The 56,531-nt window shown below is 65.7% G+C and carries 51 protein-coding genes and 1 tRNA gene (2 of these 52 only partly in view); 19 read left to right on the top strand and 33 right to left on the bottom strand.

Going from position 1 to position 56,531, the window contains the following annotated elements; translation table 11 throughout:
• The 4 genes in view from BLT73_RS03520 to BLT73_RS03505 are tightly spaced (at most 9 nt apart) and all read right to left on the bottom strand, a layout consistent with a single transcriptional unit that may run on beyond the window.
• On the bottom strand, positions 1–913 hold the 5' portion of the coding sequence (locus BLT73_RS03520; protein ID WP_090520843.1) for an acyl-CoA dehydrogenase family protein. The gene continues 251 nt to the left of window position 1, outside the view; only the first 913 of its 1,164 coding nucleotides appear in the window; the start codon lies at positions 911–913; its stop codon lies beyond the left edge, outside the window.
• Entirely contained in the window at positions 913–1,713 is an 801-nt protein-coding gene (locus BLT73_RS03515) for an enoyl-CoA hydratase family protein (RefSeq protein ID WP_090520841.1), read from the bottom strand. The genes BLT73_RS03520 and BLT73_RS03515 overlap by 1 nt, the downstream gene beginning before the upstream one ends.
• 9 nt (positions 1,714–1,722) lie before the next feature.
• The gene (locus BLT73_RS03510; protein ID WP_090520840.1) at positions 1,723–2,466 is read right to left on the bottom strand and encodes an SDR family NAD(P)-dependent oxidoreductase; all 744 of its coding nucleotides are present in this window, start codon (positions 2,464–2,466) and stop codon (positions 1,723–1,725) included.
• Positions 2,463–4,757, bottom strand: a complete 2,295-nt coding sequence (locus BLT73_RS03505; RefSeq protein ID WP_090520839.1) for a bifunctional salicylyl-CoA 5-hydroxylase/oxidoreductase — start codon at positions 4,755–4,757, stop codon at positions 2,463–2,465. The genes BLT73_RS03510 and BLT73_RS03505 overlap by 4 nt, the downstream gene beginning before the upstream one ends.
• Positions 4,758–4,963: 206 nt before the next feature.
• On the opposite strand from BLT73_RS03505, the gene BLT73_RS17215 reads away from it, so the two are divergent.
• On the top strand, positions 4,964–5,728 hold the full coding sequence (locus tag BLT73_RS17215; protein WP_176804866.1) for a hypothetical protein: 765 nt from the start codon (positions 4,964–4,966) through the stop codon (positions 5,726–5,728).
• Entirely contained in the window at positions 5,725–6,402 is a 678-nt protein-coding gene (locus BLT73_RS17210) for an HAD family hydrolase (RefSeq protein WP_176804864.1), read from the top strand. Before BLT73_RS17215 ends, BLT73_RS17210 begins: the two co-directional genes overlap by 4 nt.
• A 53-nt stretch (positions 6,403–6,455) precedes the next feature.
• On the opposite strand, the gene BLT73_RS03495 is transcribed toward BLT73_RS17210, so the two are convergent.
• The 3 genes from BLT73_RS03495 to BLT73_RS03485 form a co-directional block, all read right to left on the bottom strand.
• The gene (locus tag BLT73_RS03495; protein WP_090521000.1) at positions 6,456–7,169 is read right to left on the bottom strand and encodes a FadR/GntR family transcriptional regulator; all 714 of its coding nucleotides are present in this window, start codon (positions 7,167–7,169) and stop codon (positions 6,456–6,458) included.
• Between the two features lie 344 nt (positions 7,170–7,513).
• Entirely contained in the window at positions 7,514–7,987 is a 474-nt protein-coding gene (locus BLT73_RS03490; RefSeq protein ID WP_245726989.1) for an NUDIX domain-containing protein, read from the bottom strand.
• Entirely contained in the window at positions 7,984–8,862 is an 879-nt protein-coding gene (locus tag BLT73_RS03485; RefSeq protein WP_245726982.1) for an N-formylglutamate amidohydrolase, read from the bottom strand. The genes BLT73_RS03490 and BLT73_RS03485 overlap by 4 nt, the downstream gene beginning before the upstream one ends.
• A gap of 163 nt (positions 8,863–9,025) precedes the next feature.
• Here BLT73_RS03485 and BLT73_RS03480 point away from each other — a divergent pair.
• From BLT73_RS03480 to BLT73_RS03470, 3 genes are all read left to right on the top strand, one after another.
• Positions 9,026–9,100: transfer RNA gene (locus BLT73_RS03480), tRNA-Val, on the top strand.
• 79 nt (positions 9,101–9,179) lie between these two features.
• Positions 9,180–9,305: a type B 50S ribosomal protein L36 gene (gene ykgO / locus BLT73_RS03475; RefSeq protein WP_042245282.1), complete on the top strand. Its 126-nt coding sequence runs from the start codon at positions 9,180–9,182 to the stop codon at positions 9,303–9,305.
• A gap of 297 nt (positions 9,306–9,602) precedes the next feature.
• Positions 9,603–10,184, top strand: coding sequence for a TetR/AcrR family transcriptional regulator (locus tag BLT73_RS03470; protein ID WP_090520836.1), 582 nt, complete (start codon positions 9,603–9,605; stop codon positions 10,182–10,184).
• 72 nt (positions 10,185–10,256) lie between these two features.
• Here BLT73_RS03470 and BLT73_RS03465 read toward each other — a convergent pair whose 3' ends face one another.
• Entirely contained in the window at positions 10,257–11,243 is a 987-nt protein-coding gene (locus BLT73_RS03465; protein ID WP_090520834.1) for an asparaginase, read from the bottom strand.
• 146 nt (positions 11,244–11,389) lie between these two features.
• Between BLT73_RS03465 and BLT73_RS03460 the strand changes: the two genes are divergently transcribed.
• Positions 11,390–11,914: an invasion associated locus B family protein gene (locus BLT73_RS03460; RefSeq protein WP_090520832.1), complete on the top strand. Its 525-nt coding sequence runs from the start codon at positions 11,390–11,392 to the stop codon at positions 11,912–11,914.
• A gap of 108 nt (positions 11,915–12,022) precedes the next feature.
• Positions 12,023–13,198: a dual-specificity RNA methyltransferase RlmN gene (rlmN, locus tag BLT73_RS03455; RefSeq protein ID WP_090520829.1), complete on the top strand. Its 1,176-nt coding sequence runs from the start codon at positions 12,023–12,025 to the stop codon at positions 13,196–13,198.
• A gap of 4 nt (positions 13,199–13,202) precedes the next feature.
• Here the strand turns inward: rlmN and mtgA are convergent, their stop codons facing one another.
• Together mtgA and BLT73_RS03445 are read right to left on the bottom strand one after the other, a co-directional pair.
• Positions 13,203–13,925: a monofunctional biosynthetic peptidoglycan transglycosylase gene (gene mtgA, locus BLT73_RS03450; RefSeq protein ID WP_090520826.1), complete on the bottom strand. Its 723-nt coding sequence runs from the start codon at positions 13,923–13,925 to the stop codon at positions 13,203–13,205.
• A 37-nt stretch (positions 13,926–13,962) separates the two neighbouring features.
• Positions 13,963–14,550, bottom strand: a complete 588-nt coding sequence (locus BLT73_RS03445) for a DUF1269 domain-containing protein (RefSeq protein ID WP_090520824.1) — start codon at positions 14,548–14,550, stop codon at positions 13,963–13,965.
• A gap of 162 nt (positions 14,551–14,712) precedes the next feature.
• Here BLT73_RS03445 and BLT73_RS03440 point away from each other — a divergent pair, with 162 nt between their 5' ends.
• Positions 14,713–15,492: an SDR family oxidoreductase gene (locus tag BLT73_RS03440; protein ID WP_090520822.1), complete on the top strand. Its 780-nt coding sequence runs from the start codon at positions 14,713–14,715 to the stop codon at positions 15,490–15,492.
• Positions 15,493–15,906: 414 nt separating this feature from the next.
• Here BLT73_RS03440 and BLT73_RS03435 read toward each other — a convergent pair whose 3' ends face one another.
• From BLT73_RS03435 to BLT73_RS03410, 6 genes are all read right to left on the bottom strand, one after another.
• The gene (locus tag BLT73_RS03435; protein WP_090520820.1) at positions 15,907–17,007 is read right to left on the bottom strand and encodes a flagellar basal body P-ring protein FlgI; all 1,101 of its coding nucleotides are present in this window, start codon (positions 17,005–17,007) and stop codon (positions 15,907–15,909) included.
• Positions 17,004–18,017 (bottom strand): flagellin, encoded by a 1,014-nt coding sequence (locus tag BLT73_RS03430; RefSeq protein WP_176804862.1) that lies wholly within the window; start codon positions 18,015–18,017, stop codon positions 17,004–17,006. Before BLT73_RS03430 ends, BLT73_RS03435 begins: the two co-directional genes overlap by 4 nt.
• Before the next feature lie 2 nt (positions 18,018–18,019).
• Complete coding sequence (locus BLT73_RS03425) at positions 18,020–19,477, bottom strand: FlgK family flagellar hook-associated protein (RefSeq protein WP_090520817.1); 1,458 nt, start codon at positions 19,475–19,477, stop codon at positions 18,020–18,022.
• 12 nt (positions 19,478–19,489) lie between these two features.
• Entirely contained in the window at positions 19,490–20,851 is a 1,362-nt protein-coding gene (locus BLT73_RS03420) for a flagellar hook protein FlgE (protein WP_090520815.1), read from the bottom strand.
• Between the two features lie 84 nt (positions 20,852–20,935).
• Positions 20,936–21,697 carry a flagellar motor protein MotB gene (locus BLT73_RS03415; protein ID WP_090520813.1) on the bottom strand — a complete coding sequence of 254 codons (762 nt, stop codon included), beginning with the start codon at positions 21,695–21,697 and terminating at the stop codon, positions 20,936–20,938.
• A gap of 68 nt (positions 21,698–21,765) precedes the next feature.
• Positions 21,766–23,358, bottom strand: a complete 1,593-nt coding sequence (locus BLT73_RS03410; RefSeq protein ID WP_090520812.1) for a GMC family oxidoreductase — start codon at positions 23,356–23,358, stop codon at positions 21,766–21,768.
• 177 nt (positions 23,359–23,535) lie between these two features.
• On the opposite strand from BLT73_RS03410, the gene BLT73_RS03405 reads away from it, so the two are divergent.
• Genes BLT73_RS03405 through BLT73_RS03390 form a run of 4 tightly spaced genes read left to right on the top strand, consistent with a single transcriptional unit; the run spans position 23,536 to position 27,615 of the window.
• A complete protein-coding gene (locus BLT73_RS03405; RefSeq protein WP_090520810.1) occupies positions 23,536–24,210 on the top strand; it encodes a paraquat-inducible protein A in 675 nt (224 codons plus the stop codon).
• A gap of 17 nt (positions 24,211–24,227) precedes the next feature.
• Positions 24,228–24,914, top strand: a complete 687-nt coding sequence (locus BLT73_RS03400) for a paraquat-inducible protein A (protein WP_090520994.1) — start codon at positions 24,228–24,230, stop codon at positions 24,912–24,914.
• Between the two features lie 6 nt (positions 24,915–24,920).
• Positions 24,921–26,966 (top strand): PqiB family protein, encoded by a 2,046-nt coding sequence (locus BLT73_RS03395; RefSeq protein ID WP_090520808.1) that lies wholly within the window; start codon positions 24,921–24,923, stop codon positions 26,964–26,966.
• Positions 26,967–26,970: 4 nt separating this feature from the next.
• Positions 26,971–27,615 carry a PqiC family protein gene (locus BLT73_RS03390; RefSeq protein WP_090520807.1) on the top strand — a complete coding sequence of 215 codons (645 nt, stop codon included), beginning with the start codon at positions 26,971–26,973 and terminating at the stop codon, positions 27,613–27,615.
• 3 nt (positions 27,616–27,618) lie between these two features.
• Here the strand turns inward: BLT73_RS03390 and BLT73_RS03385 are convergent, their stop codons facing one another.
• The 7 genes from BLT73_RS03385 to BLT73_RS03355 all read right to left on the bottom strand — a co-directional run bounded on the left by BLT73_RS03385 (position 27,619) and on the right by BLT73_RS03355 (position 41,246).
• A complete protein-coding gene (locus BLT73_RS03385; RefSeq protein WP_090520806.1) occupies positions 27,619–28,425 on the bottom strand; it encodes a 3'(2'),5'-bisphosphate nucleotidase CysQ in 807 nt (268 codons plus the stop codon).
• Positions 28,412–29,749 carry a TldD/PmbA family protein gene (locus BLT73_RS03380; protein ID WP_090520804.1) on the bottom strand — a complete coding sequence of 446 codons (1,338 nt, stop codon included), beginning with the start codon at positions 29,747–29,749 and terminating at the stop codon, positions 28,412–28,414. The genes BLT73_RS03385 and BLT73_RS03380 overlap by 14 nt, the downstream gene beginning before the upstream one ends.
• A gap of 132 nt (positions 29,750–29,881) precedes the next feature.
• Complete coding sequence (locus BLT73_RS03375) at positions 29,882–31,537, bottom strand: DUF2125 domain-containing protein (protein ID WP_090520802.1); 1,656 nt, start codon at positions 31,535–31,537, stop codon at positions 29,882–29,884.
• Positions 31,538–31,798: 261 nt separating this feature from the next.
• A complete protein-coding gene (locus BLT73_RS03370; protein ID WP_090520801.1) occupies positions 31,799–32,140 on the bottom strand; it encodes a DUF2853 family protein in 342 nt (113 codons plus the stop codon).
• Between the two features lie 161 nt (positions 32,141–32,301).
• A complete protein-coding gene (locus BLT73_RS03365) occupies positions 32,302–38,325 on the bottom strand; it encodes a translocation/assembly module TamB domain-containing protein (protein ID WP_090520799.1) in 6,024 nt (2,007 codons plus the stop codon).
• Complete coding sequence (locus tag BLT73_RS03360) at positions 38,325–40,238, bottom strand: autotransporter assembly complex protein TamA (RefSeq protein WP_143025614.1); 1,914 nt, start codon at positions 40,236–40,238, stop codon at positions 38,325–38,327. Before BLT73_RS03360 ends, BLT73_RS03365 begins: the two co-directional genes overlap by 1 nt.
• A gap of 81 nt (positions 40,239–40,319) precedes the next feature.
• Positions 40,320–41,246 (bottom strand): glucokinase, encoded by a 927-nt coding sequence (locus tag BLT73_RS03355; RefSeq protein ID WP_090520797.1) that lies wholly within the window; start codon positions 41,244–41,246, stop codon positions 40,320–40,322.
• 131 nt (positions 41,247–41,377) lie between these two features.
• Here BLT73_RS03355 and ahcY point away from each other — a divergent pair, with 131 nt between their 5' ends.
• Positions 41,378–42,769, top strand: a complete 1,392-nt coding sequence (gene ahcY / locus BLT73_RS03350; RefSeq protein WP_090520795.1) for an adenosylhomocysteinase — start codon at positions 41,378–41,380, stop codon at positions 42,767–42,769.
• Between the two features lie 4 nt (positions 42,770–42,773).
• A complete protein-coding gene (gene metK / locus BLT73_RS03345) occupies positions 42,774–43,961 on the top strand; it encodes a methionine adenosyltransferase (protein ID WP_090520793.1) in 1,188 nt (395 codons plus the stop codon).
• A 79-nt stretch (positions 43,962–44,040) separates the two neighbouring features.
• Here the strand turns inward: metK and BLT73_RS03340 are convergent, their stop codons facing one another.
• Genes BLT73_RS03340 through hrcA form a run of 3 tightly spaced genes read right to left on the bottom strand, consistent with a single transcriptional unit; the run spans position 44,041 to position 46,315 of the window.
• The gene (locus BLT73_RS03340; RefSeq protein ID WP_090520791.1) at positions 44,041–44,670 is read right to left on the bottom strand and encodes an ATP-dependent Clp protease proteolytic subunit; all 630 of its coding nucleotides are present in this window, start codon (positions 44,668–44,670) and stop codon (positions 44,041–44,043) included.
• Between the two features lie 32 nt (positions 44,671–44,702).
• Positions 44,703–45,254: a nucleotide exchange factor GrpE gene (locus BLT73_RS03335; RefSeq protein WP_090520789.1), complete on the bottom strand. Its 552-nt coding sequence runs from the start codon at positions 45,252–45,254 to the stop codon at positions 44,703–44,705.
• Positions 45,255–45,259: 5 nt separating this feature from the next.
• Complete coding sequence (hrcA, locus tag BLT73_RS03330) at positions 45,260–46,315, bottom strand: heat-inducible transcriptional repressor HrcA (RefSeq protein ID WP_090520787.1); 1,056 nt, start codon at positions 46,313–46,315, stop codon at positions 45,260–45,262.
• Positions 46,316–46,377: 62 nt separating this feature from the next.
• Here hrcA and rph point away from each other — a divergent pair, with 62 nt between their 5' ends.
• Genes rph through BLT73_RS03305 form a run of 5 tightly spaced genes read left to right on the top strand, consistent with a single transcriptional unit; the run spans position 46,378 to position 49,375 of the window.
• Positions 46,378–47,088, top strand: coding sequence for a ribonuclease PH (gene rph, locus BLT73_RS03325; RefSeq protein WP_090520785.1), 711 nt, complete (start codon positions 46,378–46,380; stop codon positions 47,086–47,088).
• Positions 47,085–47,696 (top strand): RdgB/HAM1 family non-canonical purine NTP pyrophosphatase, encoded by a 612-nt coding sequence (gene rdgB / locus BLT73_RS03320; protein ID WP_090520783.1) that lies wholly within the window; start codon positions 47,085–47,087, stop codon positions 47,694–47,696. Before rph ends, rdgB begins: the two co-directional genes overlap by 4 nt.
• The gene (locus tag BLT73_RS03315; RefSeq protein WP_090520781.1) at positions 47,689–47,871 is read left to right on the top strand and encodes a RidA family protein; all 183 of its coding nucleotides are present in this window, start codon (positions 47,689–47,691) and stop codon (positions 47,869–47,871) included. Before rdgB ends, BLT73_RS03315 begins: the two co-directional genes overlap by 8 nt.
• Entirely contained in the window at positions 47,868–49,022 is a 1,155-nt protein-coding gene (hemW, locus tag BLT73_RS03310; RefSeq protein WP_090520779.1) for a radical SAM family heme chaperone HemW, read from the top strand. Before BLT73_RS03315 ends, hemW begins: the two co-directional genes overlap by 4 nt.
• Complete coding sequence (locus tag BLT73_RS03305; RefSeq protein ID WP_090520776.1) at positions 49,022–49,375, top strand: YbaN family protein; 354 nt, start codon at positions 49,022–49,024, stop codon at positions 49,373–49,375. Before hemW ends, BLT73_RS03305 begins: the two co-directional genes overlap by 1 nt.
• A gap of 12 nt (positions 49,376–49,387) precedes the next feature.
• Here the strand turns inward: BLT73_RS03305 and BLT73_RS03300 are convergent, their stop codons facing one another.
• From BLT73_RS03300 to BLT73_RS03270, 7 genes are all read right to left on the bottom strand, one after another.
• Positions 49,388–50,266, bottom strand: a complete 879-nt coding sequence (locus tag BLT73_RS03300; RefSeq protein ID WP_090520775.1) for a ParB/RepB/Spo0J family partition protein — start codon at positions 50,264–50,266, stop codon at positions 49,388–49,390.
• Positions 50,263–51,042 (bottom strand): ParA family protein, encoded by a 780-nt coding sequence (locus tag BLT73_RS03295; RefSeq protein WP_090520773.1) that lies wholly within the window; start codon positions 51,040–51,042, stop codon positions 50,263–50,265. Before BLT73_RS03295 ends, BLT73_RS03300 begins: the two co-directional genes overlap by 4 nt.
• A complete protein-coding gene (gene rsmG / locus BLT73_RS03290) occupies positions 51,035–51,631 on the bottom strand; it encodes a 16S rRNA (guanine(527)-N(7))-methyltransferase RsmG (RefSeq protein ID WP_090520771.1) in 597 nt (198 codons plus the stop codon). The genes BLT73_RS03295 and rsmG overlap by 8 nt, the downstream gene beginning before the upstream one ends.
• Complete coding sequence (gene mnmG, locus BLT73_RS03285; protein WP_090520992.1) at positions 51,628–53,466, bottom strand: tRNA uridine-5-carboxymethylaminomethyl(34) synthesis enzyme MnmG; 1,839 nt, start codon at positions 53,464–53,466, stop codon at positions 51,628–51,630. The genes rsmG and mnmG overlap by 4 nt, the downstream gene beginning before the upstream one ends.
• A gap of 12 nt (positions 53,467–53,478) precedes the next feature.
• The gene (gene mnmE / locus BLT73_RS03280; protein WP_342705148.1) at positions 53,479–54,693 is read right to left on the bottom strand and encodes a tRNA uridine-5-carboxymethylaminomethyl(34) synthesis GTPase MnmE; all 1,215 of its coding nucleotides are present in this window, start codon (positions 54,691–54,693) and stop codon (positions 53,479–53,481) included.
• A gap of 51 nt (positions 54,694–54,744) precedes the next feature.
• Positions 54,745–56,016, bottom strand: a complete 1,272-nt coding sequence (gene rho, locus BLT73_RS03275) for a transcription termination factor Rho (RefSeq protein WP_090520768.1) — start codon at positions 56,014–56,016, stop codon at positions 54,745–54,747.
• A gap of 158 nt (positions 56,017–56,174) precedes the next feature.
• On the bottom strand, positions 56,175–56,531 hold the 3' portion of the coding sequence (locus BLT73_RS03270; RefSeq protein ID WP_090520766.1) for a CopD family protein. 99 nt of this gene lie beyond the right edge of the window; only the last 357 of its 456 coding nucleotides appear in the window; its start codon lies off the right edge, out of view; its stop codon occupies positions 56,175–56,177.

Below are 56,531 nucleotides of genomic sequence, written 5' to 3'. Positions count from 1 at the left end.
CGGCGCGATAGACCAGCAACGCGCTTGCATCCACATCCAGCGCCATGTCCGCGATATGGCCCTGCACCATCTGCAATTCACTCAGCCTGGCGCCCTGGACCTGGCGGGTGGTGACGCGTGCCAGCGCCTCGTCCAGGGCCCGCCGCGCAAATCCGAGCGCCGCTGCCGCCACGGTCGAACGGAACACGTCGAGCACCGACATGGCGATGCGGAACCCCTGTCCGGGCTGACCCAACAGCGATGTCGCCGGTATCCGGCAATCGGTGAAGCGCAGCCGCGCCAGCGGGTGCGGCGCGATCGTCTCCAGCCGTTCGACAATCTCGAAACCGGGCAGACCCGCAGGCAGGATGAAGGCGGACAGCCCTTTCGCGCCCGGCGCTTCGCCGGTGCGGGCAAAAAGCGTATAGAGATCCGCGATCCCACCGTTGGAGATCCAGGTCTTCTCGCCATTCAGCACATAATCGCCGCCATCCCGCACCGCGGTCATGGTCGAATTCGCGACATCCGAACCGGATCGCGGCTCGGTCAGCGCAAAGGCCGAGATGGCCTTGCCCGACCGGGTCAGCGGCAGCCACTCGGCCTTCTGCGCCTGCGTCCCGAACAGCGACAATGCACCTGTCCCAAGCCCCTGCATGGCAAAGGCGAAATCGGCCAGCCCGTCATGGCGGGCCAGCGTCTCGCGGATCAGGCACAGGCTGCGCACATCGATCGGCGCTTCACCATCCGGGTCGACTGCGGAATGCGTCAGGAACCCGGCCTCGCCCAGCGACGCGACCAGCCGGCGGCACGCCGCATCGGTGTCGGCGTGGTCGATCGCGCGCAGGTTTTCCGCCGCCCAACCCTCCAGATCCGCCGCCAAGGCGCGGTGCCTCTCCTCGAAGAACGGCCAGTCGAGAAAGCTCCGGTCTGCCATCAATCGCCCTCGAATATAGGTTTCTGCTTGCCGACAAAGGCGTGATAGGCGCGGTGGAAATCCTGTCCCTGCATGCAGATCGCCTGCGCCTGCGCCTCGGCCTCGATGGCCTGGTCCAGACCCATCGACCATTCCTGTGCCAGCATCGTCTTGGTCATCATATTCGCAAATCCGGGCCCGGCGGCGATCCGCGCGGCCATATCCTGCGCCGTCGCGATCAGCCGGTCCCGGTCCACGACACGGTTGAAAAACCCCCAGGCCAGCCCCTCCTCCGCGCTCATCGACCGGCCGAGATACAGCAGCTCCGCCGCGCGCCCCTGTCCGATGATCCGAGGCAGGATCGCGCAGGCCCCCATGTCGCAGCCGGCGAGGCCCACGCGGTTGAACAGGAACGCCGTCTTCGCATCCGGCGTGGAAATGCGCAGATCCGACGCCATCGCGATGATCGCGCCCGCACCGGCGCAAACCCCGTCCACCGCGGCAATGATCGGCTTGCCGCAATTCAGCATCGCCTTGACCAGATCGCCTGTCATCCGGGTAAACCGCAGCAGTTCCTTCATGTTCATCTCGGTCAGCGGACCGATAATGTCATGCACATCGCCGCCAGAGCTGAAATTGCCCCCGTTCGGCGCAAAGACCACCGCGCCCACCGTGTCGTCGTAATGCAGATCACGGAACCAGTCGCGCAGCTCGGCATAGCTGTCGAAGGTCAGCGGGTTCTTCCGCTCCGGCCGGGCCAGAGACAGCGTCGCGATCCGGTCCGCGATCTCGCAATGAAAATGGGTGGTATCGCTGCGCATCCTGTCTCCTCAGATTTCGCCGCCCGAGAGCGTCAGGCAATGGCCGTTCACCGAACGCGCCGCGTCGGAGAAAAGATAGGACACGGCTCCCGCGACCTCCTCGGCCTGGATAAAGCGGCGCTGCGGGTTGTTGCGGATGAGGCTGTCGCGCGCCGCGTCCTCCGAAAGCCCGGTCTTGGCGATGATATTTTCGACCGATCTGTCGAGCAGCGGGGTCTCGACAAAGCCGGGGCAGACCGCGTTCACCGTGATCCCGGCCCCTGCCAGCTCCATCGCCAGCGACCGCGTCAGCCCCACAACACCGTGCTTGGCGGCGCAATAGGCGGAGACATAGGGGTAGCCCTTCAGCCCGGCGGTGGAGGCGATGGCGATCATTCGCCCCCATCCGGCCTGTTTCATGTCTTGCAGCGCGGCCCGCCAGACATTCACGACGCCCATCAGATTGACCGCAAGCATGTCGGTCATGGTCTCCGCGGTCATTCTGGCAAAGGGCACGCTGTCCGCCGCCCCGGCATTCGCCACGACGCCAAGAACCGGGCCATGCGCCTTCCGCGCCGCCTCGAACGCCGCCTCCACCGCGTCCGGATCGGTGACGTCGCAAATCTGGTAGGGCAGTCCCTGTGCGCGCAGCGGCGTCTCGCGCCGCCCCATGATCGTCACGTGCGCGCCGGTCTGCGCCAGCACTCTTGCCGTTTCGGCACCGACCCCGCTGCCGCCGCCGGTGACGACGATATGTTTCTGCGCGCCTGTCATGCCCGGATCGCCTCGGCCTCGCGGTCGGCCAGCCGCCAAGCCTGATCCCGCCCGGCCAGATAGGGCAGCGGCCAGTCCTGGCTGCGATCCCCGATCTTCGCAGCTTCGCGCAGAACCCAATAGGGATCGGCCAAATGCGGGCGTCCCACCGCGACCAGATCGGCCCGTCCCGCCATCAGGATCGAGTTGGCGTGATCGGCCTCGTAGATATTGCCCACCGCCATCGTCGCCAGCCCCGCCTCGTTGCGGATGCGGTCCGAAAATGGCGTCTGGAACATCCGGCCATAGACCGGCTTCGCCTCGGTTGAGGTCTGCCCGGCCGACACGTCGATCAGATCCGCCCCGGCCTCGCTGAACGCTTTCGCGATCTGCACCGCCTCATCAGGCGTCACCCCACGCTCGCCCACCCAGTCATTCGCAGAAATCCGCACCGAGAGCGGCCTGTCCGCCGGCCAGGCGTCACGAATGGCGCGCAGCACCTCCAGCGGCCAACGCATCCGGTTCTCGAAACTCCCGCCATAGTCATCCTCCCGCGCATTCGACAGCGGCGAGATGAAGGATGACAGCAGATAGCCATGCGCCGCGTGCAGCTCGATCATGTCAAAGCCAGCGCGCTCTGCCATGCGCGTCGACTCCACGAATTCCGCCTTGATCCGGTCCAGATCCTGCCGCGACGCCTCGCGCGGCACGGCATTCTCGCCGGACCACGGAATCGCCGATGCCGAGATCAGGTCCCAGTTGCCGGAGGCCAGCGGCTTGTCCATCCCCTCCCACCCGATATTGGTGGAGCCCTTGCGACCCGAATGCCCGATCTGGCAGCAGATCTTCGCGTCCGTCTCGGCATGGACGAAATCGACGAGCCGCCGCCATGCGGCCTCGTGCTCAGGCGCGTAGAGACCGGGACAGCCGGGGGTGATCCGTCCCTCGGGCGAGACGCAGGTCATCTCGGTATAGACCAGCCCGGCGCCGCCCTTGGCGCGTTCGGCGTAATGGACGAAATGCCAGTCGGTCGGGGTGCCGTCCACCGCCTTGTATTGCGCCATGGGCGAGACGACGATCCGGTTCGCCAGATCCATCCCGCGCAGGCGGAACGGTGTGAACATCGGGGCCCGGACCGGGGCATCTTCCGCGACGCCTGCGCTGCACTGGAACCACCGCTCGGCCGATTCCAGCCATTGCGGATCGCGCAGGCGCAGATTCTCGTGGCTGATGCGCTGCGACCGCGTCAGCAGCGAGTAGTTGAACTGCACCGGATCCAGATGCAGATAGCGCTCGACCTGCTCGAACCATTCGAGGCTGTTGCGCGCCGCCGATTGCAGGCGCAGCACCTCCAGCCTGCGTTCGTCCTGATACCGCTCGAAGGCGGCCTCCATCGTGGCTTCGCTGTGCAGATAGCCGGCCAGCGAGATCGCGCTTTCAAAGGCCAGCCGCGTGCCGGACCCGATGGAAAAATGCGCCGTCGCCGCCGCATCGCCCATCAGCACGACATTCTCGTGATGCCATTTCTCGCAGATGACCCGCGGAAAGTTCATCCACACTGCCGAGCCGCGCAGATGTGCGGCGTTGGAGATCAGCGCCTGCCCGTCCAGATGGCGCGCGAAGATCTTCCGGCAGGTCTCGACGATCTCCTCCTTCGACATCGCCTCGAAGCCCCAGCGGTCCCAGGTATCCTGCTGGCATTCCACGATGAAGGTCGCGGTATCGGCGTCGAACTGGTAGACATGCGCCCAGAGCCAGCCATGCTCGGTCTTCTCGAAAATGAAGGTGAAAGCGTCGTCGAATTTCTGATGCGTGCCGAGCCAGATGAATTTCGCCTGCCGCAGATCCACGTCGGGCCGGAAGATCTCGGCATACTCATTCCTGACCCGCGAATTGATTCCGTCACAGGCGACGACCAGATCGTAATCCTGCCGGTAATCCTCCGCGCTCCTGAACTCGGTCTCGAATCGCAGATCGACACCCAGTTCCCGCGCGCGCTGCTGCAGGATGATGAGCATCTGCTTGCGGCCGATCCCGGCAAAGCCATGGCCGCCCGACACGGTGCGCACCCCGTCATGGATCACCGCGATATCGTCCCAGTAGGCGAAGTGATCGCGGATGGACCGGGCGGATTCGGCGTCATTGGCTTCCAGGTTTTCAAGCGCCTCGTCCGACAGCACGACACCCCAGCCGAAAGTATCATTGGCCCGGTTGCGCTCGATCACCACCACCTCATGCGCAGGGTCGCGAAGTTTCATCGAAATCGCGAAATAGAGCCCGGCCGGCCCGCCCCCAAGGCATGCGATCCGCATGGCAATGTCCTTCCCGAAAATCCTGGCCCGGACAGAGTCGCCCGGCGCCTGCAGCCTAGGCCAGCAGGGATTTCATTTCAAGTTTGAAATATTTGAACATGAATTGTGCCGCGCCACCCCATGCCGGTCGGCGCGCCGCCCGGATGCCACCACTTGACGCGTCTCCCTCATCCTGCTCTGCCTGTATTCAGCAGGGGAGCAGAGCATTGGCGCGGGAACCCGAAACGGCAGAGCAGGCGGGCAATGATCTCGTGCTGTCCTTTCTCGCCGTCCGGCGCGCCATCGGTTATCTGGGATTCTTCCTGCCCATCGCGCTGATCCTCTATGGCCTGTTCTCCGCCGACGGCATCCTGTCCAGCATTTCTGCTTACTACTTTTCGCCAATGCGGGATGTGCTTGTCGGCACGCTCTGTGCACAGGCGGTGTTCCTGTGGAGTTACGAGGGATACCGTCCCTCCTCCGCCGCCATCATCACCGATCGCAATGTCGCCCGCGCCGCCGCGTTCGGCGCGCTTGGCGTGGCATTCCTGCCCATGGCCGAGGCCGACGCCTACGATGTTCCGCAATCGGCGCCAGTGATCGTGGATCGACCGGTCGAATGCACTCTCGCGCAATGCGTGGTCGGCGAGGACGTATCCGCCCTGCTGCACAGCCTCAGCGCCGGGCTTTTTTTCGGGGCATTGGCGGTATTCTGCCTTGTGCTGTTCGTGCGCGGCAGCCGCCGCACGGCCGAGAACCGGGCGCGGCACCGGATCTATCGGATCTGCGGCTGGCTGATCCTGGCCTCGATCTCGGCTATTGGCATTCTCAAGATCGCCGGGATTGCAGAGGAACTGGCCGCGCTACGGCCGGTGCTCTGGCTGGAGGTCGTGGCTTGTTTTGCCTTTGCGACGAGCTGGGTGGTCAAGGGACGAACGCTGCGGCCGCTTGTGCGGATGGCCATTCCGAAAGCCAAAGGCGACACAGGATGAGCGGGTCCGCCGATCGGATCACCTTGCCGGGACGGTTCCGCGGCGTGGTCTTCGATCTCGACGGCACGCTGGTTGACAGCGAACCGGCCTGGGGCAAGGCCAAAAGCATCGTCGCCGCGCGGCATGGCCGGTCGATCTCCGCCGCGCAGCTTTCGGCCAGTGTCGGGCGCAGCATGGATGATCTGGTCGCGGATGTGTTCGCGCCGGGGAACAGGGCGGCGGCCCGCGCCATCGAGGAGGAGATTTTTGCCGAGGCGGCGACCTGGCTACCACAGATGCGCGTGGCGGTTCCTGGCGCGGCGGCGTTCCTGGGTGATATTCATCGCCTGGGGCTGCCGGTCGCCATCTGCTCGTCCTCGCCCGAGCATCTGATCCGCGACGCGCTCGGCCAGATCGGCGTGCTGGAGCTGGTGCGCCTTGTCGTCTCGGCCGATCCGATGCCGCAGCGCAAACCGCATCCGATGCCGTATCTGGTCACGGCAGAGCGGCTTGGGCTGCGCCCCGGCGATCTGATCGCGATCGAGGACGCGCTGCCCGGCGCGCGATCTGCTTCTGCCGCGGGATATTTCACGATTGCCGTGGGCGCAGAGGTCGCGGCCGACCCCGCGCCCTTCGATTTCTGCGACCTTCTTGCCGGAGATTACGCCGAGTTGCGCGGCTTGCTGGACATGTGATGCCGCCTCACGCCCCGTGCCCGGATCACGCCCGCCCGCGGGGACGCAGCGCGTCAGATCACCCCGTTCGAGACAGGGTCCGGCCTGCGCCGCTCGAACAGCCGTTCGCGCGAGCCGTTCAGGTGATCCCGCATGGCAAGACTGGCCGCCTCCTCGTCCCGGTTGCGGATCGCCTCGACAATGCGGTCATGCTCGTCGCTGATCGGGCCTGACGCATTGGCGCGCATCGCTGATAACCCGCTCAGCTTCATCCCGGCGCCGATGTGATCCTTCATCGCCGCCAGCGTGGTGGAGTAGTAGCTGTTGTCGCTGGCCACCGCGATGGCCAGGTGGAACTGGAAATCCGCGTCTTCGCGCTGCGCCTGGCGATTGCCGGATTCCTTCATCACCGTCAGCGCCGCAACAATCGCTGCGAGGCTGTCCTCCGTGTGCCGTGCGGCAGCCAAGGCGGCGGATGACGGCTCGATCGCGGCGCGGAATTCATAGCAGCTCAGCAAATCGGCGATGTTTTCGAGCGCGCCGTAACCCAGCGGGTTGCGCAGCCCCAGCGTGCGCACGAAGCTTCCCGCCCCCTGGCGCGAATAGATCAGCCCGCGTTCGCGCAGGCGGCGCAGCGCCTCGCGCACGATGGGGCGCGACACCTCGAACTCGGCGGCAAGCTCATGCTCGGTCGGAAGGCGCTCGTCATCGGCATAGGCGCCGGACTTGATCGACAGTTCCATCCGTTCAAAAACCACGTCGGCCAGACTACGGCGCGGAGTCATCATCACTACATCCTCGATCGCGGCGCGGAGCGGGCAGTCGCGCGTCCGCGTCACGCGGAACGGCCCGGCCGGTCGCTGTTTTGTATTAACCCGCTCAGCAGCAGTCGCGAAAGCGCCCATCCCGGCTTGCGCAGCACGGGAGACCTTGCGGGCCATCGCCACGCCCTGCTCGCTGCCCGTTCTGGGCCGGGATCACGTCGGCACATTCTGATTGCCGGACGAGAGAAACATTCTAAAGAACAATGCGGCGAGAGGAAGCGAGTTGTCAATTCAAACCGCAATTCCCAGCCGGTTATTCCGCTGATATTGTTTAATTTCTGTTAACGTTTATTAATCAAATTACAAATTTATAACCAATCCAGCTCGCTCCGCGCTTGGCTGAGACAATGCGCCACGCGCGCCCGAAAATGCGGCACGGCCGCCGGATGGACGATATAGTCGGCAACGCGCATCATGCGCCAGCAGATCCCCTCATCGCCGAAGCGGATGGCGGCGATGTCGCATTCCCGGAGCGCGCCGCAGTAGAAGACCGACACATAGTCGGGGCGGGCCGGGTTCGTGAAGGCCACGGGCGCGCGCAGCCGATCGGCGGAAAAATGCAGTCCGAACTCCTCTGCAAGCTCGCGCAGGGCGCAATCCGCGGCACTCTCGTCACCCTCGCGCCCGCCGCCGGGCAGATCCCACTGCGCGGGGTGCGGAATATCCGGGCGGTCGTCGCGCAAATAGGTCAGCAGATCGTCGCCATGCAGCAGGATCAGCTTGGTCGCGACGAACCCATCGCCGCAACTCCAGGGCCGAGGACGGGCGAGATCGCCGCTCACTCGGCCGCCATGCCGGACGGGTTGGCGTCGAGCGGCAGCCGCGCCGCCCCGGACAAGACGCGCCCCAGCCGTGCCGCCAGCGCGGGATACCCCGCCGATGGCTGGATCCGGGCCTCGTCAAGGTAAAGCGCCCGGTCGATCTCGACCTGCAGCACATGGACGCGCTGCGCCGGCCGGCCGTAAGCCGAGGCGACGTAAGCCCCGGAAAAAGGCGCGTTCATGCGCAGCCGGAAATCCTCCGCCCGGAACAAGGCGCAGACCTGCTGACGGATCATTGCACCGCAGCTTACGCCATGCCGGTCGCCCATCACCACCTCCGGTCTTGGCGCCAGCATGTGGCTGACCGCGTCATGCGGCATGGAATGCATGTCCAGGATCACCGCCCGGTCGAACCGGTGCAGCGCCTCGTTGACCAAGCCGCGCAGCGCCTTGTGGTAAGGGCGCCAATAGCTGTTGATCCGCCGCTGCGCCTCCATCATCGGGACCGGCGCCTGGCGAATGGGGCGCGCCCCCGACACGACGCGCGGGATCACCCCCAGACCGGCCATCGCACGCGGCGTGGTCGGCCGGCGCGGACCGCAATCGACCGTCGCCGGGTCCAGCTCCGTCGCATTGCGATTCAGATCGACGATGCTGCGCGGGATCCGCGCCGAGAGCGTCACGGCGCCCGCAGCCAGGGCAGGCGCGATCAGTCGGTCCATGAACGCGTCTTCCGAGGAACGCAGCGCCGCAATGTCCAGGCAGCTTTCCTTCAGGAACCAGCCTGGGAACTCCCGCCCGGAATGCGGCGAACAGACGATCACGCCGCCATGCCACCTTCTGGGGCGATGCAGAACATGGCTGAACATGTCGTCGGGATGCGCGGCCGCTTCCATGGCTCCTCCGATACCCGGACAGCTCTGCCCAGCCCGGCGCTTTGTCCGTTTATAGCGGCGCGTTTTTCTGCCGCCAACCATCTTGAAACCGTTTCGGACTGCCTATATAGACCCCCGAACCGACGCGAGCTTGTCCCCTGAAAGGGCCGAATCGCACGGGAACGGGCGGTTAGCTCAGCGGTAGAGCACTACGTTGACATCGTAGTGGCCACTGGTTCGATCCCAGTACCGCCCACCATTTTCGCGCCCCCGGACATGGGCCGGGGGTATTTCAGTTTCAAGGCGCTTGGCTGAGCGCCGCGATGAGGAGAAGACCGATGAAGGTTCGCAACTCGCTCCGCTCGCTCAAGAGCCGCCACCGCGATTGCCAGGTGGTGCGCCGCAAGGGCCGGATCTATGTGATCAACAAGACCAATCGTCGCTTCAAGGCCCGCCAGGGCTGACGCGACAACCGGCTCGCCCGGGCTGACAGCAACACCCGCCATGTCCGCATGGCGGGTTTTCTCATGTGCCGAACTCCCTTGTGAGCAGCAGAACGCGCTGTCACCGCACGCCTGATCGGCGCAACCGGATCGCATAAATTTGTTCGGGAATTCCCGCCAACGGCTCGCCCTTGGGCACAGAGCCTTGATCCAAATATGTTTTCAATAGGTCAATAAAGGTTAACTGTATTATAACATCTCGTCCGACTAGCATTGTGCGGTCCCGGTGTCTGATCCGGGCAACATGCGGGAGGGCGAATGGCTTACCATCACGGCAATCTGCGCGCCGCGCTGATTGCCGCTGCCATCGACATCATCGACGAAGAGGGTCTGGACGGCGTGTCGATCCGCAAAGTCGCGGATCGCGTCGGCGTGTCGGTCGCCGCGCCATTCCGGCACTTCTCCTCGAAGGCGGATCTGATCAGCGCCGTCGCTGAAACCGCAATTGAGAAGCTGGTCAACACGATCACGCATACCCAGTCGGAAGGCCCCGAAGACGATGCGCTGCATCAGCTTGAGCTGTTCAGCATCGGCTATATCCGCTGGGTGCGCGACAATCCGACCCAGTATGACCTCATCGGCTCGCGGCCGATCGATGAGTTCAAGGTGTCAGAGAAGCTGTTTGAACTCTACATGTGGCTGCGCGACACGATGTTCGACCTGATCGTGCAGGCGGAACGCGACGGTCAGCTTCGCCCCGGATGTCCGCACGGTCGAGCTGTCGCTGCGCGCCTATCTCTACGGGCTGCCGCGAATGCTGTTGCACGGGCATTATACGGCCTGGCCGGATGGCGAGGATCCATACCGGCTGATGCACAAGGCGATCGCGGATTATTTTGACCTGCTGAGGATCGCGCGCCAGCCCTGAAGGCGCGCAATGCCGGACCGGCCGGCGGCGAAGGGACACCGGAATCAGACCGGAAAGCCCGAAGCCAGCCGCAATTCGCCCACTTCCAGCCCGCGCCAATTCTTCATCGGATCGCTCAGAAGCTTCCCGACGACCGGGTGGGCGCGGTCCAGCACCCCCAGATGCACCAGCAATGCCGCAATCGCCGCCTCCGAGGCGCGGGTGCCGCCATCCTCGATCTTGACGGCCACGCCCAGCTTGCGTTCCGGGATGATGGCGATGAACACGGCCTCAGCGCCGGTCTTGACCGCGACGCGACCCTCCATCGCGCGCATCAGTTCGGTGCAGGCCCGGCCTTCCCCGGCGACGAGTTCCGGGTAGGTTGTCATCGCCTCCACGAGCCGCGTCATCGCCCGGCCGCGCCCGTCGCCGGATGGCTGTGCGAAGGCGGCCATGGCGCGGGCGAGCCCGGTGATCGAGCCCGCGAAATTCGGGGCCGAGCAGCCGTCGATCCCGACACCTGCCGGTTCCTCTTGCGTGACATCGTCCGTGGCCTGACGGATCGCCGTCTGCAACGGGTGATCCAGCTCGACATATTCGGCACCGGCGCCCGCATGGCGCACCCAGCTCAGGAAGCCGGCATGCTTGCCCGAACAATTATTGTGCAACTGGCTGGGCACGGCGTCGCTGCAGGTCAGGCGCTTCGCCTCCTCGCGATCCCAGGGCTTGTGGCAGCCGCAGCGCAGATCCGCCTCGCCCAGCCCCATGCCGTCCAGCCACTCTCCGACCCGTTCGACATGGCGCGCCGCACCGTTATGGGACGCGCAGGACAGCGCCAGTTGCTCCACCCCCAGGCCTGCGGCGTCGGCCGCACCGGATTCCAGCATCGGCAAGGCCTGGATCATCTTGCAGGAGGAGCGCGGGAAGATCACCGCATCAGGCTCGCCCCAGGCCGCCACCACGTCGCGGCCATCGTGAATCACCGCGTGACCCCGATGCACGCCCTCGCGCAACCCGCCCCGCCACAATTCGATCAGTTCCGCTGCCGGCATGAATCCGCTTCCTCTCATTTTCCTGACAAATGCGCGATTTCCTGCCAAATGGGGTTTTTCCGCGCCTTCGTTTGGCGCTATCTTGACGAGGAAGCACATCAAAGGCCACAGGCATCGTTAAGAAAGCTATCGGCAGGAGGCAGAACATGACAAAGACAATGCTGCGCGGCGCTGCCGCGATCATCGTGGTTGCGGCGGGGCTCTCGGGCCCGGCGCATGCCCAGGAATCCACCAATGTCGTCACCACGGAAGGGGACTGGACGGTCTTCGCGGGCAGCGATCCGCGGGAGTGCTGGGCCGTGTCCCCGCCGAAATCCACCGTGAACACCAAGGACGGCCAGCAGGTCGAGGTGCAGCGCGGGGATATCCGGCTCTACGTGGCATATCGGCCCGGCGCGGCGGGTGAAGTCAGCTTCACCGGCGGCTACCCGTTCCGTCCCGGCTCCACCGTCGCGGTGAATGTGGGCGGGCAGAATTTCGACCTGTTCACCGAAGGCGAGAACGCCTGGACCGGCTCCTCCTCCGAAGATGCGCGGCTGATCGCGGCGCTGCGCGCGGGCGCGGAAGCCAGCATCACCGGCATGTCCTCGCGCGGCACGCAAACGGTCGACACGTTCAGCCTGTCTGGCATCACCGCGGCCACCAATGCCGCGAAGTCGCAGTGTCAGTAGCGCCGTTCGTCACGGCGGCGCCACATGCGCCGCACTGATCCCGCGCCCCGCCTTGATCGGCGGGGCGTTTTTCATTAAATATGCAGCCTCCCCAAGGAATCTGCCGCCATGACCGCCCCGATCACGCAAGACGTGCTGACCATTCCGCGCAAGCTGCCCGAAACCGGCCGCCAGAATCTGGTCGGCCTGACCCGCGACCAGCTTCGCGATGCCCTGATCGCTGCCGGCACGCCGGAGCGGCAGGCCAAGATGCGCGTCGGCCAGATCTGGCAGTGGATCTATTACTGGGGCGTGCGCGACTTCGCGGCGATGACCAATCTCGCCAAGGACTACCGGGCGATGCTGGCGGAGCGGTTCGAGATCGCGCTGCCCGAGCTGGTCACACGCCAGATTTCCGAGGATGGCACCCGCAAATATCTGCTGCGGATTGCCGGCGGGCATGAGGTCGAGGCAGTCTATATCCCGGAAGAGGGGCGCGGCACGCTCTGCGTGTCATCGCAGGTGGGCTGCACGCTGACCTGCTCCTTCTGCCACACCGGCACCCAGAAACTGGTGCGCAACCTGACCCCCGCCGAAATCGTGGGCCAGTTGATGCTGGTGCGCGACGATCTGGGGGAATGGCCCGTTCAGGGCAAGCCCAAGGACGAGACCCGGCTGGTCAGCAACGTGGTGCTGATGGGCATGGGGGAGCCGCTTTACAATTTCGAGGCGGTCCGCGATGCGATGAAGGTCGTCATGGATGGCGAGGGGCTGTCGCTGTCGCGCCGCCGCATCACCCTGTCCACATCCGGCGTGGTGCCCGAAATTGCCAAGACCGCCGAGGAAATCGGCTGCCAGCTTGCGGTCAGTTTCCATGCCACCACCGACGAGGTGCGCGACCGTCTGGTTCCGATCAACAAACGCTGGAACATCGCGACTTTGCTGGACGCGTTGCGGGATTATCCGCGCCTGTCCAACTCCGAACGCATCACCTTTGAATACGTGATGCTCGACGGGGTGAATGACAGTGACGAGGATGCGCGACGCCTCGTCAAGCTGATCCGCGGCATCCCGGCCAAGATCAACCTGATCCCGTTCAACGAATGGCCCGGCGCGCCCTATCAGCGGTCAAGCTGGGAACGGATCGAGGCTTTCGCGGACATCATCTACAAGGCCGGCTATGCCAGCCCGATCCGCACCCCGCGCGGCGAGGATATCATGGCCGCCTGCGGTCAGTTGAAATCCGCCACCGAGCGGGGGCGCAAATCCCGGTCCCAGATCGCGGCCGAGACGGCCGGGGCCTGACGCGCTACTCGAAACAGTCCGCCCGGCCGTCCTTCTCGATCGTGGCCGCCCCGTCGGCGATGGCCCGCGACCGGCGGCTGGCGGAATGCGTGCTGCGCGACTTCGGCGCCGGCAATATCGCGGCCAGCCGCGCGGCCTGCACGTAATCCAGCCGGTCGGGCGTGGTGCCGAAATGATGCCTTGCGGCCGCGTCGATGCCGAACACTCCCGGTCCGAACTCGGCCACGTTCAGATAGACCTCCAGGATCCGCCGCTTCGTCCAGACCGCCTCGATCATCGGGGTCAGCACCGCCTCGAACGCCTTGCGCGTCCAGCTCCGCCCCTGCCAGAGATAGACATTCTTCACCACCTGCTGGCTGAGCGTGGAGGCGCCGCCACCCCGGCCAGCGGCGACGACCCGCCGGATCTCCTCCATATCGAACCCCCAATGGCGACAGAAATTCGCGTCCTCCGCCGCCACGACCGAGCGCAGCATGACAGGCGAAATCTCCCCGAGATCCCGCCAGCGTCGCTCGGCGATGGGATAATCCCGCGCATTCTGGATGATGGTCAGCGTGGTGGGCGGGTTGAACAGCGCGAACAGCAACACCAGCACGACCCCCGCCAGCAGCGCGCGCAGCGCCAGCCAGCGCAACCAGCCACCCAGCCATCCCGCCAATGAAAAGCGCCGCCGCGATGGGAGTGCGGCGGCGTCTGGGATGTCTTCTGTCTGGACCGGCCTGCGCATGACCGCGTCGTCTCACGCGATCATGCTGCCGGTCAAGTCACAGCTTGGGCGCCGGTGCCGTTTCAGGCCCATCCCCCGCAGCGCCGGGTTCCGCCTGGGCCGAAACCCTGGCATCGGCCGGAACCAGCGGCGCCTGCGTGCCCGACAGCGCCTCGCGCAGCTTCTCTTCCTCGTCCTTGGTCAGCGAGGTCTGGATCACGCGGCCGCGCCGATGGAACTCGGAAATCCGGTCCAGCACCTTGTCCGCCGTCATCTCGCGGATCAGCAGGAACACCGCCGAGCCGCCGGGCTGCACCTTGTTGCCAACCTCGCGCATGAAATCGTCATTGATGCCGTAATCGGTCAGATAACCGGCAAGGGCCCCGGACCCTGCGCCCACCGCCGCGCCGACCAGCGGGTTCAGGAACAGCAGCCCCACCAGCGTGCCCCAGAACGTGCCGCCCACCGCCCCGGCTGTGGTCAGGTTCAGCGCCTGGTGAAGCTGGATGTCGTCGGCCTCGGGTCTGGTGACGACGACCGCATCCTCCAGCTTGATGAGATATTCGCTCTGCAGCTTGACCAGCTCGGCCCGCAGCTCGAAACCGGAGGCTTCGTCGTCAAAGGCAATCACGAGAAGATCGGACATGGGCATTCCTTCCGTATGGGCGGGTGGATCTGCATCGCCGACCCGAAGCTGAGACCGGGCCGGCACGGGTGTCGCGGCTCAACCCGCTGGCGCGCGCCAAGGTTCCGCTGGACATTCGGCCGCCCCCGCGCTTCCTTGCGTCAACGGCAAGGGAGGCGAGACATGGATCTGGGCATCAGGGGAAAGCGCGCGATCGTCTGCGCGGCGTCGAAGGGGCTCGGCCGCGGCTGTGCCGAGGCATTGGCCGCGGAAGGCGTGGATCTGATCATCAATGCCCGCGGCGAAGAGGCGCTGCGCGCCACCGCGACCGACATCGCCGCGCGGTACGGAGTGCATGTCGTGCCGGTCGCCGCCGATATCACCACGGATGACGGGCGCAGGGCCGTGCTGGACGCCGCAGGAGAGATCGACATTCTGGTCAATAATGCCGGTGGGCCGCCGCCCGGTCGCTGGCAGGACTGGGACCGCGACGATTTCATCAAGGCGCTCGACGCCAATCTGCTGAGCGCGGTGGCGCTGATGCAGGCCACCGTGCCGGGGATGATGCAGCGCGGCTGGGGCAGGGTGGTGAACATCACCTCGGCCGCGGTGCGCACGCCCATTCCGGTGCTGGGGCTGTCCAACACCGCGCGCACCGGCCTGACCGGCTTCGTCGCGGGCATGTCGCGCGATGTGATCAAGCACGGGGTGAACGTGAACAACCTGCTGCCCGGCCTCCATGCCACGGATCGTGCCGACAGCCTCGATGGCGGCACGGCGAAGGCCGAGGGCATTTCGATCGAGGAGGCCCGCGCGCGGCGCCAGTCCGCGATCCCGGCCGGCCGCTATGGCGAAGCAGCGGATTTCGGCGCAGCCTGCGCGTTTCTGTGCAGCCAGCAGGCCCAGTTCATCGTCGGCCAGAACCTGCTGCTGGATGGCGGCGCGCTGAATGTGACGATGTGACCACCCGCCCAGGTCGGGCGACGGACGACGTCCTGCGCCGGGACAGCGCAGCGTCTCGGCACCTGTCCTGACCTGCGCTCGGCCCGAGCGGCGCTTGGCCAGATCGACAATTCAACCGGACGGCACCTTGCTCGGTCGGCGCCAGCCAGAACAGCGGCTTTTCCCGGACCGGCGATCTTGAGCTTGCGCGGATCGACCGCACGCATCCGGCATAAGGCCAGTTTCCGGCGGTTGCGCCGGTCGCGTGGCGACGCAAGGCTGCGCATCGACGGCGGACCTCCCTTTCTTCACCGGATCATTCATCCAGATCTGCTGCAACTTCACCCCTGTCTCCGATATCGCGTCTTGGCGCTCACCTCTCGCGCCCCGATTGGATCTCACCTCTCGCGCCTCTCGAAACCCTTGGTGCAGCACTCAATTGACAACCAGCTCCGCATGCAGCGCTCCGGCGGCGTGGATGGCCTTGAGAATATCAATCAGGTCGCGCGGAGAGACGCCGAGCGCATTCAGACCCGCCACCACGTCCGACAGCGACGAGCTGCCCTGCACCTCCGCAAATCCGATTCCGGCCTCCTCGGTGATCTCGGCGTCGCTCTGCGGCACGATCACCGTCTGCCCTTCGGAGAACGGGCTGGGCTGCGACACGACCGGCGTGTCGCGCACCCGCAAGGTCAGATTGCCCTGCGACACCGCCACGCGAGACACCCGCACATCCTCGCCCATCACGATGGTGCCGGAGCGGTGATCGATCACCACCCGCGCCCTGGTTTCCGTTTCGATCAGCAGATTCTCGATCCGGCTGATGACGCTGGCCGGATCCGCCCTGCGCGTCGCCGTGATGTCGAGCGACACCGTGCCGGCGTCCAGCATGGTGGCGATCCGCCCGACGCCGCTGCGGTTGATCCGGTTGGCGATGCGGGCGGCGGTGGTGAAATCCGGGTGTTTCAGCGCCAGCCGCACATTGCGCAGCGTCGCAAACTCGAAATCCACCTCGCGCTCCACCCTGGCGCCGGACGGCACCGCGCCCGAGGTCGGCACACCCTGAACCACCGACGCGGTTTCGCCCTGCGCCGAGACCCCGCCGGCGATGACCGAGCCCTGCGCGACCGCATAGACATCCCCGTCCGCGGCGCTGAGCGGCGTCAGGATCAGCGTGCCGCCCATCAGGCTGCGGGCATCCCCGATGGCCGACACGGTCACATCAAGCTGCGCCCCGGACCGCGCGAAGGGCGGCAGCACCGCCGTGACCATCACCGCCGCGACATTTTTTGGCCGGAACTGGTCGGAGCTGACATTGACGCCCAGCCGTTCCAGCAGGGTCACCATCATGTCCTCGGTATAGGGCGCATTGCGCAGGCTGTCGCCGCTGCCGTTCAGACCGACCACCAGCCCGTAGCCGACAAGGTCGTTGCCGCGCACCCCGTCGAAGGCCACGATATCCTTCAGCCGCACCGGGGCCGCGGCGGCCACCTGTGCCCACAGCAAGACGGTCAGCAGAGTAACCAGCAACCTCATAGATATCTCGACAGGCTCAACCGGCTGAGCCGGGCGGTGAGTGCGTAGAGCGCCTCGAGCTGCGCCTCGGCCTGGATCAGCCGGCTTCCGGCCGCATAGCCGTCCACCTCTGTCAGCTGGCCGCGGGCGATCGACAGGGTGGTCTGTGCATGCGCCATCCGAACCCGCGCCCGTTCGACAGTTTGTTCCGCCACGCCGAGACCGGCGCGCTCCAGCCCCAGTTCGGTATTGCCATCCGCAAGGGCCGTTCCGGCCGCCTGCAGCAACTCGGCCTGTGCCGCGCGATCTCCGGCATAGGCCCCGCGCGAGACGAGCGCGCTGACAGTCAGGCCGAGAACGACCTGGCGAATGCCGCGACTGGCTGCGTTCTGGGACAGCGTGACGCGGGTGGTCGGATCGATCTGCAATTCCGGTCCACCGCCCGTCGCACCGCGATAGGCGAGATCGCTGAACCCGCCGCCACCGGCCGGTGCCTCGAACCAGGCCGTCAGTTCAGACAGCGCCTGCGCCGGGCTTCCGGCACCCGTCACCACCGTTTCAGCCAGCGCGATCAGCTCATCTGCCGCAACCAGCGGCGGCCTGTCGACATGCTGTCCGGAGAAGACGAAACGCCCGCCGACCGAGATATTCAGCGCCGACAGCGCGCCATCCAGCTCGGCCGCGATCGTGTCCGCCACGGTCCTGATGCCGTGATCCGATGAAAGCATCGCGTCCGACAGCATCTGCTGGCTTGCGCCGCCCGCAATCTCCTGGAGATGGCCGAGCGCGGATTGCATCCCCGCAAGCGTCGCCGCGGCTTCGGAGGAGACCCGGAGATAGGCCTCGGCCTCGCGCAGGCCGCGATCCAGACGGGCCAGCTCCACCAGATCACCGCCCAGATGCCGCGCGACATCCGATGGCTTGCCCGACGCCACTTGCTCCGAGAGGTCGCGGATCTCGCGTCGCAGACCGCCATGCGCCTGGCGCATGGCATAGCTTCGGGCGAGATCGCCGATCGATACGAACTCCATCCTCATATCCTCAGCAAGTTGCCGATCATGTCGTCAATGGCCTGCACCACCTTGGCATTGGCCGCATAGGCGCGCTCGAGTTGCAGCAGCAGTTCCATCTCGCGGTCACTGTCCACCCCGTCCTGAAGCAGGCTTGCTTCCAGCGTCTCGCTGACACTGCGGTCATGCTGCAGCCGGGTTTCGGCGGCGAGTCGCGCTGACGCGGCCGAGGACAGCATCTCGGCCGCCAGCATCGAGAGATTGCCGGATCGCGCAGGCGCGCCGGGCGACGCAAAGGGCGCAATCTGCGACATGGCGTCCGAGAGCGCATTCAGGATGCCGGCATCGCCCGCCTCTCCGGGCGCGGTCGCATGAACGCCGTCGCGCAAACGCCAGAGCGCGCCGCCCTGATCCGGGTCGACGGTCGCGGCCAGGCGCAGACGCTGGGCCAGGCCGGTTTCGGCCGAAGGATCGAAGGCGCTGCCGCCATCGGTGATCAGCCCGGTGGTTCCGGGCGGGCGTCCCGGCTCGATCCCAGGTCCGGAAAGCCGCGCATAGAGGTCCCGCGCAAAGCCATCCACAGCCGCCTGCGCGGCGATCCCGGCCTCGTCCCTGATGGCAAACCGCGCGGAAAGCGAGCCGCCTGAATAAAGCGACATCTCCAGATCCGATGCCGCTTCGCCGTCGATGGTCAGGCGGCCGAGATGGGTGGAATTGCCATCGATCCGGGGTGTCATCTGGCCGGTCGCCTGGAAGCCGAAACGGACGGGATCCTTTCCGTCGATCAGCACCGCGCCGCCGGCGGTGAACAGCGCCACGCGGCCGCCGTCGCGCGGCAGTTCCCGCACCGGCACGATGGTCGCGATCCGATCGATCACCGCCTGCCGGGCATCGACCAGCGATGCGGCATCGCCCCCGTTTGCCCGTGCGACGATGATCTGGCGGTTCAGCCGCGACACCTCGCCCAGGCTGGCATTCAGAAGGTCGACATCGGCGGCGATCCGGCGATCCGCGTCGGTGCGGCCCTGCTGGATCGCCTGGCTGATCGCCGCGGTCTTTTGCAGCAGGCGGCCGAGCGCATCCACCACATTGCCCAGCCGGAACTCGCTGTCCGGGCGGCTCGCGGCCGAGATCAGCGCGGCCTCGGTGTCCGCGATCAGCGCCGCAAGCGATTTGCCATCGCCCGGAAGACCGATGGCGGCTTCGACCCGCAGCCTGAATTCATGGGTGACCTGCGCGCCGCCAAGCTGTGCCGATGCCAGCCGGAACTCCGACAGCACCGCCTCCGACATGATCCGGCTGACGCCTGACACCGCCACCCCGCCGCCACCACCGGCCAGGATGCGCGGCGAAAGCTGCAATTCGCGGCGCGCATAGCCCGGCGTCAACGCGTTGGCGAGGTTGGAGGCGACGATCTCGGTGCCCCGCGACGCCGCGGAGAGGCCGGTGAGCGCGTTGTTCAGGGCGTTCGCGATGCTCATCCGTTGTTACCCTCAGCGCTTGATATTGGTGGTTTCCTGAAGCATCTCATCCACCGTCTGGATGACCTTGGCGTTCGAGGAATAGGCCCGCTGGGTCTGGATCAGATCCGTCAATTCATTCGCGACATCGGTGGTCGATCCTTCGCGCGCATAGCCCACCACCGCGCCGGTCGGCCCGTCCCCCGCATCCCACAGGAAAAAGGAGCCGGAATCGGGCGAGACTTGGTAGGTCTGGTTGTTGAGCGAGATCAGCCCGTTGGGGTTGGGCACATCCACCAGCGGGATCTGGTAGATCGTACGAATGAAGCCGGTGTCGTATGTGGCGCGGATATATCCGTTCTCATCGACCTCCACAGCCGTCAGGTTGCCAACCGGAGAGCCGTCTTTCGAGATGCTGGTCGGCGCGAAATTGTCGCCAAGCTGGGTCAGGCCGTTGGGATCGCCCAGCTTGCCGATCGTCACGGTCATCGTGTCGCCCGGATAGCTGGCGGTCCGGCCCACGGTCAGATTCAGCGTCCCGGTTGCGGGATCATAGGCAGGATGCGGATTGCCAGACGTGTCAAGCACCTGCGCAATCGTTCCGCCCTTGGTCTGATCGTTGGAGAAGACCAGCCGCAGCGACGCCACGACACGCTCATCCGCCGCCGTCGCCGGATCGTCCTCGGTTGCCGAATCGCTCAGCTCCATCGTCCAGGAGTTCGACATTCCGGATGCATGGGAGGTCAGCGGGGTGAAGCTGACATTGAGCGATTCCGATGTCCCGAGATTGCCGAAATACTCGATCTTCGAGGTCAGCGGGTCTGTCGCGCCCCCTGCCTCGGTCCGCGTGGCCGGCAGCTTGATCCCGAGCGACATCTTGGTCGTCGGATCCCCCGCAGCCTGGTTGGCATTGATCACGACAGGTTCCAGCCCGCCGACCGTGTCGCGCGGCATCAAGGGGATGGAGCCATCGGCATTCGCGGGCCAGCCCAGCAGGACCAGGCCAGATTCGGTGCGCAGCACCCCGTCTGCATCCGTCCGGAATGATCCCGTCGTGGTCATCATCATCGGCTGATCCGCGAATTTGCTGCCCAGCGACACAGACGGCACCACCGGCAGCATGCCGCGCCCGGAGATCGCCAGATCGGTTGGGTTCGAAGTCGGCACGACCGTGCCACGCTGATCGATCAGGCGCGTGGTCGAAGCGCGCACACCGCCCGCGGAATAGACGCCGGCGCCGCGCGCCTGGTTGATGACCATCCCCTCGAAATCGGTGATGACCCGCTTGTAGCCATAGGTGCCCGAGTTGGAGATATTGTCCGATATGGTCGCCAGCCGCGTCGCATTCGCCGCAAGCCCGGCAACTCCCGCATTCAGCGAGGACGATATGGACATGGTTCACCCCTTTGTTCCGATCATCTGACCCGACATTGCGAGACATGGCTTAAGAACGGCCTAACCGCCGCGCCGCGCCTTGGCTCATTTCAGTAAAATCACCTCGATCCGGTTGTTGGTCTCCGCTGACGGATCAGCGGGCAGGCTCCGGCGGTCGCCATGGCCCGTGACACGGGCGATGCGCCGGGGCGGCAAATCCGCATCCTCCAGCAATTGCCGGACCTGGTCCGCACGCCCCAGCGACAGGTCCCAGATCGGAGATCTGGCCAGCACCGCGGGATAGGCGCGCACATGGCCCGATACGGCGACCGGATTGCGCGTGCGGCCCACCACCCGCGCCACGATCCGGCTGAGTTCGCGCAGGGATGCGGTGGGTTCGGTGGTCTCTGCCGCAAAAAGCGGGGCATCTGCGAGATCCGACAGCTCGATCACCAGCCCCTCATCCGAGATACGCGTGACGACATGGCGCAGCAGATTCTGCGCCTGCAGGGAGTCCGCGCCGATCCCGGCCAGCTCGGTCTGAATGCGTCGCTCCATCTCTGCCAGCCGCGCTGCGGCATCGGCGGAGGCGGGTTCCGCCGGCGGGCCGGCCGGCTCGCCCCGACCGCGATCGCCGCCCTCGCTGCCGGAGGACTGCCTGACCACGGTCGGGTTGAAGTAATCCGCCAACCCTTCGCGCTGCTTCTCCGTCGTGGCATCCAGCAGCCACATCAGCAGGAAGAAGGCCATCATCGCGGTCACGAAATCCGCATAGGCCACTTTCCAGGCCCCGCCATGATGTGCCGGTTCCTGCGCGGGCTGGACCCGCCTGATCAACACCACCGAATTGCCGTCGCGCCCAACCATCGCGCACCCCTTGCCGCAAAACCCGCAAGAACAGCTATCAGCGCGGGGCCGCGAACCAAGTTAATGCATCAAAAACCACGCATTTCATCGAGGATCATGTCGGCGGCCTTTTCCGCGATCATGATGGTGGGCGAATTGGTGTTGCCCGACACGATCCGCGGCATGACGGAGGCATCGACAACCCGGAGCCCGGCAATGCCCACCGCCCGCAGCTTCGGATCGACGACCGCATCCGGGTCGTCGCCCATTCGCGCCGTGCCGACCGGGTGGAAGATGGTCGAGCCGATCCGGCCCGCAGCCTCTGCCAGATCTGCGTCGCTGTCGCCTGTCGGGCCGGGCCGGAACTCCTCGGGCCGGTTGCGGGCCATGGGTTCGGCCGCCATGATCCGGCGGGTCAGACGGATCGCGTTGGCCGCCGTCGCCCGATCGGTTTCGGTGTCGAGATAATTGGGCGAGATCTCGGGCGGCTGCATCGGGTCGGCAGAGGCGATGCGCACATGGCCGCGGCTGTCGGGGCGCAGCGGCACGACCGAGGCGGTGATCGCCGGAAAATCATGCAGATCCTCGCCGAACGACTCCAGCGACAGGGGCTGGACGTGGTATTCCAGATCCGGTGTCGCGACATCCGGGCTCGAGCGCGCAAAGGCGCCGAGCTGGCTGGGCGCCATGCTCATCGGGCCGGAGCGGAACAGCGCGTATTCCGCCGCGATCCGCGCCTTGCCGAGCAGCGTCGCGGTCATCTGGTTCAGCGTCTTCGCGCCCTCGACCCGATAGGCGCAGCGGATCTGCAGATGGTCCTGCAGGTTTTCGCCCACCGCGGCGTCGCGGATCACGTCGATGCCGTGCTCGCGCAGCAGGGCGGACGGTCCGATTCCGGAAAGCTGCAGGATCTGCGGCGTCCCGATCGCACCGGCCGACAGGATCACGTTGCGCGCCGTCACCGTCTCGCGCTGTCCCTGCCGCTCGATCTCGACACCGGTCGCGCGATTGCCGTCCAGGCACAGCCGTTGGACATGGACATGGGTGCGCAATTCCAGGTTGGATCGCTTCAGCGCCGGCCGCAGGAATGCCTTCGCTGCGGAAACGCGCAGCCCGCGGCGTTGATTGACCTTAAAATACCCCACCCCTTCGGCATTTCCGTCGTTGAAATCCGGCACCCGCCTGATCCCGACCGTCTCTGCCGCGCTGGCGAAATCCTCCAGAATGTCCCAACGCAGGCGCTGGCTTTCCACCCGCCATTCGCCGCCGGTGCGGTGATGCGCGTTCTCGCCGTCGGCGTGATCCTCGGATTTCAGGAAATAGGGCAGCACATCGTCCCAGCCCCAGCCGACACAGCCGAGCTGCCGCCAGATATCGTAATCGCGCGACTGGCCGCGCAGATAGATCATGCCGTTGATCGAACTGCTGCCCCCCAGCAGCTTGCCGCGCGGATAGGCCAGCGACCGTCCGTCGAGACCGGGCTGCGGCGCGGTGCGATAGCACCAGTCGGCGCGCGGATTTCCCATGCAATACAGATAGCCGACCGGCACATGCACCCAGAACTGCCGGTCACTGCCGCCGGCTTCGAGCAACAGCACGCGCGTGCCCGGATCGCGCGACAGGCGGTTGGCCAGCACGCAGCCCGCGCTGCCGGCCCCGACGATGATGAAGTCGTAATCCATGCCTTCCTCCCGCCGGGCAGCATCCCGCAGATCGCCGCACAACGCCAGAGCGCCCGCGCGCGCAGTTCATTCTCGGCATGGCCGGAGCCACCGCTCCAATGGCGCGGTCACGCAGTCTTGCACGTTTTGCCTGCGTTCCGGCCTTGATGCGGGCCTTGGCCCGCGTATCTTAGGCGGATGGTGCGACCGGGCGAATATGACCTGCAGACAGGCGAGGGGCTGATTGCCTGCCCGCGCTGCGATGCGCTGCATGTCGAGGAAGAGCTGACCTATGGCGAAACCGCCCGCTGCGTGCGCTGCGGCGGCATCCTAGCGCGGCCGCAATCGGGCGCCTTCACCCAGATCATCGCGCTTGCCATCACCACGATGGTGCTGATGTTCGGGGCAATCTTCTTTCCCTTCCTGGAGATCTCGCGCCTCGGCATGGGGCACGGCACCTCGCTTTTCGGGGTGGCGATGGCCTTCTCCGAAGGCGTCATCGCGCCGCTGACGGTGGCGCTGCTGGGTGTGATCGTGGCACTGCCTGCGCTCAGGGCGGCCCTGCTGGTCTATACCCTCTGGCCGCTGGCGCGCCGGCGCCCGCCCTATCGCCACGCCGTCCGGGCCTTCCGGCTGACCGAGCAGCTCAAGCCCTGGTCGATGGCCGAGATCTTCATCATCGGCACGGCCATCGCGATGGTAAAGGTCGGCGGGCTTGCGACCATCAACTTCGGGCCGGCCTTCTGGGCGTTCTGCGCGCTGATCTTCGTCAACCTCGCCAATCGCAGCTTCATGTGCTCGACCACGATCTGGGACGCCATCGAGGATGGCGGTGCGGCGACCGATGGCCGCGAGCAGGTCGAGCCGGCATGAGCGCCGATCCCGCAGCGATGCCGCCCCCGCACACCGCGAACGACGATGCCCCGACCGGCGGGGGTCGGAGTAGTGCCCTGCTGACCGCGCATCGCGCCGGGCTGCTGGGATGCAGAAGCTGCGGCCGGGTCTGGCCCGAGGATGCAATGGAATGCGCGCGGTGCCAGGCGCCGCTGACCCCGCCGGATCGCCGCGGGCTGCAGGCGGTCTGGGCCTGGCTGATCGCCGGGATGATCTTCTATATTCCCGCCAATCTCATGCCGATGATGACCACCCAATCGCTTGGCGGTCTGGGCGGGGGCGGCGATGCGACGATCATCGGCGGGGTGCTGCAACTTGCCAATCACGGCGACTGGTTCATCGCAATCGTCGTCTTCGCGGCGTCGGTCATGGTCCCGATCGGCAAGTTCGTCGCCATCATCTGGCTGGCCCTGGTGGCCGGAAAACCCGCGACCGAGGCGGATGCCCATAACCGCTTGCATATCTACGAGATCGTGGAGTTCATCGGGCGTTGGTCGATGATCGACGTGTTCGTCGTCGCCATCCTCTCGGCCCTGGTGCAGCTCGGCTTTGTCGTGTCGATCAAACCGGGCCCTGCCGCTGCGTCCTTTGCGCTGTCTGTTGCATTTACAATGCTCTCTGCACAAAGTTTCGATCCGCGGCTGATTTGGCGTGGCCTGCCGCTGCATCGTCGGAAAGAATAGATTTCTATGAGTGACGACACCACCCCTCGCCCTGCCCACCCGGCCCGGCGCACGGCCGCGCGGGCGGCACGGGCCAGCTTTTCGTTGATCTGGCTGGTCCCGATCCTGGCGCTTGCCGTCACGCTCGGGCTGGCCTGGAACGCCTATTCCGGCCGCGGAGAGCTGATCTCCGTCACCTTCCGCGACGCGACAGGCATTGTTCCGGGCGAGACCACGCTGAAATTCCGCGAGATCACCGTGGGCGAGGTCGAGGCCGTGCGCTTCACCGACGATCTGCGCAGCGTCGAGGTGGATATCCGCACCGAGCCGGAGGTCACGCCCTATATCGACGCCGATGCGGAGTTCTGGATCGTGCGGCCGGTGGTGTCCGCGCAGGGCATCTCGCGGTTGGACACAGTGCTGTCCGGCGTCTTCATCGAGGGGTTCTGGGATGCGGACCGGGGCGAGCCTGCGACGGAGTTCGTCGGGCTGGACCGTCCGACACTCGCCCGGCTTTCGGGAGAGGGCACCTGGATCACCCTGTCCTCGCCCGGCGCGAAGGGACTGGCCGAAGGCGCGCCGGTCACCTTTCGCGGGCTGGAGGTTGGCCGGATGCAGAACCTGCATCTGTCCGAGGAGGACGAGACGGTGCTGGCGGATGTCTTTATCGAGGCGCCGCATGACCAACGCCTGACCACCTCGACCGTGTTCTGGGACACATCAGGGTTCTCGGTGTCGCTCGGCGCGCAAGGCCTCAGCCTGAACGTGGATTCGCTTTCGAAGCTGGTGCAGGGCGGCGTGGCGTTTTCGACCATGGCCACGGGCGGGCAGCCGGTCGAAGCCGGCCATGTCTTCGATCTCCAGCCGGACGAGGAAACCGCGCGGACCAGCCTGTTCGGGTCCAGCGACCGCGATCTTCGCCTGACCATGCTGGCCAGCAACGATGTCTCGGGGCTGCAGACCAATGCCGATGTGACATTTGACGGACTGGTGATCGGCCGCGTCACCGAAATCGGCGTCGATTTCGACGAGACCCGCCCCGAGGATGAGCAGATCCTGCAGCGCATCACCTTCGTCATCGCGCCCGACCGGCTTGGCGTGCCCGCCAGCAGCACGCGCGAGGAAATGCTGGAGTTTTTGCAGGACCGCGTCGAGGCGGGGCTGCGCAGCCGCATCACCTCGTCCGGCTTCCTCGGCACCTCCATGGTGGTCGAGCTTCTGGAACAGCCACGCGCGAGCGATGCCACGCTCGATATCGACGCCGAGCCCTATCCTGTGATGCCGTCCCTGCCGCCGGAAGTCTCGGATCTCGGCGCCTCGGCCGAAGGGCTGATGGATCGACTCGGCGGGCTGAATTTCGAGGAATTGCTGCAATCGGCGACCAATATGATGGATGCGGTCACGCAGCTCGCCGCCTCGCCCGATACCCGCGCCATACCCGGCGCGCTGCGCGAGACGCTGGACGAGGCGCGCCTGGCGGTGGCGGATGTGCAGGCCATGACCGGAGAGCTGCGCGATGCCGGCGCAGCGGCCAATCTGGCGCGGATGCTGGATGAGGCGGCGCAGGCGGCCGAGGCGGTGCAACTCGCCGCCGCCGACGTGCCGCAGATGGTCGAGCAGATGGACGAAGCCGCCGAGGCGATCGAGGATTTCCGCTTCGACGAGATATCGGCGCAGGCCTCGGCAATCCTCGCGGATCTGCGGGCGATGCTGGGCACCGAGGATGCCGAGCAACTGCCGCGCAACCTCTCCGACACGCTGGAAGCGGCGTCGGGCCTTCTGAACGATCTGCGCGACGGCAATGCCGCGGGCAGCCTGAATGCGACGCTGGATTCCGCCCGCGTCGCCGCCGACGAGGTCGCGCAGGCGGCAGAGACGCTGCCGGCATTGTCCGAACGCTTCCAGCGTCTCGCGGCACGGGCCGAAGCCGCGGTCGCCACCTATGGCGAGAATGGCGCCTTCACCAACGACGCGCGCACCATGATCCGCGAACTGACCCGCGCCGCGGCCGCTTTCGGATCGCTTTCGCGCACCATCGAACGCAATCCACGGGCCTTCATTCTGGGACGATAGTGACATGCAGCGTTTTCTTCTTGCCCTGACCATTCCGGTGATCGGCCTTGGCCTCGCCGCCTGCGGCGATGGCACCGACACCGCCAGATACCCGATCGACCCGCCGCCATCGCAGCAAGTCACCGGCGACCAACTTGGCCCGACCGAGCTGCGCGAGGTGTCGCTGCCCGGCTACGCCTCCGGCGACGAGATCGCCTGGCAGGGGCCGGACGGGGCGATCCGGTCGAATACCGGCGTGCTGTGGGCGGACGAGCCGCAACGCGCCTTCACCATCACCCTGGCGCGGGCAATATCGGAAATGTCCGGCGCCTCGGTCATTGCGGAGCCCTGGCCGCTGTCGTCGCCGCCGCAGCACAAGCTGGATGTGCGGGTGGAAAAGGCGCTCGCGGCGAATGACGGATATTTCCGGCTGAAGGGGCGGTATTTCCTGTCGGTCGAGGGCAGCGGTGCGGGGTCGCATCACAGCCGGTCCTTCGATATCGCCGTGCCGGTAGAACAGGACAACCCTGCCTCCATCGCGACCGCCGCCTCGCAGTCGGTCACCCTGCTGGCCGAGCAGATCGCCACGCTGGGCGGGCCGGGAACGACGATCGTGGCCACCATGCCCGCCCCGGACGATCCGTTCGCGGATCTCCCGCCGCTGTTCTGATCTTCAGGGCCGGGACGATCCGACGCCGGGCGCGAGGGCCATCCGCTCGGTAATCTGGCCATGCAGCTTCGGCCCGGCAATGATGAGACCGGGGACCTGCGCCGCGCGGCTGTTGAAGCGCATGGCCCGGCCATGCATGTTGCTGACCGTGCATCCCGCGCGCGCCGCGATCAGGCTTCCGGCGGCAATGTCCCATTCCCAGGCGGGCCGCAGCGACATGGTCGCATCGAACCGGCCCTCCGCCACCAGGCACAGCCGCCAGGCAAGCGAGGGGCGAAAGCTGCGCGTGAACTCGGGCGGGGTGCCGCCTTTCCAGTGTTCCGGCTTCAGCGCCGCCTTGGACATCAGGATATCCGCATCCGCCAGATCCGTCTCGCTGGCGGCGATCACCTCGCCATTCAGCTTGGCGGGGCCGTCCTCGGTGGCGGCATAGGTCAACCCCATCTCCGGCAGATATACCACACCGGCCACGACGCGGTCGCCGCGCAGCACGGCAAGCGAATGCGAATAGCCCGGCTGCCCGTCGATGAAGGCGCGGGTGCCGTCGATCGGATCGACGACGAAGCAATGTTCCGCATCCAGCCGCGCCGGGCCATCCTCGCTCTCCTCGGACAGCCAGCCGTAATCCGGTCGCGCTTTCAGTAAACGGTCGATCAGGTAGTCGTTCACGGCCAGATCGGCCTCCGTCACCGGGCCGGCACCACCGCCCTTGTCCCAGATCCGGGGCTCTCGCCGCCAGTAGCGGCGGGCGATCTTGCCGGAACCATGCGCCGCGGCGATGAGCAGATCGATGTCGCTACGCCCCGGCAACCGTCATCCCTTCGACCAGAAGGCTCGGCACCCGTACCGACCGCCAGTCCCGCGCGTCATTGGCCGGTGTGAGGCGCAACAGCATGTCGCGCAGATTTCCGGCAATGGTGCATTCATTCACCGGATGGCTGATCTGCCCGTTCTCGACCCAGAACCCCGCCGCCCCGCGCGAGTAATCGCCGGTGGTCGCGTTGATGCTGCTGCCCAGAAGCGATGTCACCAGCAGCCCCCTGCCCATATCCGCGATCAGCTCGTCACGGCTGCGCGCGCCTTCGGTCATCACGATGTTGGAATTGCCCGGCGCCGGTGCCGATCCCAGCCCGCGCACCGCGCTTGCCGTGCTGACCAGCCCCAGCTTGCGCGCCGTGGCCAGATCCAGCGTCCATCCCTGCAGCATGCCGTCGCGCACGATGTCGCGCGGAGCGGTGGCCAGCCCCTCGGCATCGAACACGCGCGACGAGGACATGCGCCGCAGATGCGGATCCTCGCGCAGGGTGATCCCGCCCGGCAGAACCTGCATGCCCATCGCATCCCTGAGCCAGCTTGACCCGCGCACGATGGCAGCACCGTTCACCGCGCCCAGAAGATGCCCGATCAGCCCCGAGGAGATGCGCTCGTCATACAGGATCGGAAAGGCGCCGGTGGGCGGTTTGCGGGCACCGGCGCGTGACACGGCGCGTTCCGCCGCAAGCTGGCCGATCTCCTCCGGTGTCGGCATGTCCTCGTCCCAGATCCGCCCCTCGCCTGCGTGATCGCGCTCCATGTCGCGGCCGGTGCCGCTGATCGCGGTGCAGCTTGTGGAGAACTGGCTGCGGCGGTGTCCGCCCTCGAACCCGTTGCTGAGCGCCATCCAGCTTTGCCGCCGCGAATAGCTGGCATTGGCGGATTCGACCGTGGCCACGCCGGAAACGCCGAGCGCCGATTGCTCCGCACGCAAGGCACGCTCCTCCAGCGTCGCGGGATCGGGCTCTGCGCCGGGATCGAACAGCTCCAGCGAGGTGGCGTCCAGATCGCGCGCAAGCTGATCGGGATCGGCCAGCCCGATGCTGTCATCGACCGGACCCGACCGCGCCATCGCCACCGCGCGCCGCGCCATCACCTCGATGCTGTCCTGGCTGTGATCGGCGCCCGACACGCTGGCCTGCCGCCCGCCGACCAGAACCCGCAGCCCGATCTCGACCGCCTCCGCACGCTCGGCATGTTCCAGCCGGCCGCCCCTGATGTCGATGCCAGTCGCCGCGGCGCGGATCGCCAATGCCTCGGCATCATCGGCACCGGCGTCGCGCGCGGCCTTGAGCATGGCATGGGTGAGGGCTTCGAGCATGGAGAACCTGCTTGGTCAGCGGCGGGCGAACGGGTCCAGCCAAAAAACGTCCAATCGCCCGCAGACGCAACCTGATAATGGCCGGGCCGCCCGTTATTCGGGGCGGCCCGTCATCATTGCTGTCAGCCGGTGTTACTTGACCCGCTGTCCGTTGGCGTAGATTTCACCGCCGTTGCGGAACTCGAACTCGGAGGTCAGCACATCCTCGTTCTCCGGGTCCGGCTTTGCGAACATGGTCAGCATCATGCGGACGCCCATCATCTGCTCCTGCGGGATGAACCCGGCCTCGCCTAGCATGTCGATCAGCGCATTCGCGCCCTCGATCCGGCCGCTGATCGTGCCGACCGGGGTGGAGAGATCGCCCCCCTCGGGCGACTCGAGCTGGCCGGAGGCATTCACGCTCGCCCCCAGGGCGGACACGGACACCTCCTCGATATTCAGCTCATCGAAGCTGCCGGGCGCAGTTTCGGGATCCGACATCGCCTCGCTGTCCATGAAGCCGACATCCAGCGTCGCCAGACCGTTCAGCTTGACGGCCAGCGATGCCGGATCGCGGGGCAGGGCGTTCTGCGGATCGAACATTGCCCAGACGGAGTCGGTCAGGGTCAGACCGGAGACATCGTAGTCCACGGTGAATTCCTGCGGCTCCGGGTCGGCGGCCATCGGCATGTCCAGATTGAAGCTGGCGCTTTCGGTGCTGTAGCCGACCGGTGCAGGCAGGTTCGGCAGGGTCATGTCCACGGTCGATGTGCCCGAGCCACCGCCATAGCTCAGCCGTTCATCGTCCAGGGCGAAGGTCAGGTTCAGACCGTCCACGTCGGACCCGAGCGCGGTTTGAACGGCCTCACCCTCTTCGTTCAGCCCGTCGAAATCCATCTGCGCCGTGAGCGCATCCGCCGTCATCTCGCCCGAGATCGCCACTCCTTCCAGGTCACCGTCGGAGAATTCTGCATCGAGCGCGACCCCTTCCGGGATCCTCGTGGCACTCTCGAAGCCCAACCCGTTGACCGTGACATTGCCGACGGCGGACCCGTCCTGCTGCGCGATGTCGAAGGCCAACTCCATCGACGCGACAGTGCCGGTCTGGCGCACATCCGTGCCGCCTTCATTGGCGAAACGATCCGTGCCGACGAGGTCGGTGAAGGTCAGCCGCCCCAGCTCACTGAGCGACGTGCCGTCGGTCATCTCGACCCCGTCCAGCAGCACGTCGAAGGTCGGGAAGGTGTAATCGTAAACGCTGTCGCCGCCCTCCTCGCGGACGGTCATGGTCTCTCCGGGCATGCGCATGGTGAAGGTGATGCGCTCGGGCATTGCGGCGGGCTCATCTGCCATCTCCTCGCCATCGCTGCCGGACATCGCTTCGCTCGCGGCATCCGTCTCGACGCCGTCGCTGCTTTCCGCTTCGGGCATCTCATCCGCCTCGCTGCCGGAGCCATCCGTCTCGGCCCCGTCATCTGCGGATGCGGCGTCCTCGCTGCGGTCATAGATCATCTCTCCGCTGGCCTCGTCCTGCAGGTCAATCGACACGCTGTCATCGCCATTCGCGCTCAGCGTGAGCTGGCCGAAATCCAGCATCAGCTCGGCATCGTCCGAAGTCTGGCGCAGGACCAGATCGTTCACCGTCACCGTGTCGCCGGACTCGTCGACCGACGAGGTTTCCACCTCCAGCCCCAGCGTCTCGTAATAGCTGCTGAGCTGATCCCAGGCGGATTGCGGCGTCACCTGCGCCAGTGCCGGCGTCGCGGCCAGGATGATGCCGATTGCCGTAGCGGTGCGAAATGTCGTCATGTTGGTAACCCCGTGGTCGATTCAAGTTCCCTTGCGCGCCGTCCCAACGCGCGAGTGGCCAAAGAGATGCCAGTTTATCGTCCAGAAATCAGCCGACAATTCCGTGACAATCGGAAACAAAGCCGGGCAGGCGCCGCCGCCCGGCCCGTCAACCGGCGATGTAACACCTTGTTCAGGCGCGGTTTGCCACGGAAAAATGCCTGCCATCGTCACGACGGCAGGCATCTCTCGGCTGCAGCCCATCAGGGCCGCGCAATCCGCTCAGTGATAGACCGATTCCTTGCCGAAATGCGTGGTCAGCGCGTAATAGACCACCGCGCGATACTTGTTGCGGTTGGCGCTGCCGTAATCCGCCATGACCTTCTTGATCGCCTCCATCAACTGCGGACCGTCAGGAAGCCCCAGCTTCTTCATCAGGAAGTTGGTCTTCACCCGCTCCAGCTCTGCCATGTCGCTGCCGGCCACGGTTTCGCTGTCGGCGCTGTAGATCGACGGGCCGCAGCCGATCGTCACCTTGGTCAGCAGGTCCATGTCGGGCGTCACGCCCATCTTTTCCTTCATGTCCGCCGCGTATTTCGCGATCAGCTCGTCACGTTTGCTCATGTCATCACCCTCCCTCCGGGCACTTGATTTTTGTCAAACACGCTCGGAGCCTAATTCGGCCGGGGCCGTGGGTAAAGCATTTGCTTCCGTGAGTTAGCGCGACTCGGCGCTGCCGCGCGGAGCGGCCGGTTGTCAGGCCAAGCCCCCCGCGCCGCGATCGGTCAGTAATCGCGCTCGTAATACACGCCGATGGAGCTTTCGCCGTCGGTGCCGACCGATCCGCGGGCCGTCACCGAGTTGGTCACGTCGAGATTCAGGTTGATCTGGGTCTTGCCCTCATCGTCCAGCTCGACATCGGTATAGACGTTCCGGGTCAGGTATTTCCCGGCACGCACGGCGACGCTGCCATCGTCATCAACCGTCAGATCCAGATCGTCCAGCCCGGTCGCGTCGCGGATATTGCCGACGACACCGATCCCGCCGCGCCCCGCCAGCACGGCGAGCGCATTGGCAAGCTGCACGGCCTGCAGCGGGCTGATCTGGTCCAGACCCTGCCCGAACAGAAGATGCGACAGAACCTCTTCCTCCGGCAGTTCGGGGTCGGATTCGAAGGTGATGTCGGGCTCGCGCACCTCGCCATCGATGATGATGCGTATGGTGATGTCGTTTTCCTGATGCGTCGCAACCAGCCGGATCACAGGGATCAGGCTGCCCTGCAACTCCACCAGCCCCTCGGTCAGATCGAAGCGCTTGCCCAGCAGATCGACCCGGCCCCGGATCAGGGACAGATACCCGATCGGCACCGGATTGCGCGCATCGCCGGTGAGGCGCATGTCACCGCCCAGCTCGGCGTCCACGCCGCGACCCCGGATGAAGATCTGGTTGGGGGCATTGATCGTCAGATCGAACCGCGCCGGGTTGGGCGGCGGGGTCGCCGCAGGTCCGCCAAGCTCCGCATTCTGCGCAGCCAGGCTGCCGTAGGGTTCCAACCCGGCCTTCGCCCGCGTCGCCGCCGCCTGCCAACTGCTGCCGACATGGGTGATGTCGGGAATGTCCTGCGCCCCGCCCAGCCCGGTGGAGGGAATGCGAAACTCCGCCTGAAGAATATTGAGCGTGCCGCTGATGAGCGGGCCGTCCGCCGCGACACCCGTGACCGACACCGTGCCATCCGCGGTCAGCTCGTACAGGCTGGGGTCGCGCACCACCGCCTCATCTAGCACCGCGGTCAGATCGAGGACCGGAGAGCCGGGGCGCAGATCCACCGTGCCGTCCACCGCCAGCGCGCCACCGGCGCTGAGCCCGCCATCCACGTCCAGATCGATCAGCCCCTGCGCCAGCCGGGCGGTCAGGTTCAGATCGTCGATGGTCAGCCCGATGCGCGGCTCGGCCAGCCGCCCGCCGCTCAGCCGGACCTCGCCGGTGAGCGCATCGAGCCCCGGCTCACCCTGCATGCGCAGATCGAAATCCACCGGCCCCTCGATGCTGCGGGTGCGCAGCGCGCCATTGGCGGCCGCCGCGTTGCTGATGCCTGACATGCGCAGATCCGTCGCCGCCCCGGCCAGCAGGCCGGAGATCTGGGCGCGCGTGCCCCCCGGCCCGGTGACGGCAATGTCCATCTGCGTGCCGGCGCCGGTCTGCTGGATCGTGCCCACCGCCTGCGCCGGCCCGTCAATGCCGGGCGCCAGCGGCGCAAGGTCAGCCAGCCGCGCATCGACATTCAGCCCGGTCGCCGGGTTGCCATCCGCAAGGATCTGCACCTGCCCGTTGCGCGCATCCAGCCGTTGCAGCACGATCCCGTCGGCGGTCTGCACCGCCACCAGCTCGGCCCGTGTCTGACCTGCCAGCAGGCTGTCCACGCGCTCATTGCCGATGCGCAGCCCGTTGGCGGTCGCCTGCGCCGAGATGCGCCGCCCGCCGCTTTCATCGCGGATCTGTGCGGTGGCGTCGATCCCGCCCCCGAAACCCGGCGAGACGAAGCCTAGGTCAGGCGCGCTCAGCTCTGCGGTCAGATCGGTCTGGCCCGCGCCGTAGACACCCGAGGCAGAGGCGCTCAGCCGCCCGTTCTGCACTTGGGCGGACTCGAGCCGGATCAGCTCGCCGCGCCGCGTGCCGGTGGCGGAGAAGCTGGTTTCGCCAGAAAGCGCGGGGTCAAGCTGCGCCACGCCGAGAGAGATATCCGTGCCGGTCCCGTTGATCTCGAACGCCTGGACACCGCCCTGGTCGCGCAGATTGGCCTCGGCCCGCAGCGATCCGCCGAAACCGGGGCCCAGGAAAGACAGGTCGCGGCTGATCGCCTCGGCATCGAAAGCGGTGCGGCCGCCGCCGAGCATACCGTCCCCGCTGATCGAGAGCTGCGGGTTCTCGGCGTCCAGCCGGCCGATCTCGATCTCGCTGCCGCGCTGTACGGCTTCGGCGACAAAGCGGGTTTCGCCGGAAAGCGCCGCATCGGCCTGCGCATTTCCGACCCGCAGATCCTGCGCCGTCCCGGTCAGGTCATAGCGGCGGCCCTGCCCGCTATCGGTGATCGTCGCCTGCGCATCGACCTCACCGCCGAACCCGCCGCCAAGAAACGCCAGATCTTCCGCCTGAAGATCCACATCCAGCGCCGTCTGGTCCGGTCCGTAGACACCCTGTGCTGTCGCGGTCAGGTTGGGGTTGTCGATCCGCGCGGAATCGATGGTGATGACCCCGTCCCGCTCCGACCCTTGGGCATTGATCCGGGTCTCACCCTGCAAGGCACGGTCGGCCCCGGCCTGGCGCAGCGCGAGGTCCGTGGCGGTCCCGTCCAGCGTGAAGTTGCGCGCGCCCGACCCGTCGTCCTGCAAACTGGCCTCGGCGTCGAGCGCGCCCGACATGCCCAGCCCGAGCGCGCTGAGATCGCTGATCTCCAGCTCTGCCGAGGCGTCGGTCCCCTCCGGCCCGATGACGCCCTGCGCCACGATGCGTGTCTGGTCGTTGCTCAGATTGGCCTGCTCGATGGTGAACACGCCGTCACGCTCCACCGCGGCCAGATCGATATTGGTGGTGCCGGTCAGCGTGCCGGCATTGCCCTGCTGGCCGAGCGCCAGGTTCTCGCCCGTGCCCGTCACGGTCAGCCGCCGCGCCCCGTCGCCAGTGTCCCTGAACCCCGCCGAGATGTCGAGCGCTCCTTGAAGGCCCAGCCCGAGAGAGGCGAGCTCGCTCACCGTCACCTCGGCCGTCGCGTCGGTGCTCTGTTCGCTGATGACCCCATTGGCCGTCGCATTGAGCTGATCGTTGCGGATATCGGCTCGCTCGACCCGGATCGCGCCATCTGCGCCCTGTTCGGCGAGAATATCAATCGTCGTGGTCCCGGTCAGCGCAGCATCGGCCTGGGCCTGACCCAGCTTGATGTTTTCGCCGTTGCCCGTCACCTCGATCTGCCGCGCGCCGGCCTCGTCGGTGCGGATCGTCGCCTCTGCGTCCAGCGTGCCTGACCAGCCACGCCCCAGTGCTGCAAGGCTGGCAATCTCGGCCGAGGCGCGGCCATTGACCGCCCCGTCCTGCAACGCGCCCGACGCCGTCGCGGTCAGTTGCGGGTTGGTGATATCGAGCGCATCCAGCGTCAGCGCACCGCCCGGCTGCTGGCTGGCCCGGATCGCGATATCGGTCTGGCCGTCAAGCGCACCGTCGACATTCTGCTGCCCCAGCTTCAGATCCTGCCCGATGCCATCGACCCGGATCACCCGCTCGCCATCCGCGCCTTCGTCCAGCGTCGCATCCGCGGTGAGTGAGCCCGACCAGCCGCGACCGAGCGCGGCGAGCGACGGCAGGTTGAGCTCTGCGCGCGCTTCCGTGCCGTTCTCTGCGATCCGGCCGGTACCGGTGGCCGAAAGCTGATCGTTCGACAGCGCGACGGAGGTGATCTCGATCGCGGTGTCGCGCTGTTCGGCGCTCAGGCTGAATTCGGTGTCTCCCGCAAGGGCCGCGTTCAGATCGGCCTGGCCGACCGACAGATCGCGCCCGGTGCCGGTCACCTCGATGTTGCGCGCGCCGGCCTCGGTGGTGATGACCGCGGCCGCATCCACCGTCCCGCCGAACCCGTCCCCAAAGGCCGCCAGATCGGTCAGGTCGAGATCGAACCGCGCCTCCACGTCGCTGCCGCTGATCGTGCCGGAGCCGTCCAGGGCAAGCTGGTCATTGTCCAGCCGCAATTCGGTCAGGTTGAAACTGCCCTGCGCATCCTCCACCAGCTCTGCCGTCAGGTCGGTTTCCCCAGCGAAAGCCCCGTCAATCGCCTCGATCCCGGTTTTCAGCCCGGCCGCCATCCCGTCCACGGCGAGCACCCGCGACCCGGTGGCGCCGGTCAGCCGCGCGTTTGCGGTCAGCCGTCCCTCGAAGGACGGGTCGATATCGGCGAGCGTCGGCATGTTGAAATCGGCGGTCAGATCCACCGCGTCCTCGGTCACGCTGCCGCTGGCGGTCAGCGAGATCTGCTGCGCGTTGACCGAGAGATTGCGCAGCTCCGTCCCGTCCTCGGTCCGACCGGCGCCGATGCGGATGGTCGACTGCCCGCGCAGAAGATTGTCCAGCCGTTCGTTATCGACGCTCAGATCCGTCCCGGTGACCGTGCCGTCAATGTCGAACGCGCCGGAAAGGACCTGGTAATACCCCGCCAGATCGGCCTGCGCCTGCCCGGACAGATCGCGCCCGGCAAGCTCGGACAGGTTGGCGAGATTGTCGTGGCGCGCGACAAGCTGCGTGGTGGACAGCACGATGCCGCTGGCAAGCCCGTCGATCATCAGCGCCCCGTCGAGGGCGTAATCCTTGCCCGAGATTTCCATCCCCGTCAGATCGATCACCTGGCCGGGCGTGAAGTCGAACCCGGTCGATCCGGCGATCCGGTCGCCCACCACCTGTTGCAGCCGCGCGCTGACCAGTTCGATCCCGTTGGCGTCAAACCCGATCTGGCCATCGATCTGCTCCAGGCTCTCGCCTTCACCCAGCACCACCTGCCCCTGGCCGTCCAACTCCAGCCGCGACAGCCGCATCGCCTCGCGGTCGATCTCGGTCAGCCAGCCGCTCAGCGACCAGTCCGAGCCTTCCGAGGCGTCGTAGCCGACATCCAGGTTCCCCGACAGCACCGTCACCCGAGGCTCGACGAAGGGGATCGTCACCGGCAGGGTCTGGGCCCCGGCCTCCTCGCCGAAATCAATGCTCAGATCCAGCATTTGCGGGGCGTTCTGGTCATTCGTCGCAAGCTGCCCGGCGATCTTCAGCGCGTCTGTGTCGAAATTCAGCGACTCGACCTCCAGCCGGCCGGTATCGGCGCGCCAGCCGCGCGCGACGATTTGGGTGCTGTCCCCGAAGAATTCGCGGTTCTCCGGCGGCAACAGGCTGGCCATATCGCCACCGAGATCGAGCGCGAAGCGGTTGCCGGATGTGCCGTCCGCGCCCTCCTCGGCCATGAAGCTCAGATCGCCGCTGATCCGCTCCACACCGCCGGTGGCAAGCTGGATATCGGCCTGGTAATCGCTCAACGGGCCGGCGCCGTTGATCTGGGCGGTGACCGAGGGCCGCCCGTCCAGCCGGGCGATGCGGCTGAAAATGCCGTTCGGATCCTCGTCCAGTGACAAATCGATATTCAGCACCCGGCTGTCATTGTCGAAACTGCCGTCAAAGGTGAATTCGCCCTTCTTTCCGTCGGTGCGGCTGATGACCAGATCGGCAACGCCTTCCCCACCCGCCAGCGACATGGAGCCATTGACGGTGATCTCCGCCTCCTCGCCCAGAAGCGGGCTGCCCAGCACCACGCGCTCGGCGTCGATCAACTCGATCTGGATGCCCACCGGCAACTCGGGCAGGGCAAAGCTGCGCGCGGTGGCTCGGGCCTCGGGCTCCTCCTCGCCCGCGACCGGGCCGCGCGGGATCTCGATCAGGCTTGCGGTCAGCTCGCCCACCTCGACCCGGCCCCGCAGCAGGGCGGAGCGGTTCCACTGGATCGCGCCGTCATGCAGCGTCAGCCACGCCCCCTCGGCATCCGCGATCACGATCCGCTCGAATGTGGCGCGCGAGGACAGCGCCCCCTGGAACCCGGTGATCTCGACGGAGCGCCCGGCGCTCGACAGGCGGTTTTGCAGGAAGCGGGTCAAGAATCCCTGATCGCTCGATTCCTCGGCCGCGATCTCTGCCACCGTCGCGTCCCCGGTCTCACCCTCCTGCGCGAAGGAGGCCGGCGTCAGCAGAAGAAGCGACAGCAGCAGCAGGATGCGCGACAAAATCCCCATCAGAATGCCTGCCCCAGCCCGAGGTAAATCTGCACCTTGTTGTCATCGTCGTCGCCCTGGATCGGGGTCGCGACATCCAGCCGGATCGGGCCGATGGGCGTGTCGTAGCGCACCCCGACCCCGGCACCGGCATGCCATTTCGCCTCGCCCTGAAACGCGCCCTCATCCCAGATCTTGCCGGCATCGACAAAGGCGACCGCACCGATCCTCTCCCGCACCTGAAACCGGGTCTCCAGGCTGAGATTCACGATGCTCTGCCCGCCGACATAGGCGTCTTCGGTGCTGTTCTGGAGCGGCACGTCGAATCCCAGCGACTCGTAAGGCTGCCCGCGCACGGTCCCGCCGCCGCCGGAAAAGAACAGGTAATCGGGCGGCACCTCCAGAATATCGGGCCCCAGCACCGTGCCCGCCCGCCCGCGCGCCGCGAAAGTCAGCCGATCACCCTCCAGCATGCTGCGATAGATCCGGCCCTCGCCGGTCAGCTGCAGCCCCGATCCGGTGCCCTGCAACCCCGCAAACGGCGTGGCCTCGCCCGACAGCCAGTAGCCGCGCTTGGCGTTGTTCATGTCGTCGCGCCGGTCCCAGATGACGCCCATCGGCAGCGAGATGGTTTCGTAATCGTAGTAACCCGTGCCGTAATTCACCCGCGACCGCGTATAGGACAGCGCAATATCGGCGGTCAGCCGCTCGCTGCGGATATAGTTGAACCCGATCGAGAACTCGCCGCTGCGCTTGTAATATTCCGGCTCGTGCTCCTCGGACAGGTCCAGGGCGATGTAGCCCGTCGTGTCCGGGTTCAGCGTGGCCGGGCGATCGATGCGTACGCCGAAGGAATAATCCTGTTCGTCGGCATCGGCGCTGATGTCGCTGACCTCCGCCTCGATGCGGAACCGTTCGCCACCGCCCAGCAGGTTGCGGTGCAGCCAATAGGCCGACACCATCGCGCCATCGACATTCGACAGCTCGAACGCCGCCCCGATGCGGCGGGGCTTCTGTTCCACGACCGTCAGCGCCACATCCATCGAGTTGTCGGGATTGAGCGTCTCCGCCTCGACCAGGGTAATGGCCGAAAACACGCCCGAGCGGCGCAGCCGCTTGCGCACCGTCTCCAGCTTCTCGGGATCGAACAGCTCACCCTCGGGATAGCCCGCGATCTTCAGCATCCGCCGCGTGCTGAGCCGCTCGTTGCCCGTCGCCTGCAGCCGCCCGAACGTAACCGGCGGGCCGGGGTTCAGATCGACACGCGATTCCAGCCGCGACACATTGTGGTCTGCGATGATCTCCTGCCCGGCGACCCGCGCCTTGGCGTGGCTGGCGTCGCGCCAATCGCTGATCGCGCTCGACGTGGCACGCTTGATGACGCCGGTCCCGGCCGGCTCGCCGACGGCATAGCCCGCAATCGCGGTGGTTCCGGGCGCCAGCGGCGCGAGGTCGGCCTGCGCGAAGGCAAAACGCGGCCCCGGATCGACCGCAACCACCACCCGGCCGACATAGCGCGGCGCGTCGAGCGGCGCGATCTCGGCGGCTTCGACGCCGTCCAGCGTGATGTTGATGATGGCAGAGAAATAGCCCTCGTCGAACATCACCCCCAGCATCCGGGCGTAATCCCCGCGCGCGGCGGCCAGCACGTCCTGTCCGGTCGCCCGGTCCTCGGCCAGTGCCGCCGCCACCAGAGAGGCGTTGCGCAGCGGGCCGCTCAGATCGTCATCGCCATCCACCACCACCACGTCCAGCTCAACCGGCGGGCCCAGCACCCGGCCCTGATCGTCGGTGACAGGCTGGTCGGCGGGGTTGAAGATGCGGGTCAGGCCGGCAAACGGGTTGGAGGACGACGCCGATTGCGCCAGCGCCTCGGCCCCGAAAACGGCTCCGGCCACCACGGTGATGACGGCTAGCCTGACGCTTCGCTGCATACCTGCCTCACTTACCCACGCCGCTTTTGTCGCAGCTTGCGTTAAGGAAATCCAGAATTGCTTCCGCAGGACAAGTAAATTTCATGAAATGGCGGAAAGGCACCCATGCAGCGCGGCCATATCGTCACGGATCAGCAGCAGAGGCGTGTTTTCCGGGATATGGCGCATATAGGGTTCTGCCAGGAACGCATCTTCCAGCAACTGCGTGCGATGGGCAAAGCTGCGCGCCACCGATCCGGCCAGGAACATTCCGTCCAGTGGCATGAAGCGCAGCGCCAGCTCGCGCAGATGCAGACCGAACAGCTCGGTGAACAGGCTATAGGTCTCCTCGGCGCGGGGATCGCCCTGCATGGCGGCGGTGGAGATCGCCTCGGCCCGCGCGACCTTCTCGCCATGCATGGCCAGATGGATCTGCGCCAGGCCGCGCCCGGCAAAGGTCTCTTCGGTCGAGAAAAACGCCGGCATGGCCTGTGCGCCGACGCGCTCCATCAGCCGGGCATGGATATTGGCGGGCAGGCTGGTATGGCCCTCCTCGGCCTCCTGACAGGAAATGCCCCCGCCGGGCAGATGCTGCACGGCGCAGACATTGAACCCGGTGCCGGCCCCGACAACCAGCGCCTGCGCGTTGCGCGCCCGGTGTGCCGGGGCGCTGCGCAGCACCGAGACGCCGTCGCCGTCCAGCCGCGGCGTGGCATAGCCGAGCGCCATGAGATCGTTGATGAGCCGGACATGATCGGCATCGGTCAGCCGCGCGAGCCGGTCCTCGGAAAAATCCCAGTCGCGATTCGTCAGCGCCGCCTGTCCCCCCGCCACCGGGCCCGCCACGGCGACGCAGACGGCCGACAGCCTGGGGTTGTCCTGCTCGGTCAGGAAGGTCTGCACGACCTTGTCGAAACTGTCGTAATCATCGCCCCGATACCGGGTGATGGTCTCAGCATCGATGACGCCGTTTCGTGCCAGCGCCAGCCGCGCATTGGTCCCGCCCACATCCGCCAGAAGCACCGCCATCACTCGACCCCCCGTAAAAACCGCCTCACCCTGCGATACGCGAGCGCTAACGCCCGTGCAAGCGGGCTGCCCTTCATTGAATCTGCATAAGTCAAGTGGTATGCGCCAGACGTCACCTGAAAGGTCCATCCATGAACGAATATACCATTAAAGACATCAAGCTGGCGGATTTCGGCCGCAAGGAGCTGGATATCGCCGAAACCGAAATGCCGGGGCTGATGTCTCTGCGGGCGGAGTATGGCGACAGCAAGCCGCTGAAGGGCGCGCGCATCGCCGGCAGCCTGCACATGACCGTGCAGACCGCGGTGCTGATCGAAACGCTGGTTGCGCTTGGCGCGGATGTCCGCTGGGCGTCGTGCAACATCTATTCCACGCAGGACCATGCGGCCGCGGCGATTGCGGCGGCGGGTGTGCCTGTGTTCGCGATCAAGGGCGAGACGCTGGAGGAATACTGGTCCTATACCGACCAGATCTTCCGCTTCGGCGACGGCACCGCGAATATGATCCTCGACGATGGCGGCGATGCGACGATGTATATCCTGCTCGGCGCGCGGGTCGAGGCGGGCGAGGACGGGCTGATCGCCACCCCGACCAGCGAAGAGGAAGAGGCGCTGTTTGCCCAGATCCGCAAGCGGCTCGCCGAAAGCCCCGGCTGGTTCACCCAGCAGCGCGATGCGATCCAGGGCGTGTCCGAGGAGACCACGACCGGCGTGCACCGCCTCTATGATCTGCACAAGAAGGGGCTGCTGCCCTTCCCGGCGATCAACGTCAATGACAGCGTCACCAAGTCGAAATTCGACAACAAATACGGCTGCAAGGAATCGCTGGTGGACGGGATCCGCCGCGCGACCGACGTGATGATGGCCGGCAAGGTCGCCGTGGTTTGCGGTTACGGCGATGTCGGCAAGGGCTCGGCCGCCTCGCTGCAAGGGGCAGGGGCGCGGGTGAAGGTCACCGAGGTCGATCCGATCTGCGCGCTTCAGGCCGCGATGGACGGGTTCGAGGTGGTGACGCTGGAAGACGTCGTTACCGATGCCGATATTTTCGTGACCACGACCGGCAACAAGGACGTGATCCGGCTCGAACATATGCGCGAGATGAAGGACATGGCCATCGTCGGCAATATCGGCCATTTCGACAATGAAATTCAGGTTGCCGCGCTGAAGAACCACAAATGGACCAATATCAAGGACCAGGTGGACATGATCGAGATGCCCTCGGGCAACCGGATCATCCTTCTGTCGCAGGGCCGTCTGCTGAACCTGGGCAACGCGACCGGTCACCCATCCTTCGTGATGTCGGCCAGCTTCACCAATCAGGTGCTGGCGCAGATCGAGCTGTATACCAAGGGCGACGACTACCAGCCCGGCGTCTATATCCTGCCGAAGCATCTGGATGAGAAAGTCGCCATGCTGCACCTGGACAAGGTCGGCGCGAAACTGACCCAGCTTTCGTCGGAGCAGGCGGAGTATATCGGTGTCTCGCAGGACGGGCCTTTCAAATCTGACCATTACCGGTACTGAGCATATGAGCGAATATAACATCTTCACCTCGGAATCCGTGTCCGAGGGCCATCCCGACAAGATCGCGGACCAGATCTCGGATGCGGTGCTGGACGCCATCATCGCCGAGGATCCGCGCGCCCGCGTCGCCTGTGAAACCATGGTCAAGACCGGCGTCGCGATCATCTCGGGCGAGATCACGACAAGCGCCTGGGTCGATCTGGAATCCATCGTGCGCGATGTCATCAACGACATCGGGTACAACTCGTCGGATGTGGGCTTCGATGGCGCGACATGCTCGGTCATCAACATCATCGGCAAGCAATCGCCCGAGATCAACCAGGGCGTGGACCGCGCGGCTCTGGAAGAGCAGGGGGCGGGCGACCAGGGGCTGATGTTCGGCTATGCCTCGGACGAGACCGACGTGCTGATGCCCGCCCCGATCACCTATGCGCACCGGCTGGTGGAGCGTCAGTCCAAGGTCCGCCGCGACGGCACGCTGGACTGGCTGCGGCCGGACGCGAAATCGCAAGTGACCTTCCGCTATGACGATGCCGGGCAGGTGGCAGGCGTCGATGCGGTGGTGCTGTCCACGCAGCACAACCCGGAAATCGCACTCGACGATCTGCGCGAGGCGGTGATCGAGGAGATCATCAAGCCGGTGCTGCCCGCCGAATGGCTGTCGGGGGAGACGAAATACTTCATCAATCCGACCGGCAAATTCGTCATCGGCGGCCCGGTGGGCGATTGCGGCCTGACCGGGCGCAAGATCATCGTCGACAGCTATGGCGGCATGGCGCGGCATGGTGGCGGCGCATTCTCTGGCAAGGATCCGTCCAAGGTGGACCGCTCCGCCGCCTATGCGGGTCGCTGGGTCGCGAAGAACATCGTCGCGGCCGGGCTGGCCCAGCGTTGCGAGATTCAGGTGAGCTATGCGATCGGCGTGGCCGAGCCGACCTCGATCTCGCTCAACTGCTTCGGGACCGAGACGGTGCCGGTCGAGAAGATCATTGCGGCGGTTCGCCAGGTCTTCGATCTGCGTCCCTTCGCGATCATCGGAGAGCTCGACCTGCTGCACCCGATCTATCGCGCGACCTCGACCTACGGGCATTTCGGCAAGAACCCGGTCGCGATCGACTATGCCGGCAAGACCCATCGCGGGTTCACTTGGGAAGACACCGGCCGGGCCGAGGCGCTGAAGGCCGCGATCTGATCGGTGCGATCACCTCACGCCAACAAGAAAGGCCGGGCGCGTGCTGCGCCCGGCCTTTTCCGTCAGATGGCGTGAGGGATTATTTCAGCTCGTCGATCGACCGGATCACCTTGCCCAGCAGGCCGTAATCCAGCGCCTCCTGCGTGTTCAGCCAGAAATCGCGCTGCGTGTCCTCTTCGATCCGTTCGACGCTCTGGCCGGTGGCCTCGGCGAAGATCTGGTTGAGGCGTTCGCGCATCAGCCGGACCTGTTCGGCCTGGATCATCATGTCGGACGAGGTGCCGCGGATCCCGCCCGAGGGCTGGTGCAGCAAAAAGCGCGTATTGGGCAGGCAGTAGCGGTTTTCCTTGGCCGCGCCGACGAAGATCAGCGCGCCCGCCGAGGCCACCCAGCCGGACCCGATGCAGCGCACGGTGGGGCGGATGAACTTGATCATGTCGTGGATCATGTCGCCGGATTCGACATGGCCGCCGGGCGAGGAGATCATCATGTTGATCGGGGCATCGCCATCTTCGGCCAGTGCCAGCAGATGAGCCACGGTGCGCTGCGCCAGCTTGTCGTTGATCTCGCCCGCGACGATCACATTGCGCGACTTGAAATAGAGCTTGGCGATGTTGCCCGCATCCGGCAGACCCAGCCCCTCATCCTTCGGCGCCTCGTCGTCGCGTTCGTCGTCGTCTTCGTCGTCCAGCCGGAATTTGGGCATCATGTCCTCTTTCTTCGGAAAATCTTTCGGGCCCCTCACGAGGCCGGGGTGGAGCTTACGCCGACCTTGGCCGGGCGCAACAGCCGGTCATGCAGCATGAAGCCCGGCTCCATGAGCTGGATGATGTCACCGGCCTTGGTGTCGGGCAGCGGGGCCTCGAACATCGCCTCGTGAATCTTCGGATCGAAGCGCGACCCGACCTCCGGGCGCAGCACGGTGATGCCGTGCTTGCCGAACACATTGCCCAGTTCGCGCAGCGTCAGTTCGACCCCTTCCAGCAGGGCGGCATTGGCGCCGCGCTGCTCCTCCGGCACCGCATCCAGCGCGCGGTTGAGATGGTCGTAGACCGGCAGCAGATCGCGCGCCAGGCGGGTGCCGCCATATTGCTCGGCATCCCGACGCTCCTTGTCGGCGCGCTTGCGCGCATTCTCCGCATCGGCAAGGGCGCGCATGAAGCGGTCGCGCAGCTCGTCGCGCTCGGCCTTCAGGCGGTCCAGCTCGCTATCCGGATCGGCGAGCGGGTCCATGAAATCCTCATCAAGCGGGAAATCCTCGGGTGGCAGCCCGTCAGAATTTTGATCGCTCATCCTTCTCATCCTTTCAGGCCGGACAGCACCCGTCCGACCAAATGCGCAGTGTAATCGACGATTGGCACGATGCGCCCGTAATTGAGCCGCGTCGGGCCGATCACGCCCACCGCACCAATGATCTTCCGGTCGGAGTTCATATAGGGAGAAACCACCAGAGAGGAACCCGAAAGTGAAAAAAGCTTGTTTTCCGAGCCGATGAAGATGCGCACCCCGTCGCCCTGCTCGGTCAGGTCGAGAAACTGGGCGATGTCGCGCTTGCGTTCCAGATCGTCGAACAGCTCGCGGATGCGGTCCAGATCGGCTGCTTCGGCGTCCAGCAGATTGGCCCGGCCCCGCACGATCAGCCGCGCATCGCTGTCATTGCTTTCCCAGATCGCCAGCCCCTGTTCGATCAGCGCCGCGGCCAGCCCGTCGATCTCCTGCCGCCGCCGGCTGATCTCCTGGGTGAACTGGGTGCGCAGCTCGGTCAATGTGCGCCCTTCGGCAAGCGCGTTGAGGAAATTGCCGGCCTCGCGCATGGAGGAGGGCGTCTGTCCGGGCGGGGGCGTGAACAGCCGGTTCTCCACCCGCCCGTCAGAGTAGACCAGAACCACCAGGGCGCGGTCGGTGCCGAGATTGACGAATTCGATATGGCGGATCGGGGCCTCGTGCTTGGGCGTCAGCACCAGGCTCGCCCCATGCGTCATCGAGGACAGCGCCGCGCCGACACGGTCCAACAGCCCGGCCACGTCCGAGCTGTCATGGCCCAGCGTCTCCTCGATCCGGGCGCGGTCGGTCGGGGCGACGGGGTCGATCTCCATCAGCCCGTCCACGAACATCCGCAGGCCCTGCTGGGTGGGCCGCCGCCCCGCCGAGACATGCGGCGCGTCCAGCAGGCCCAGATATTCCAGATCCTGCATGACATTGCGCACCGTGGCCGCGCTGACCTTTTCCGACATGTCGCGGGTCAGCGTGCGCGAGCCGACCGGCTCGCCAGTCATCAGATAGGCCTCCACCACGCGGCGGAACACCTCGCGCGAGCGATCGTTCAGTTCGTCGAGGATGGGCCGGGTGCTCATGCGGGGTTGCGTCCGTCCTTTGCGGGCCTGTATCTGAACGCCGAAGCAGGAAAGGAAATCCGATGCGTCCTTCAGGCCGGAACTTAAGCGAAATGCGGACGATTTCAATCGAGACCGGCGTCATGCGCCATGCCGAGGGGTCGTGCCTCATCAAGGTCGGTGACACGCATGTGCTCTGCAGCGCGACGATCGAGGAAAAGGCCCCGCCTTTCCTGCGCGGCTCCGGTCAGGGCTGGGTGACGGCCGAATACGGCATGTTGCCGCGCGCCACGAACACGCGGATGCGGCGAGAGGCTTCGTCGGGCAAGCAGGGTGGCAGAACCGTTGAAATTCAAAGACTTATAGGAAGATCGCTGCGGGCTGGCGTGGATCGGCGGGCGCTCGGCGAGCGGCAGATCACCGTGGATTGCGACGTGATTCAGGCCGATGGCGGCACGCGCTGCGCCGCGATCACCGGGGGATGGGTGGCGCTGCGGCTGGCGGCAAACAAGCTGCTGGAGGCGGGGCTGGTCACCAGTGATCCGCTCATGGACCATGTCGCCGCCGTCTCCTGCGGGATCTATGCGGGCCAGCCGGTCCTCGATCTGGACTATGCCGAAGACAGCGTGGCCGGGACGGACGGAAATTTCGTCATGACCGGCGCGGGCCAGCTCATCGAGGTGCAGATGTCCGCGGAAGGCGCCACGTTCAGCCGGTCGCAGATGAGGGAATTGCTGGACCTGGCGCAGGATGGCATCGCCGCGCTTGCCGCCGCTCAGAAGGCCGCGCTGTGATGCGGAAATTCGAGGGCCGTCAGCTTCTGGTCGCCACGCATAATGCCGGCAAGCTGGCCGAAATGCGCGCGCTGCTGGCACCTTACGGGGTCGAGGTGGTCGGCGCGGCGGAGATGGCGCTGCCCGAGCCGGAGGAGACCGAGGATAATTTCGTCGGCAATGCCCGCATCAAGGCCCGTGCGGCGGTTGCCGCGACCGGCCTGCCCGCACTGGCCGATGACAGCGGGATCTGCGTCGATGCCCTGGATGGCGCGCCGGGTGTCTACACTGCGGATTGGGCGGAGACCGGCAGCGGGCGCGATTTCGGCATGGCGATGGAGCGCACCTGGCGCGAGCTCGAGGCGCGCGGCGCGCCGCATCCCCGCAAGGCGCAGTTCCGCTGCACGCTGGTGCTGGCCTGGCCGGATGGGCATGAGGAGATTTTTGAGGGGGTGCTGCCCGGCCAGGTGGTCTGGCCGCCACAGGGCGTGGAAGGCCACGGTTATGACCCGATCTTCCAGCCGGATGGCCATGACATGACGCTGGGCCGGATGCGCCCGCAGGACAAGAACGCGATCAGCCATCGCGCCGTCGCGGTGCGCAAGCTGCTCGAGGGCTGCTTTGCGTAGGAACTCCACCGGCTCGCCCTTCGAAAGCGAGATGGGCTATTGCCGCGCCGTGGTGAAGGGTCCGTGGAACTTCACATCGGGCATGACGGAAAATGACGACGCGACGATGGCGATTGCCGGGCTGAACCGGCCCGAGATGAAGATCGAGATCGAACTCACCGCGCTGCAATCATGAGCGAGGACTGGCGGGCAGGCGGGTTCGGGCTGTATGTGCATTGGCCGTTCTGCGCCTCTAAATGCCCCTATTGCGATTTCAACAGCCATGTCGCGGGCCATGTCGATCAGGCGCGATGGGCGCGGGCTTTGGCGTCCGAGATCGCGCGGCTTTCGGCGCTGCTGCCAGGACGTGTGCTGCACAGCATCTTCTTCGGGGGTGGCACCCCGTCGCTCATGGCGCCGGAAACCGTCGCCGCCGTGATCGAGGCCGCGCGGGCGGGGTGGACCTTCGCCAATGACATCGAGATAAGCATGGAGGCCAATCCCGGCAGCGTCGAGGCCGGCCGGTTTCGCGGATATGCCGCGGCCGGGGTGAACCGACTGTCGCTCGGGGTGCAGGCGCTGAACGACGCGGATCTGCGGCGGCTGGGGCGGATGCACAGCGTGGCAGAGGCGCGGCTTGCCTTCGATCTGGCCAAGGCCAGCTTTGACCGGGTCAGCTTCGATCTGATCTATGCGCGGCAGGATCAGGACCGGGCCGCATGGCGGCGGGAACTGGAGGAGGCGCTGTCCATGGCGGTGGATCACCTGTCGCTCTATCAGTTGACCATCGAGCCTGGAACGGTCTTCGGTGCGCGCCATGCGCGGGGGCAGTTGAAGGGATTGCCGCACGACGATCTGGCGGCAGATATGTATCTGGAAACAAACGAGTTTCTCGCGTCTCGCGGGATGCCGGCCTACGAGATTTCCAATCACGCAGCGGCGGGATGTGAATCCCGGCACAACCTGATCTATTGGCGCCAGGGGGACTGGGCCGCGGTCGGGCCGGGCGCCCATGGGCGGATTACCCTGCCCGCAGCGCGTATGGCCACAGTCGCGGAAATGATGCCGGATCGCTGGCTGGAAATGGTCGAAGGCGGCGGCAGCGGCGATGTCGAGGCGGAACCGCTGAGCGCCGACGATGTTTCGTCAGAGTATCTGATTATGTCAATGCGATTGGCGGAAGGCATGGAGCTTCAGCGCTTCTTCGACAAGGGCGGCGAGTTGGATGTTCGGCGGACCGACGCGCTGATCGCAGATGGTCTGCTGGAGCGTTCGGCCGGCCGGGTCCGCGCCACCGAGGCGGGCAGGCCGGTGCTGAATTATCTTCTGCGTTCGATGGCCGGCTGATGCGGTGGCTGTACCTGGCGATCGGCTGGATCGCGGTCGCCTGCGCAACGGTCGGGGCCTTCCTTCCGATATTGCCCACCGTGCCTTTCCTTCTGGTCGCGCTATGGGCCTTCAGCCGGTCGTCTGACCGGCTGCGGCGTCGGCTGCTGGCGGATCCGGTCTTCGGGCCTGACATTCGCCGCTGGCAGGAGCGCGGGGCGATCAGGCGGCCCGCCAAGATCCTGGCGGTTCTGGCGATGGCGGCGAGCGTCGGGATTGCCACGTTCCTCGGCCTGCCCGTGATGGCGATTGCCGTGCAGGCCCTTTTGCTGACGGCCGTCGCCGGGTTCATCGTGACCCGGCCAGAGGCCTGAGGCGCCCCTGGCTCAGCGGCTTCCGGCGAGGACCTGGCACAGCGTGTCGAGTTGATCCAGATCCTTGTAGGTGATGACGACTTGCCCGCCATCATGCCCGACCGGCTTGATCTGGACCCGCATCTTCAGCGTGGCGCTGAGATCCCCCTCGAGAGCGCGGGTATCGGCGTCCTTCTCCGCGGCTCCGCGCGGGCGGGAGAGGCGCGCCGGCTTGTCGCCGCGCACCAACGATTCAACCTCGCGCACCGAGAGATCCTTCTCGATGATCTTGCGGGCGATGGCGGTGGCGTTCTCGGCCGTCACGAGCGCCCTCGCATGGCCGGCGGACAGCTTGTCCTCGCGCACCCATTCCTGGATCTGATCGGGCAGGTTGAGCAGGCGCAGGAGATTGGCGATGTGACTGCGGCTCTTGCCAAGCGCCTCGGCCAGCCTCTCCTGCGTATGTCCGAAGCGCGTCATCAGTTGCCTGTAGGACGCGGCCTCGTCGATGGCATTGAGGTCGGCCCGCTGAATATTCTCGATGATCGCGACCTCGAGCATCTCGGCATCGCTGAACTCGCGGACCAGCACAGGGAGCTCATGCAGTTGCGCGATCTGCGCCGCGCGCCAGCGGCGTTCCCCCGCCACGATCTGGTAGAGATTGTCGTCCTGCGGGTGCCGGCGCACGATCAGGGGCTGGATCACGCCGCGATGGCGGATCGAGTCGGCCAGCTCCGCCAGAGCCGCCTGGTCGAAGACGCGGCGCGGCTGATCCGGGTTGGGCGCGATCTGTTCCGTGGGGACGACCAGCGTGCCGCTGCGGGGCTGATCTTCCGTGGTCTCGTCAGTTTGCAGATCGGCCATCAGGGCCGAGAGTCCACGACCCAGGCTGCTGCGTTTGTTCTGGCTCATGTCTGCATCTCCTTTTGGCGCGATAGGAACTCACTTGTCAGGGCGAGATAGGCGCGGCTGCCGGTCGAGCCGGGATCATAGATCGTGACCGGCAGGCCATGCGATGGCGCCTCTGAAATCCGCACGTTTCGGGGGATGATCGTGTCGTAGACCAACTCGCCAAGCGTCGCGCGCGCATCTGCCTCGACCTGTTGGGACAGGTTGTTGCGCCCGTCATACATGGTCAGCACAACTCCATCCATGCGCAGCGCGGCATTGGCCCCCTGCCGAACCTCGCGGACCGTCATCAGGAGTTGGGACAAGCCCTCCAACGCGTAGAACTCGGCCTGGAGCGGGATCAGCACGGAATGTGCCGCGACCAAAGCATTAACGGTCAGAAGACCGAGCGCCGGTGGGCAGTCGATGAGGATGTAATCATATCCGTCGGCTTGCGCGAGCGCCGATTTCAGCAGCCTGATCCGGTCGGGACGCGTTGCGAAATCGATATCGCCGGAGCTGAGATCCGGGGTTGATGGCACGAGGCTCAGGTGCTGGACACTGGTGTTCACGACCGCATCGCGCAGGTCCGCCTGCCCCGACATCAGGTCATAAGACGTGGCCTCGCGCCCCTTGACCGGGCAACCGACGCCCGTCGAGGCATTGCCTTGCGGGTCAAGATCGATGATCAGCACGCGCAGACCCTGCGCCGACAGGCCTGCGCCGAGATTGACGGCCGTGGTGGTTTTTCCGACCCCGCCTTTCTGATTGGCAATTGCGATAACGGTCTGTTCAGACATGGCGCTCGATATTCCTCAGCTTCAAAACGACTGATTCCGGGTCGGTCGCGCTTGGAAACACCTCCATGTCGAACGACCAGTCCTGCCTGGCGAGCTCGACTTCGCCGCGCCAGCTTCGACCCTTCAGTAGCCATGCCTCTCCCTGTGATGCAAGCTGCCGTGCCAGGTTGGGCAAAAGATTCTTCACCGAGGCAAGGGCACGGGCGCTGACAAAATCATGTGCGGCGTCCGGAATGGTTTCGATCCGCTGGCAGCGGATATGAAGGTTGGACAGGTCTAGCTCTCTGCGCGCCGTTGTCAGAAAGGCCGCCTTGCGGCGGTCACTCTCGACCAGCGTGACGGTGAGCGGCTGCGCGTGCGCTAGAATTGCGACAACCACGCCGGGCAACCCGCCGCCACTTCCGAGATCGATCCAATTCCCTTGCTGAGGCTGGGCGAGGTCGTAGATCTGCGCAGAATCGGCGATGTGGCGATGCCCGAGCTCAACAAGTGTCGCCGGCGCGACGAGGTTTATTGCGGGGTTCCACTTCCGGAGTAGCGCGGCATAGCAATCAAGCCGCGCGGCTGTTTCACGTGAAACATCGCTCACCTCCGCGCGGCCTTCCGTGAGGTTGCCATCAGCAGCGACAAGGCAGCGGGCGTCATGCCTTCAATCCTGGCCGCGGCGGCGATATTATGCGGACGCGTAGCGGCCAGCTTGCCCTTCAGCTCATTGGACAGTCCAGCCATCTGGCTGTAATCCAGATCCCGCGACAGCGGCACGCCTTCGTCACGTTTCAAACCCTCCGCCTCTCGCCTTTGCCGATCTTCGTACTGTGCATAGGTGGCGTCGATCTTGAGTTGCTTCCGCGTTGCCGCGTCATGCTCCGTTAGGTCCGGTGCAAGCTTCGCCAGAGTATCGAATTCGCAGTCCTTCTCGGCCAACAACTCATAACCTGTCTTTCGTCGGCCGTCTCGTCCCGTCTTGAGGCCCACGGCCTCAAGCTCCCGCGGAGAGAAGCTCAACTCTTTCAGGCCGCGGTCCGCCTTTGCAAGCCGGTTCATCTTATCCAAAAACGAAGCCCTGCGGGGTTCGCCGATACAGCCCAGCCCGATTGCCATCGGTGACAGTCTTTGATCAGCATTATCGGCGCGCAGCGACAGCCGATATTCCGCACGAGAAGTGAACATCCGATATGGTTCGGTAACGCCGCGCGTAATCAGGTCGTCGATCATCACCCCGATATAGGATGTCGCGCGTGAAAACCTCACCGCCTCGTTACTTGCCGCATTTAGCCCCGCGACCATGCCCTGAGCCGCGGCTTCCTCATACCCAGTGGTACCGTTAATCTGCCCAGCAAAATAGAGGCCCGACACGTCGCGCAACTCCAGCGTCTCGGTCAAAGCCCTCGGATCGACATAATCATACTCAACCGCATATCCCGGCTGCAGAATGACAGCTCGCTCCAGCCCCCGGATCGACCGCACGTACTCAGCCTGTACATCCTCCGGTAGGGAGGTGGAGATCCCGTTTGGATAGACCGTGTCGGTGGAGAGTCCTTCAGGCTCCAGAAAGATCTGGTGCGACTCCTTGTCAGCGAAGCGGTGAATCTTGTCCTCGATCGACGGGCAATAGCGCGGTCCCACGCCGTCGATCCTTCCGCCATACATAGCGGAGCGCGAAAGGTTACGGCGGATGATGTCATGGGTCGCAGGATTGGTGTGAGTGACCCCGCAGGAAATCTGCCGCAACTCGGGACGCTGTGTCAGGAACGACAGAAACTCGGGCTCCACGTCTCCCGGCTGATGGTCGAGAGCGGCCCAGTCGATGGTCCGTCCGTCGAGCCGGGGCGGTGTCCCCGTCTTCAATCTGCCAAGCTTCAAGCCCAGACCGGAGATACTCTCCGCCAGCCGCGATGATGCCTTCCCACCCCAGCGCCCGGCCGGCCGGGCCTCTTCGCCCACATGGATCAACCCGTTCAGGAAGGTTCCCGTGGTCAGGATCACGCGCCGGGCCCGCAATATCGTGTCGGCCGTATGGATCCCTCGCACCGCACCATTGGTGATCAGGATCTCCGTTACCTCGGCGAGAACAACTTCGATGCGGGGGTTACTCTTCACTTCCTGCTGGGCAGCTTTCCTGTACGCCACGCGATCCGCCTGGGTCCGCGGACCCTGCACCGCCGGTCCCTTACGCCGGTTAAGCAAGCGAAACTGGATGCCCGCGTGATCCGCCAAACGGCCCATCAGACCGTCCATGGCGTCGATCTCGCGAACCAGATGCCCCTTCCCCAAGCCCCCGATCGCCGGATTGCAGGACATGGTCCCGATATCGCGCTCGGACATCGTCACCAAAGCAACCTTCCGACCAAGCCGAGCCGCCGCTGCGGCAGCTTCTGTCCCAGCATGCCCTCCGCCGATCACGATAACGTCGTATTGTTTCACGTGAAACACCCGCTATTTGCCGACACAGAAATTGCTGAAGACGCGATCAAGATAGTCCTCGACGTCGATTTTGCCAACCAGCCGCCGGAGGTGAAAGGTCGCTTCTCGCAATCTTTCCGAGAGAATCTCCGGCGCATCATCCGCCGCCACATCCAGTGCAGACGCGGCCTCACGCAAAGCCTCAACCTGCCGCTCGTGGCTCGCCAATGAGGCCCCCGCCACCCGGCTCCGCAGGATCTCGTAGATCCGCTCCAGCAACCCGTCGATGCCCGCGCCCGTCACGCTGGAAATCGCGCCGACAATGCCGGTGAGGTCGCCCTTGGTCTCCACGAAGAGGTCCTCCGGCCGTGCCAGTCCCCCGATCTCGGCCGGGACATCCCCCAGAAATACCCGCAAATCCGCCGCCTCGGCACGGGATCGCGCCAGCCGGATCCCCTGAATCTCGACAAGATCGCCGGTCTCCCGCAAGCCCGCCGTATCCAGGAACGTCACCGCGAGTCCGCGCAGATCAGCCCGAAACTCCACCACATCGCGCGTCGTCCCCGGAATATCCGTCACGATCGCAACCTCACGCGCCGCAATCGCATTGATCAGCGACGATTTTCCGGCATTCGGCGCCCCGACCAGAGCCACCTCGAATCCGGCCCGGATTCGTTCACTCGCCGGAAAACCGGCAATCTGGGCATCGATGCCCCGACGCACCTCATGCATCACATCATGCACGCCGGAGGCCACGTCATCGGGAATCTCTTCATCCGCGAAGTCGATCGAGGCGGTAATCATTGCACCGGCCTCTGTCAGCGCCTCTCGCCATTCCGCCGCCAACCGACCCAGTGCACCGCTCGCAGCCTCGGAAGCCAGCTTCCTTTGCGCCTCGGTCTCCGCTGCCAGCAGATCCGCAAGCCCTTCCACCTCGGCCAGATCCATCCGGCCATGAACGAAGGCGCGCATGGTGAACTCGCCCGCCTCTGCCTGCCGGATGCCCCGCACGCGCAGCGCTGCAGCCAATCGCCGCACCACCACCGGAGCACCGTGCAGATGAAACTCCACGGTGTCCTCGCCGGTGAAGCTCGAACCCGCATCAAAACGCACCACCAGGATCTGGTCGATCAACTCGCCTGCGTCGCGCAGCTCCCGGTAATAGCAATGCCGCGCGTCAGGCAGCGCGCCGCAGAGATCCTCGGCCACGCGCCGCGCCTCCGGCCCGCTCAGCCGGATGATCGACACACCGCCCCGACCGGGCGGGGTCGCTTCTGCGAAGATCGTCTCCACCGCCCATCACGCGTTCATCGAATCGAAGAACTCGGAATTGTTCTTCGTCTGCTTCAGCTTCGAGATCAGGAACTCGATCGCATCCGTCGTCCCCATCGGATTGAGGATCCGGCGCAGCAGATAGGTCTTCTGCAGATCGCGCGAATCGACCAGCAGCTCCTCTTTCCGCGTCCCCGATTTCAGGATGTCCATCGCCGGGAACACCCTCTTGTCGGCCACCTTGCGGTCAAGCACGATCTCGCTGTTGCCGGTCCCCTTGAACTCCTCGAAGATCACCTCGTCCATGCGCGAGCCGGTGTCGATCAGCGCCGTCGCGATGATGGTCAGCGAACCGCCCTCTTCGATATTCCGCGCCGCCCCGAAGAAGCGCTTCGGCCGCTGCAGCGCATTCGCATCCACACCCCCGGTCAGCACCTTGCCCGAGGACGGCACGACCGTATTGAAGGCTCGCCCCAGCCGGGTGATCGAGTCGAGCAGGATGACCACGTCGCGCTTGTGTTCGACCAGGCGCTTCGCCTTCTCGATCACCATCTCCGACACCGCCACGTGACGGCTCGCCGGCTCGTCGAAGGTAGAGCTGACCACCTCACCCCGCACGGAGCGCTGCATGTCCGTCACCTCCTCGGGCCGTTCGTCGATCAACAGCACGATCAGGTAGCATTCCGGGTGATTCTTCTCGATGGAATGGGCGATATTCTGCAACAGCACCGTCTTGCCGGTCCGCGGCGGCGCCACGATCAGCGACCGCTGACCCTTCCCGATCGGGGCCACCAGGTCGATGATGCGAGCCGAGCGGTCCTTGATGGTCGGATCCTCGATCTCCATTTTCAGCCGCTCATCCGGATAGAGCGGTGTAAGATTGTCGAAGGCCACCTTGTGCCGGGCCCGGTCGGGATCCTCGAAATTGATCCGCTCGACCTTGGTCAGCGCAAAGTAGCGCTCATTCTCCCCAGGCGCCCGGATCACCCCTTCGACCGTGTCCCCGGTGCGCAGCGCGTGCTGACGGATCATGTCCGGGCTGACATAGATATCGTCGGGGCCGGGCAGGTAGTTCGCCTCGGTCGAACGCAGAAAGCCGAACCCGTCCTGCACAACCTCCAGAACGCCATCGCCGCCAATGTCGAACCCGTCCTCGGCATGCTCCTTGAGGATCGAGAACATCATCTCGCCCTTGCGCATGGTCGAGGCGTTCTCGATCTCCCATTCTTCCGCCATGGCCAGCAGATCCTTCGGGCTCTTCGCCTTCAGATCCGACAGGTTCAAACGCTCTTCGCTCATCGCTTCACCGCATCGCAGCCCGACAACGTCGGACCTGCTCTTCATTGTTCTGGAAAATATCCGCACCGGACGGGCGGATCGCTGGCCGCCCAATAGGGCAATCCGGCCCGCGAGTCAATCTCTCCGGCCAAGCCGGCACCCTGCTGCGCGCGGAAAGGTCAGAACTTCAGGATCACCGACAGCACGATGACCGCCATCAGCAGCGTCGGCACCTCGTTCATCATCCGATAGCTGCGACCGCTCAGACCGCGCCCCTCCGCCAAGGCCCGTCGCTGCGCCGCCAGCCACATGTGAAACCAGCTCATCGCCAGCACCGAGGCCGCCTTGCTCCACGGCCAGATCATCGACCAATCCACGATCCCCGGCGTCATCACCAGAAGCAATCCGCAGATCCAGGACAGGATCATGGCCGGGGTCATGATGAGACGCAGAAGCTTCTCTTCCATGATCGCGAAGGACGACGCGGGTTCCGCGCCGCCATCGCCCGACTCACCACGCTCGGCATGATAGACGTA

It is taken from the genome of Paracoccus isoporae (assembly GCF_900101865.1).
Lineage (GTDB): Bacteria > Pseudomonadota > Alphaproteobacteria > Rhodobacterales > Rhodobacteraceae > Paracoccus > Paracoccus isoporae.
Note: the sequence above shows the minus strand (reverse complement) of the source record. Positions and strands in the feature narration are given on the sequence as shown.

What these genes read in the sequence shown, in the direction of transcription:
- BLT73_RS03515 (WP_090520841.1), bottom strand. Translation starts at nt 1,713, where the DNA reads ATGCGCAGCGATACCACCCATTTTCATTGCGAGATCGCGGACCGGATC.
- BLT73_RS03510 (WP_090520840.1), bottom strand. Translation starts at nt 2,466, where the DNA reads ATGACAGGCGCGCAGAAACATATCGTCGTCACCGGCGGCGGCAGCGGG.
- BLT73_RS03505 (WP_090520839.1), bottom strand. Translation starts at nt 4,757, where the DNA reads ATGCGGATCGCATGCCTTGGGGGCGGGCCGGCCGGGCTCTATTTCGCG.
- BLT73_RS17210 (WP_176804864.1), top strand. Translation starts at nt 5,725, where the DNA reads ATGAGCGGGTCCGCCGATCGGATCACCTTGCCGGGACGGTTCCGCGGC.
- BLT73_RS03495 (WP_090521000.1), bottom strand. Translation starts at nt 7,169, where the DNA reads ATGATGACTCCGCGCCGTAGTCTGGCCGACGTGGTTTTTGAACGGATG.
- BLT73_RS03485 (WP_245726982.1), bottom strand. Translation starts at nt 8,862, where the DNA reads ATGGAAGCGGCCGCGCATCCCGACGACATGTTCAGCCATGTTCTGCAT.
- ykgO (WP_042245282.1), top strand. Translation starts at nt 9,180, where the DNA reads ATGAAGGTTCGCAACTCGCTCCGCTCGCTCAAGAGCCGCCACCGCGAT.
- BLT73_RS03470 (WP_090520836.1), top strand. Translation starts at nt 9,603, where the DNA reads ATGGCTTACCATCACGGCAATCTGCGCGCCGCGCTGATTGCCGCTGCC.
- BLT73_RS03465 (WP_090520834.1), bottom strand. Translation starts at nt 11,243, where the DNA reads ATGCCGGCAGCGGAACTGATCGAATTGTGGCGGGGCGGGTTGCGCGAG.
- BLT73_RS03460 (WP_090520832.1), top strand. Translation starts at nt 11,390, where the DNA reads ATGACAAAGACAATGCTGCGCGGCGCTGCCGCGATCATCGTGGTTGCG.
- rlmN (WP_090520829.1), top strand. Translation starts at nt 12,023, where the DNA reads ATGACCGCCCCGATCACGCAAGACGTGCTGACCATTCCGCGCAAGCTG.
- mtgA (WP_090520826.1), bottom strand. Translation starts at nt 13,925, where the DNA reads ATGCGCAGGCCGGTCCAGACAGAAGACATCCCAGACGCCGCCGCACTC.
- BLT73_RS03445 (WP_090520824.1), bottom strand. Translation starts at nt 14,550, where the DNA reads ATGTCCGATCTTCTCGTGATTGCCTTTGACGACGAAGCCTCCGGTTTC.
- BLT73_RS03440 (WP_090520822.1), top strand. Translation starts at nt 14,713, where the DNA reads ATGGATCTGGGCATCAGGGGAAAGCGCGCGATCGTCTGCGCGGCGTCG.
- BLT73_RS03435 (WP_090520820.1), bottom strand. Translation starts at nt 17,007, where the DNA reads ATGAGGTTGCTGGTTACTCTGCTGACCGTCTTGCTGTGGGCACAGGTG.
- BLT73_RS03430 (WP_176804862.1), bottom strand. Translation starts at nt 18,017, where the DNA reads ATGGAGTTCGTATCGATCGGCGATCTCGCCCGAAGCTATGCCATGCGC.
- BLT73_RS03425 (WP_090520817.1), bottom strand. Translation starts at nt 19,477, where the DNA reads ATGAGCATCGCGAACGCCCTGAACAACGCGCTCACCGGCCTCTCCGCG.
- BLT73_RS03420 (WP_090520815.1), bottom strand. Translation starts at nt 20,851, where the DNA reads ATGTCCATATCGTCCTCGCTGAATGCGGGAGTTGCCGGGCTTGCGGCG.
- BLT73_RS03415 (WP_090520813.1), bottom strand. Translation starts at nt 21,697, where the DNA reads ATGGTTGGGCGCGACGGCAATTCGGTGGTGTTGATCAGGCGGGTCCAG.
- BLT73_RS03410 (WP_090520812.1), bottom strand. Translation starts at nt 23,358, where the DNA reads ATGGATTACGACTTCATCATCGTCGGGGCCGGCAGCGCGGGCTGCGTG.
- BLT73_RS03405 (WP_090520810.1), top strand. Translation starts at nt 23,536, where the DNA reads ATGGTGCGACCGGGCGAATATGACCTGCAGACAGGCGAGGGGCTGATT.
- BLT73_RS03400 (WP_090520994.1), top strand. Translation starts at nt 24,228, where the DNA reads ATGCCGCCCCCGCACACCGCGAACGACGATGCCCCGACCGGCGGGGGT.
- BLT73_RS03395 (WP_090520808.1), top strand. Translation starts at nt 24,921, where the DNA reads ATGAGTGACGACACCACCCCTCGCCCTGCCCACCCGGCCCGGCGCACG.
- BLT73_RS03390 (WP_090520807.1), top strand. Translation starts at nt 26,971, where the DNA reads ATGCAGCGTTTTCTTCTTGCCCTGACCATTCCGGTGATCGGCCTTGGC.
- BLT73_RS03380 (WP_090520804.1), bottom strand. Translation starts at nt 29,749, where the DNA reads ATGCTCGAAGCCCTCACCCATGCCATGCTCAAGGCCGCGCGCGACGCC.
- BLT73_RS03375 (WP_090520802.1), bottom strand. Translation starts at nt 31,537, where the DNA reads ATGACGACATTTCGCACCGCTACGGCAATCGGCATCATCCTGGCCGCG.
- BLT73_RS03370 (WP_090520801.1), bottom strand. Translation starts at nt 32,140, where the DNA reads ATGAGCAAACGTGACGAGCTGATCGCGAAATACGCGGCGGACATGAAG.
- BLT73_RS03365 (WP_090520799.1), bottom strand. Translation starts at nt 38,325, where the DNA reads ATGGGGATTTTGTCGCGCATCCTGCTGCTGCTGTCGCTTCTTCTGCTG.
- BLT73_RS03360 (WP_143025614.1), bottom strand. Translation starts at nt 40,238, where the DNA reads ATGCAGCGAAGCGTCAGGCTAGCCGTCATCACCGTGGTGGCCGGAGCC.
- BLT73_RS03355 (WP_090520797.1), bottom strand. Translation starts at nt 41,246, where the DNA reads ATGGCGGTGCTTCTGGCGGATGTGGGCGGGACCAATGCGCGGCTGGCG.
- ahcY (WP_090520795.1), top strand. Translation starts at nt 41,378, where the DNA reads ATGAACGAATATACCATTAAAGACATCAAGCTGGCGGATTTCGGCCGC.
- metK (WP_090520793.1), top strand. Translation starts at nt 42,774, where the DNA reads ATGAGCGAATATAACATCTTCACCTCGGAATCCGTGTCCGAGGGCCAT.
- BLT73_RS03340 (WP_090520791.1), bottom strand. Translation starts at nt 44,670, where the DNA reads ATGATGCCCAAATTCCGGCTGGACGACGAAGACGACGACGAACGCGAC.
- BLT73_RS03335 (WP_090520789.1), bottom strand. Translation starts at nt 45,254, where the DNA reads ATGAGCGATCAAAATTCTGACGGGCTGCCACCCGAGGATTTCCCGCTT.
- hrcA (WP_090520787.1), bottom strand. Translation starts at nt 46,315, where the DNA reads ATGAGCACCCGGCCCATCCTCGACGAACTGAACGATCGCTCGCGCGAG.
- rph (WP_090520785.1), top strand. Translation starts at nt 46,378, where the DNA reads ATGCGTCCTTCAGGCCGGAACTTAAGCGAAATGCGGACGATTTCAATC.
- hemW (WP_090520779.1), top strand. Translation starts at nt 47,868, where the DNA reads ATGAGCGAGGACTGGCGGGCAGGCGGGTTCGGGCTGTATGTGCATTGG.
- BLT73_RS03305 (WP_090520776.1), top strand. Translation starts at nt 49,022, where the DNA reads ATGCGGTGGCTGTACCTGGCGATCGGCTGGATCGCGGTCGCCTGCGCA.
- BLT73_RS03300 (WP_090520775.1), bottom strand. Translation starts at nt 50,266, where the DNA reads ATGAGCCAGAACAAACGCAGCAGCCTGGGTCGTGGACTCTCGGCCCTG.
- BLT73_RS03295 (WP_090520773.1), bottom strand. Translation starts at nt 51,042, where the DNA reads ATGTCTGAACAGACCGTTATCGCAATTGCCAATCAGAAAGGCGGGGTC.
- rho (WP_090520768.1), bottom strand. Translation starts at nt 56,016, where the DNA reads ATGAGCGAAGAGCGTTTGAACCTGTCGGATCTGAAGGCGAAGAGCCCG.